Raw genomic sequence first — 56,728 nt, 5'->3', positions numbered from 1 at the left:
GTGGTCGCCCGCAGCGACTACGAAGCACACGACGCGCTGGAGGCCATCGAGGTCGACTACGAGGACCTGCCGGTGGTGCTGGACATGGAGGAGGCCATCAAGGACGGGGCCGACCTCGTCCACTCCGCACTGTCCACGAACACCAGTGCCACCTGGATCTTCGACTCTTCCGAGGCGGGCACCGGCGGTGAGGTCGAGGCCGCCATCGCCGACAGCGAAGTGGTGATCACCCGCAAGTTCCGCCAGCAGCGGCTGATCCCGGCGTTCATGGAGCCGCGCTCGGTGGTGGTCGACCCGACCGGCGGGCAGTTCACCATGTGGTCGGCCACCCAGATCCCGCACATCCTGCGGCTGATGCTGGCCATGACGCTCGGCGTGCCGGAGCACAAGGTGCGCGTGATCGCGCCGGACGTCGGCGGCGGGTTCGGCGGCAAGCTGCAGGTCACGCCCGAAGAGGTGATCGCGTTCCTGGCCGCGCGGCGGCTCGGCCGCCCGGTGAAGTTCACCGAGTCGCGGTCGGAGTCGCTGCTGAGCGCGCACCACGGCCGCGACCAGATCCAGCACCTGACGCTGTCCGCCAAGCGCGACGGCACGATCACCGGGCTCAAGGTGGAGCTGCTCGCCGACATGGGCGCCTACCTGCGGCTGGTCAGCCCCGGTGTGCCGATCCTCGGCGCGTTCATGTTCAACTCCATCTACAAGATCCCGGCCTACCGGTTCGTCTGCACCAACGTGTTCACCAACAAGGTGCCGACCGACGCCTACCGCGGCGCCGGCCGTCCCGAGGCCACCTTCGCCATCGAGCGGATGATGGACGAGCTGGCCGCCGAACTGGGCGTGGACCCGCTGGAGCTGCGGGAGAAGAACTGGATCAAGCACGAGGAGTTCCCGTACACCACGGTCGCCGGGCTGACCTACGACTCCGGTGACTACGAGGCCGCGACGGCGAAGGCGAAGGAGCTGTTCGACTACGACGGGCTCCGCCACGAGCAGGCAGAACGCCGTGAGCGCAAGGACCCGGTGCAGCTGGGCATCGGCATCTCGACCTTCACCGAGATGTGCGGGCTGGCGCCGTCGCGCGTGCTCGGCTCGCTGTCCTACGGCGCGGGCGGCTGGGAGCACGCCGCGGTGCGGATGCTGCCCACCGGCAAGGTCGAGGTGGTCACCGGCTCCTCGCCGCACGGCCAGGGCCACGAGACGGCGTGGAGCCAGATCATCGCCGACCAGCTCGGGGTGCCGTTCGAGGACATCGAGGTGCTGCACGGCGACACCCAGTCCTCGCACAAGGGCATGGACACCTACGGTTCGCGCTCGCTGACCGTCGGCGCGATCGCCGCGGTCAAGGCGGCGGAGAAGGTGGTGACCAAGGCCCGGCCGATCGCCGCGCACATGCTCGAATGCGCGGAGGACGACCTGGAGTTCGCCGGCGGCAAGTTCACCGTCCGGGGCACCGAGTCCTCGACCACCATCCAGGACGTGGCGCTCGCCGTGTTCGCCGCCCACGACCTGCCCGACGGGGTGGAGCCGTCGCTGGATTCGGAGGCCACCTTCGATCCGGAGAACTTCTCCTTCCCGCACGGCACGCACCTGTGCGCGACCGAAGTGGACACCGAGACCGGCCGGGTCACCGTGCGGTCCTACGTCTGCGTGGACGACATCGGCAAGGTGATCAACCCGATGATCGTCGAGGGCCAGGTGCACGGCGGGCTCGCGCAGGGCATCGCGCAGGCGTTGTTCGAGGAGGCGGTGCACGACGAAGGCGGCACGCTGACCACCGGCACCTTCGCCGACTACCTGCTGCCGTCGGCGGCGGACCTGCCCTCGTTCACCACCGACCGCACGGAAACCCCGTCCACCTCGAACCCGCTGGGCGTCAAGGGAGTCGGGGAGGCGGGCACCATCGCCTCCACCCCGGCGGTGGTCAACGCGGTGGTCGACGCGCTGCGGCCGTACGGCGTGCACGACGTGGAGATGCCGATGACCCCGATGCGGGTGTGGCAGGCGATCCGCACCGGGCAGGCCGACGCGGGCGGCGTCGGCGCGGAGTCCGGCGGCGGGCTCGGTTCGATCGACGCGTCTTCTGGAGGTGCCCAGTGATCCCGGCGGCTTTCGACTACGTCGCTCCGTCCACAGTGGACGACGCGGTGCGCGCGCTGGCGGACGCCGGCGAGGACGCGAAGGTGCTCGGCGGCGGGCAGAGCCTGCTGCCGGTGCTCCGGATGCGGCTGGCCACGCCGACCAAGCTGATCGACCTCGGCCGGATCCCCGAGCTGCGGGGCGTTCGCGAGGACGGTGACGCGCTGGTGATCGGGTCGATGACCACGCACTACGAGCTCCAGCGGGACCCGTTGATCGACGCGCACGCGGCCCTGCTGGCCAGGGCGACCGACACGGTGGCCGATCCGCAGGTGCGCCACCGCGGCACCTTCGGCGGTTCGCTGGCGCACGCCGATCCGGCCGGTGACCTGCTGGCGCCGGTGCTGGCCATGGACGCCGAGCTGGTGGTGTCCGGAATGGACGGCAAGCGGACGGTGCCGGCGGCGGAGTTCTTCGTCGACCTGTTCACCACCGCGCTGCGGCCCGGCGAGATCCTGGTCGAGGTGCGGGTGCCCAAGCACACCGGCTGGCAGGCGCACTACGAGAAGTTCAACCGGGTGGCGCAGGCGTGGTCGATGGTGGCGGTGGCCGCCGCGGTCCGCACCGACGGCGGCACCATCGCCGAGGCCAGGGTCGGGCTGACGAACATGGGCTCGGTGCCGATCCGGGCGCGGGCGGTGGAGTCGGCGCTGGTCGGGCAGCCCGCCACGGCCGACGCCGTGCGCGCGGCCGCCGAACACGCCGCGGACGGCACCTCGCCGGCGGCGGACGGCAACGCCGATGTGGAATACCGTCAGCACCTGGCGAAGGTGCTGACCGGGCGCGCGCTGACCGCCGCGCTGAGTTCGTAGGTAGCTAGGAAGGGAGATCGGTTCCTGTGCGACTAGACCACCGGTTCACCGTGCCAGCCCCGGTCGACGAGGTGTGGCGGGCGGTGCTCGACCCCGAACGGGTGGCGCCGTGCATGCCCGGCGCCACCCTGACCGAGGTCGACGGGGACGCGTTCCGCGGCACGGTCAAGGTCAAGCTGGGGCCGATCTCCCTGACCTACCAGGGCAAGGGCGAATTCCTGGAGAAGGACGAAGCGGCGCGGAAGGTGGTCATCAAGGCCTCGGGCAAGGACGCCCGCGGCGCCGGCACCGCGGCGGCCACGGTCACCGTCACCCTGCACGAGGAGGACGGTGCCACGGTGGGTGAGGTGGCCACCGACCTGAAGGTGACCGGACGCCCCGCGCAGTTCGGCCGCGGCATGATCGCGGAGGTCGGCGGCAAGATCCTGGACTCGTTCGCCAGTTGCCTGGCTACGAAACTAGGCAACTCGGCTGAGACCTCCGCCGCCCAGCCCGCCGAGGCCTCCGCCCAGTCGACCGGCGCCGGGCAATCGAGCGACGCCGGGCAAGCCTCACCAGCCGGGCAATCGAGCGGCGCCGCGCAATCCCCGCCAGCCGGGCAATCCCGGCCAGCCGGGCAATCCCGGCCAGCCGCGCAATCCCCGCCAGCCGCCAAACCCGCGGAACCGGCCCAGCCCCAACAGTCCCACCAAGAGCAGTCCCACCAAGACCAGTCCCAACAAGACCAGCCCCGCCAACGTCCCAAACTGCGGGCCGTCGAACCTCCCGCCGAGGTCGAGCCCATCGATCTCGTCGACTACGCGGGCGCCTCGGTGGCGAAGCGGCTCATCCCGGTGGCCATCGGGGTGGCCGTCCTCGCCGCGCTGGTGGTGGTCATCCGGGCGCTCAAGCGTTAGTGGGCCTTCCCACGCCCGGAAATACCCCGCGCCCACCCGGCCTTGTACCTGGCATGAACGGGGCGGATCACACCACCGACGTGGTGGTCATCGGCGCGGGGCAGGCGGGCCTGTCTGCCGCCTACCACCTGCGCCGCACCGGCTTCGCCAACGGCTCCGGCTTCGTGGTGCTCGACCACGCGAAGCGGCCCGGTGGCGCGTGGCAGTACCGCTGGCCGTCGCTGGTGCTGAGCAAGGTGCACGGCCTGTACGACCTGCCCGGCCTGCGCTTCGGCACGCCGGACGGCAGCCGCCCGGCCAGCGAGGTGGTGCCCGAGTACTTCGAGCGGTTCGAGCGCACCTTCGACCTGCCGGTGCGCCGCCCGGTCGACGTGCTCGAGGTCCGCGAGGGCGAAAACAACCGCCTCCTGGTGGCCGGCGCCGCCGAGACCTGGGCGGCGCGTGCGGTGATCAACGCGACGGGCACCTGGGACAAGCCGTTCTGGCCGCACTACCCCGGCCAGGAGACCTTCGCCGGGCGTCAGCTGCACACCGCCGACTACACCGGCCCCGGAGCGTTCCGCGGGCAGCGCGTGGTGGTGGTCGGCGGTGGTACTTCGGCGATCCAGCAGCTGCTGGAGATCGCGCCGCTGGCCAGGGAAACGATCTGGGTGACCCGTCGCCCGCCGGTGTTCCGCGAAGGCCCGTTCAGCGAGGACTGGGGTCGCGAGGCCGTCGCGAAGGTCGAACGCCGCGTGCGTCAGGGCCTGCCGCCGGAGAGCGTGGTCAGCGTGACCGGGCTGGCGCTGACCCCGGAGATCCGCGCCGCGCGCGACGCCGGGATCCTCGACCGCAAGCCGATGTTCGACCGCATCACCCCGCGCGGCGTCACCTGGGCCGACGGCACCGAACGCGCCGCCGACGTGATCCTGTGGGGCACCGGTTTCCGCGCCTCTCTGGACCACCTCGCGCCGCTGCACCTGCGTGGTCCCGGCGGCGGGATCCGGATGGACGGCACGCGCGTGGTCGCCGAGCCGAGGCTGCACCTGGTGGGTTACGGCCCGTCGGCCAGTACTGTCGGGGCGAACCGGGCGGGCCGCAGCGCCGTCAACGAGGTGCGGCGGTTACTGGGCTGAGGAGGGGCAATGCGCTACCTGCTGATGATCGGCGGCGAAGAGGGTTCCGAGGCGGAGAAGCTCGAGGGCTGCGGTGGCTGGACCGAGCGGATGGAGCGCCGGGGTGTGCTCCGCTCGGGTGTCGCGCTGCGACCGCCGGACGAGGCGGTGACCGTGCGTGTGCGCGGTGACGAGGTGCTGCGCTCGGACGGGCCGTTCGCCGAGACCAAGGAGCAGATCGGCGGGTTCTGCGTGATCGAGTGCGCCGACCTCGACGAAGCGGTGGAGATCGCCGCCGACCACCCGGTGGCGGAGCTGGGCCTGATCGAGATCAGGCCGCTCGTGGATTCATAACGCGACGGACTGTCACAAGGGCGGAAAAAATCACCGGCCGGTGCTGTCTGGCGCAGCCGGGCAGGGGCCCAGGACCCACCGGGGGACCAGCCGCACGATGCTCGTGAAGTCCGGCCCGCTCCGGTACTGGTGGGCGTTCGCGATCCGGCTGATCAGCGGCGATTCGCACAGCGATCTGAAGATCCATCGCTTCGGCGTGGACGCCCTGTGGAGCGGCCGCGACCTGTACGGCGCGCTCCCACGGGCCGACGCTGGTATCCCGTTGCCTGCGGTGGTGTGGATCAGGAACGGGCGTTGCGTAAGCGGGTGGCCGAGTTGGAGAAAGAGAAAGGAGTGAGGTTCCCCCGGGAACCTCGCACAATCAAATAGCGGGGTGGGCACCTCCCTCATTTCACGCGTAGCGAATCTGCGCCGCCTTACCGGCCTCATAACCCTCGCGGCCCGCCAGCGACTCGGGCACGCCGACTTCCCACCAGGCCCCGGACTCGGTCCAGGCATCCGGGCGGGTTCGGATGACCACCACAGCCGGTCGCCGGGACGATACGGAAGCCTCCCGCGCCCGCGCATACGCCGACCGCAACTCCGACACCGAGGAAGCACGGAAAACCAAGCACCCCAACGCTTCCGCATGCCCGGCGAAGTCGACACGTGGCGGGTCCGCGTGCGAAGTCCGGCAATCGGCGTACTGATTGTTGAAGGGCTCCCCGCCCTGCCCCTCCTGCAACCTGGCGATCACCGCGTACCCATCGTTGTCGCAGACGACCGCCACAAACGGGTGTCCGGCGAAGGCCGCGGAGAACAGCTCCGAGTTCAGCATCAGGTACGAACCGTCACCAAGGAGCGTGGTCACCACCCGATCCGGCAACGCCATCGCCGCGCCCCACGCCCCGGCCAGCTCGTAGCCCATGCACGAGAAGCCGTACTCGACGTCCATGCTCACCTGACCGCTTCCGCGCCAGCCGCCGATCAACTCGCCCGGCAGGCCGCCGGACGCCGTCATCACATAGTCATCCGGCGACGAAAGATCATTCACCACCCCGACGACCTGCGCGTACGTCGGCTCACCCGAAGCCGAGCGCAACGACGACACATGCGCGTCCCACCGGGCACGTTCCGAAGCCGCCCGCCCCGACCACGACGAAGAAACACGCCAGTCCCCGAGGTCCAATTCGGACAAACCAGCTTCGGCATCCCCGACCACGGCCAGCGCCCCGTGCTTCACCGCGTCGAACCGCGCCGCGTTCAGAGTCACCAGCTTCACGCCTGGCCCGAAGACCGTCCACGAGGCCGTCGTGAAGTCCTGCAACCGCGTACCAACCGCAAAAACCAAATCCGCCTCAGCCGCCAGCGCGTTCGCCGACGAAGAACCAGTGACGCCCAGCGGACCCCCGTACAACGGATGATCGTGCGGCACCAGAGTCCGTCCAGCCGTGGTCTCCACCACCGGAATGCCATACCGCGAAGCAAAATCCAGCGCCCGCGCCCCAGCCCCCGAATACCGCACCCCGCCCCCGAGCACAAGAAGCGGGCGATCGGAAGCACGCAAAGCAGCCGCCGCAGCAGCCAGCTCCCGCGTATCCGGCCGAATCCGCCGCACCCGATGAACCACGGGCTCGAACAGGGAATCCGGGAAATCGAAAGTCTCCGCCTGCACGTCCTGCGGCAACGCCAGCGTCACCGGCCCCGCCTCGGCCGGATCGGTCAGCACCCGCGCGACCTGCGGCAGGGTCGAAATCAGCTGCTCCGGCCGGGTGATCCGGTCGAAGTACCGGCTGACCGCGCGGAACGCGTCGTTCACCGTGGCCGTCGCGTCGCCGAAGGGCTCGATCTGCTGCAGCACCGGATCCGGGGCCCGGCTGACGAAGGTGTCGCCGGGCAGCAACAGCAGCGGCAACCGGTTCGCGTGCGCGACCCCGGCCGCGGTCACCATGTTCAGCGCCCCGGGCCCGATCGACGACGTCACCACGCCCACCTGACGCCGGTCGGCCGCCTTCGCGAACCCGGTCGCCGCCAGCGCCATGCCCTGCTCGGTGTGCCCGCGCCAGACGGGCAGCTCGTCGCGGTACCGGCTCAGCGCCGTCCCGATGCCGAGCACGTTCCCGTGCCCGAAGATGGCAAAAACCCCGGGGAACAACGGAACTTCGTCACCGGCCAGCGTTTCGGAACGCTGGGCGAGCAGCCAGCGGACGAGCGCTTCGGAGGTGGTCAGCTTCACCGTACCGGTCCTTCCGCCGAGGTGACCGGGCACCGCGGGTCGAGCGGCTGCCCCGCCCAGCTCTCCCGGATCCAGGTGTGCGCCGGGTCGTCGCAGAAGGCCATCGACCGCTCGGCGGCGGGCCCGGCCAGCACGTTGAGGTAGTACATCGGGTATCCGGGCGCCGCCACGCAGGGCCCGTGGTATCCACGCGGGATGAGGAACACGTCGCCGTCACGCACCGCGACGTCCTCGTCGAGCGAGCCGTCGGCGGTGTAGGTCCGGTGGAAGCCGAAGCCGCCTTCGCCGCTGATCCGGAAGTAGTAGATCTCCTCGTTGACCACCTCGCATTCGGTGGCCTCGTCGTGCTTGTGCGGCGGGTACGACGACCAGTTGCCGTCGGGTGTGATCAGCTCGCAGGCGTTCAGCTTGTCGGCGTGGTCCCACACCCCTGGCACGCCGAAGTTGGTCACCTGCCGCGTGGCCTGCCCGGCTCCGCGCACCTCGACCGGTACTTCCGAGGCCGGACCGTACTTCGGCGTGAGCCGCCGCGTGCACCGAGCCATCGGCAGCGCCAGCTCGCATCCCTCCACAGTGGACAACGCAACCGAAGCGTCCCGAGGCACGTACAGGAAATCCGTCACCCTGGTGAACACCGAGTCCCGGCCCTGCAAGGCGAACCGCGAGCCGTCGACCTCCACCGAACACCCGCCGGACAACGGCAGCACGAACGCCTCGAACTCGCCGGTCTCGATCACCCGCGACGCACCGGCGGCGAGCCGCAACACCCGGAGCCCGGTGTAGTTCCAGCCCGCGTCCTCCGGGCCAAGCCGAACCGGGTCGTCCCCGTCCGCGAGCGTGCCGTTCGGTCGGTGCAGTTCACTCACTGGGACTTCTCCAATACCTCCGCCGCCGCGGCGACCGCGGCAGCCACGTCACCGTCGGGCGGGTAGAGCAGGGAACGGCCGACCACCAGCCCGCGCACCACGTCGTGACGCAGGGCCGCGCCCCAGGAAGCCAAGTCGGCCGCGGGATCACCCGACGGCACACCGCCGAGCACCACCACCGGCAGCGTGGTCGCGTCCAATATCACCGAATCCTCCGGCGCGGGCAGCTTCAACCAGGTGTACGCCGAGGTCACACCCAGCCCGGACGCCACCGTCACCGCACGCGCCAGCGACGCCGGATCCCGTTGCAGCACCAGCTTTCCGGCCCCGTCCCGGCGATAGGGCAGTGGTTCGACCATCGCCATCAGGCCGTAGCTCGCCAGCTCGGTCACCGCCTCCGCACTGGCCTGCAGCGTCGGCACCGTCCCCGGATCCGAATCGACCAGCCGCAACAGCATTTTCCCGCCGTCGAGCCGGAAGTCCGCGATCGACCGGGCCGAATAGGCGGTGAACCGGTCGTCGATCTCCCAGTCCGCGCCGGCCAGCCCACCGCGGTTCATCGAACCGATGACCACCTTGTCGTGCAGCGCGTCGAGCAGCAGCAGTTCCTCGACCACGTCCGGTGTGCCGAGAATGCCGTCCACCGCCGGGTTTTCCAGCGCGGTCAGCAGCCGGTCGAGCAGCGACCGGCGATCCGCCATCGCGGTCGGATCACCGCCGACCCCCAGCGCCCCACGGGCCGGATGGTCCGCGGCGACCAGGAACAGCGTGCCGTTCTCGGACAGCAGTTCCCGGCGGCGCCGCGTGGCATAGGCGCGGTTGATCGCCCCCGGATCGGTCGCACGCAGGCGCAGCAGTGCACGCCAGCGCTCGTCAGACAGCGTCACAGCATCTCCTCGATCTCCGCCGCGGTCGGCATCGCGTCGGCGCAGGCCAGCCGGGAGGCGACCAGCGCACCCGCCGCGTTGGCGTAGGTGGCGATGCGCACCGGGTCCCAGCCGGACAGCAGGCCGTGGATCAGCGCACCGCCGAAACCGTCACCGGCGCCGAGCCCGCAGACCACCTCGACCCGCTGCGGGGGCACCGTCCACGACCCGTCCGGGGTGGCCACCAGCACCCCGTCGGCGCCCTTCTTGATCACCGCCAGCCGGACCCCGCGCTCGAGCATGCGCCGCGCGGCCTCGTCCGGATCGCCGGTGCCGACGGCGACCTCCGCCTCGGCCCGGTTGCCGACCGCGACCGTCACGTGGTCGAGCATCCAGCCGATCTCCGCCCGCGCGGTCGCCACGTCCGGCCAGAACATCGGCCGGTAGTCGAGGTCCAGCACGGTGTGCCCGCGACGGGCCCGGCGCTGGAGGATCCGGCGCTGCGTCGCCCTGGCCGGCTCGGTGCACACCCCCGTCCCGGTGACCCACAGCAGCGGCACCTCGTCGACCACGTCCCACGGCACGTCCTGCTCGCCGATGGTCAGGTCGGGTGCGATGGGGGAGCGGTAGAACAGCAGCGGCGGGTCCTCGGGCGGGTCGAGCGCGCAGAACACCACCGGCGTCTGCAGTCCTTCGGCCGTGCCGACGTGTTCCGGCGACACCCCGAACTCGGACAGCGCCGACCGCACGTAGTCGCCGAAGCCGTCCGGGCCGACCTTGGTCAGGACCGCGGTGCGCCTGCCGAGCCGGGCGGCGGCGACGGCGACGTTGGTCGCGGTGCCGCCGAGCGACTTGGCGAAGCTGCGCACCCCGGCCAGCGGCACGCCGCTCTGCTCGGGGTACAGGTCGACCCCGACCCGTCCGATGGTCAGCGCCTCCAAGTGGTTGCGATCGGAAGTCCGCTGGGGGTATTCGGTGGATCCAGGTTTTCGCTGGGCGTGCGGCCGGGAGACCTGCGTACCGGTGTTGTACTCGGGTCTTCCGGCCGTGCGTCCAGCGGGAAGCTGGGCCGCCGAGACCACCGGCAGACTTCCGATCGTGACCACTGAGCTCAAGGCGCCTCCACCGACCGCAGTTCGTGCTCCAGCGCCTCCAGTTCCGCGCCGCCCGCCATCTGCCGGGTCAGCTCGGCGATGTCGATCTCGGACTTCTCGTACGCGCCGAGCGGGGCACCGCGCTTGAGCAGCAGGAACCTGTCCGCCACCGGGTAGGCGTGGTGCGGGTTGTGGGTGATCAGCACCACGCCGAGCCCGCGGTCGCGGGCCTGCGCCACGTACTTGAGCACCACCCCGGCCTGCTTGACACCGAGCGCGGCGGTCGGCTCGTCCAGGATCAGCACCTTCGCGCCGAAGTGGATGGCGCGCGCGATAGCCACGCACTGCCGTTCACCACCGGACAGCGTGCCGACCGGCTGCTCCACGTCACGCAGGTCGATGCCCATCTCGGCCAGCGCCTTCTTGGTGGTTTCCTTGCCCTGCTTGCGATCCAGCCACCGGATCGGGCCGAAGCCCTTGGTCGGCTCGGAACCGAGGAAGAAGTTCCGCCACACGCTCATCAGCGGCACCACGGCCAGGTCCTGGTACACCGTGGCGATACCGCGGTCGAGCGCCTCTCGCGGGGAGCCGAACCGCACCGGCTCACCCTCCACCTTGAACTCGCCGCTGTCGTGCTGGTGGGCCCCGGCCAGGATCTTGATCAGGGTGGACTTCCCGGCGCCGTTGTCGCCGAGCACGCAGGTCACCTCGCCCGCGTTGACCACGGTGGACACGTCGCGCAGCGCGATCACGCTGCCGTAGGTCTTGCCGATGCCGGTGACCTCGATCAAAGGCGTCATCGCCGCACCCTTTCCGCTCGCCGCCGGAAGGTGTTGTTCACCAGCACCGCCGCCAGCAGCATCACGCCGAGGAACAACATGAACCAGTCGCTGTCCCAGCGGGAGAACACGATGCCCTGGCGGGCCATGCCGAAGATCAGCGCGCCGATCGCGGCGCCGATCGCCGAGCCGAAGCCGCCGGTGAGCAGGCAGCCGCCGACCACCGCGGCGATGATGAACTGCAGCTCCAGCCCGATGCCCTGGTTGGCCTGCACGCTGGCGAAGCGCAGGATGTTGATCGAACCGACCAGCCAGCCCGCCAGCGCGGTGGTCATGAACAGCAGGATCTTCGTGCGCTTGACCGGCACGCCGACCGCGCGGGAGCTGACCGGCGAGCCGCCGACGGCGAAGATCCAGTTGCCGAACCGGGTGCGCACCAGCAGCCAGGCCGCCACCGCGGCGAAGCCGAGCCACCACAGGATGGAGATCTGGAACTTGGTGCCGCCGATGTCCACGGTGGACGCGAAGACGAAGCCGGAGGAGGCGTAACCCTCCGCGCTGCGCATGCCGGAGACCTGCACGGTGCCGGTGACCAGCCGCGTCACGCCGAGGTTGAGCCCCTGCAGGGCGAGAAAGGTGCCGAGGGTGACGATGAAGCTGGGCAGCCCGGTGCGCATCACCAGCCACCCGTTGAAGGCACCGACACCGAGCGCGAACACCAGTGACGCCAGCAGCGCCAGCCAGACGTTCCAGCCGGCCTGGGTGGCCAGTATCGCGGTGACCAGCGCGGTGGACGCGGTCATCACGCCGGCCGACAGGTCGAACTCACCGCCGATCATCAGCAGCGACACTGCCACCGCCATGATGCCGAGCGTGGAGGCGTCGTCCAGCCAGGTGGCCACGCCGTCACCGGTGAGGAACTGGTCGGCGGTGATGCTGAAGAAGGCGAAGACCACCACCGCGCCGAGCAGCGCGCCGATCTCCGGGCGCACCACCAGCCGGTCGGCCAGCCGGGTGCGGCCCACCCGTTCGTCGAGCGTTGTCGCGGTCATCGGGTACCCCGTTCCACGTAGGCGCCGATCTGGTCCACAGTGGACTTGTCGACCAGGTCGGGTCCGGTCAGCACCGGACGGCCGCCGCCGACCACGTTCCGGTTGTCCCGGTACAGCTTGAGGAAGACGATCGGCAGGTAACCCTGCTCGTACTGCTGCTGGTCGACCGCGAACAGCACGTCACCGCTCTTGATCGCGGACACCACGTCGGCGTTCAGGTCGAAGGTGGCCACCTGCGCCTGTGACTGCACCTGCTCGATCGCGTTCACCGCGTTCGCGGCCACCTGGGAGTTCAGCGTGAGCACCGCGTCGATCGACGGATCGGTCTGCACCGCGCCGCGGATGCGGGCCTGCACGTCGGTCGGGTTGCTGATGTCCACCTGCAACCGCTCGGCGGCGCCGAAGCCGCGGGCGGCGCCGTCGCAGCGCTGGTTCTGCCCGATGTTGCCCGCTTCGTGGATCACGCAGAGCAGCTTGGTCTTGCCTGCCTCCTTGAACTTGCGGCCCGCCTGCTCACCGGCGACGCCTTCACTCTGGCCGACGTGGGTCAGCGCGCCGTAGGCCGCGCTCTGCTCCTCGCCGGAGTTGATGGTGACCACCGGGATGCCGGCGCGGACCGCGTTCTCGATCGACGGCCGCACCGCCTCGGGGTTCTGCATGGAGACCACCAGCCCGCCGACGCGCTGCGCGACCGCGTTGTCGATCAGCTTGGCCTGGTTGCCGGGGTCTCCGTCCGAGTTGTACTCCACCGGGACGCCGAGCTGCCTGCCCGCGTCCTCGGCGCCGTTCTTGACCACGTTCCAGAACGCGTCGCCGGCGGTGCCGTGGGAGATGACCGCGATCCGGAACGGTCCGGTCTCGGCAGGCACCTCCTGGCCACTGCCGGAGGACGGGTCCTCCGCGGCGGGCCCGGTGCACGCGGCGAGCAGCAGTGCCGCTCCCACGGCCACCAGGCCGAGCCTTCCTGAGCGATGGGACGTCATTGTCGAATCCTCGCTGTCCGGGCTACGCAGCCGCCAATCGGCTGACGATCTGGTCGAGATGGGCCAGGCTGCGCGCGGTGTCCCGCTTGGGCACGCCGTCGGGGCTGTCCGGGCCCAGCGCGGTGTCCTGTTCGAGGACGTACCAGCCGGTGTAGCCCGCCTCGTGGACGAACCGCACCATGGCTTCGATGTCGACATCCCCGTCGCCGAGCGGCACGTAGATGCCCTGGCCCACCGCGTCGGTGTAGGCCAGTTCGCCCGCGCGGACGGCTTCGGCGAGGTCCGCCTTGACGTCCTTGAGGTGCAGGTGCCCGATCCGGTCCGGGAAGCGCCTGGCCAGCGCGACCGGATCGGTGCCGCCGATGAGCAGGTGCCCGGTGTCCAGGCACAGCGGCAGGTCGGAGTCGGCGATGAACTTCTCCACCTCGGCCTCGGTCTCCACGTGCGTCCCCACATGCGGGTGCAGCACGGTGCGCAAACCGTGCGCCGCGGCAGTGTCCCGGATCTTGGCCGCCGTGTCGACCAGCGTGCGCCATTCGGCGGCGGTCAGCTCGGGGCGCTCGTCGTAGCCGTCGAGCCCGGTGGCGGCGGCGAGCACGAGCACCTCGGCCCCGCAGGCGGCGAACAACGCGGCGGACTCCTCGGCGGCGGCCACCGCGGCGGCCGGGTCGGTGTGCAGCGCGACCGCGAGGAAACCGCCGATCAGGCGAAGATCGTGCGCGCCGAGCAATTCCCGCAGGCGCGCCGGATCCCTTGGCAGATAACCGGGCGGGCCGAGTTCGGTGGCCTTCACGCCGAGTTCCGACATCTGCCCGAGCACCACCGGGGCGTCGAGCACCCGGCCCCAGCCGGGAACTTCGCACACCCCCCAGGAGATCGGTGCCGCGGCGATCTTGAATTCCGGATCGGTTGTCATCGGTGACCAATCTGGGCGTGGATGTTGACGCTGGCGCGCTATTGGTTAGAGCGCTCTAATCGTGTAGCCTTCCGGTCATTGGTGTCAAGGGGGCGGGAGGCTGCGCCGGTGCGACCGACGATGGAGGACGTGGCCGCGAGAGCCGGCGTGTCCAGAGCGCTGGTTTCCCTGGTCATGCGCAATTCGCCGAAGGTGAGCGAACAACGGCGGGCCGCGGTGCTCAAAGCCGCCGACGAACTGGGTTACCAGCCGCACGTGATGGCCAGATCGCTGGCCAGCCGCACGTCCACGGTGCTCGGCGTGATGGTTTCCGATCTGCGGAACGCCTTTTTCGCCGACGTGGTGGAAGGGCTGGATTCGGCCGCGCAGGCCGCCGGTTTCAACCTGATCCTGAACACCGGATCGCGCAGTCCCGCGCGTGAGCAGGCGGCATTGCGCAGTTTGCTGTCCTTCCGCCCAGCGGGAGTCGTGCTGCTCTCCCCGGTGCTTTCCGCCGCCGCCGTGGAAAAGGCCGCTGAACAGTGCCCACTGGTCCTGGTTTCGCGCACCTCCCGATTGTCCACTGTGGACACGGTGAACGACGACGGCACGGCGGGCGTGGCGCTGGCGGTGGACCACCTGGTCGATCGCGGGCACCGGCGGATCGTGCACTTCGACGGCGGTTCCGCGGCCAGTGCGGCCGCCCGCCGCCGCGGTTACCGCGCGGCGATGGCGCGGCACGGCCTCGAACCGCGGATCGTGCGCAGCGAGCACACCGACACCGCGGGGGAGAAGGCGGTGCGCGAGCTGCTCAGCTCGGTGGACTCCCGCGAGCTGCCCACCGCGGTGATCGCGGGCAACGACTTCAACGCCGTCGGCGCCATCTCGGCCTTCGAAGAGGCCGGTTTCCGCGTGCCGGAGGACGTTTCCGTGGTCGGCTACGACAACACCTCGCTGGCCGCGCTGCGGCACGTCTGGCTGACCACGGTGGACCAGCCGCGGCTGGAGCTGGGCAGGCTCGCCGTGGAGGCGCTGCTCGAACGGGTGCGCGGGGAGCGGGACGAGCCGATGCGGCACCTGCTCCACCCTTCGCTGGTGGTGCGCGGCACCACCGCCGCGCCCCGGAACTAGTACTTTCCCCTGCTCTCTCTAGGAGATCTTCTGAAGATGAGGCTTGGACTCGCCGGCACCGGCCGGATCGGTTCGGCGCACGCCGACATCCTCAAGCAGCTGCCCGGCGTCACCTCCGTGGTGGTCGCCGACGCCGACACCGAACGCGCGCGGGCGACCGCGGCCAAGCTGGAGGTCGACGCGGCGGGCAGCATCGACGAACTGTTCACCGCCGGGCTGGACGGCCTGGTCATCGCCGCCGCCACTGACGCGCATCCCGAGCTGATCATCCGCGGGGTGTCCGCGGGCGTGCCGGTGTTCTGCGAGAAGCCGGTCGCCGGGGACGTGGCGGGCACGCAGGCCGTGGTGGACCGCGTAGCCGAAGCCGAGGTGCCGGTGCAGATCGGCTTCCAGCGGCGGTTCGACCCCGGCTACACCGCCGCTCGGCAGGCGGTCACCACCGGTGAACTGGGCTGGCTGCACACGCTGCGCGCGACCACGCTGGACCCGGCGCCGCCGCCCGCGGCGTACGTGCCCGGCTCGGGCGGGCTGTTCCGCGACTGCGGTGTGCACGACTTCGACATCATCCGCTGGGTGACCGGGCGCGAGGTGACCGAGGTCTACGCCACCGGCGGCAACCGGGGCGCCGAGTTCTTCGCCGCCGCCGGGGACGTGGACACCGCCGCCGTGGTGCTCACCCTGGACGACGGCACCCTCGCCACCGTTTCGCTGACCAGGTACAACGCGGCCGGCTACGACGTGCGGCTGGAGGTGCTCGGCTCGTCGGGCAGCATCGCCGTCGGCATGGACGAACGGCTGCCGCTGACCTCGGTCGAGGAGGGCGTCGGCTGGCCGTCGGGCCCGGCGTACCCCGGGTTCATGGAGCGCTTCCGCGCTTCGTACGTCCGTGAGCTGGAGGCGTTCACCGAGGTGGTCGCCGGGCGCATCCTCAGCCCGTGCACGGTCGGCGACGCGCTGGCCGCCTTCCACATCGCCGAGGCGTGCGACCTGTCGCGCCGGGAAAACCGGCCGGTACGCGTCACGGCGTAGCCCGCGGTGCCGCCGCCGGGCGGACGCGGTGACGGCGCCCGTTCCGCGAATCTCGTCGAGTCAACGCGAATCGACGAGACGGGATGCGAAAAATGACTGTCATTACTGGGGAGCGGAAGACGGCGGCCCGCCGCTGGCTGGCCGCGCACAGCGTGGACGTGCTCCGGGTGAGCCTCGGCCTGATCTTTCTCGGTTTCGGCGTGCTGAAGTTCTTCCCCGGCGTGAGCCCGGCGCAGGAACTGGTGGTGCGCACGCTGGAAACGCTGTCGTTCGGCGTGCTGTCCGGTCAGGGCGCGCTGCTGGTCACCGCGGTGGCCGAATGCGTCATCGGGCTCACGCTGGTCACCGGCCGGTTCCTGAAAACCGGGCTGGTGGTGCTCGGCGCCTCGCTGATCGGGATCATGTCGCCGCTGGTGCTGTTCTTCACCGACCTCTTTCCCGGCGCGCCCACACTGGAAGCGCAGTACGTGGTCAAGGACATCGTGCTGGCGGCGGCCGGGCTGGTGGTCGCGGCGAGCGCGCTGGGGGCGCGGTTCGTGCTCACCGACCGGCTCGCGGTCAAAGCTGCAGATTGAAGATCCGCCGGGCGTTGCCGCCGAGGAACAACTCCTTCGCCTCGGGCCCCAGTTCGAGCTTGTCGAGCTGCTTGAGGCAGGCGCCCGGCGTGATCATCGGGTAGTTGGAGCCGAACAGGACCCGCGTGCGCCCGCGGCCCCTGGCGTAGTCGGCGAGTTCGGCGGGCAGGCGGTGCAGCGCGTAGGCGGAGGTGTCGATGTGGAAGTTCGGGTACTTCATCGCCAGCGAGAGCACCTCGTTCAGCCAGGGGAAGCCGACGTGCCCGCCGACCACCACCAGCTCCGGGAAGTCCAGCAGCACCTCGTCCAGGTAGGGGATCGGGCGGCCGGGCTCGGACGGGCACCGTGGCCCGGTGTGCCCGATCTGCGTGCAGAACGGCACGCCGAGCTCCACGCAGGCGACGTAGACGGGGTAGTAGCGGCGGTCGTTGGGCGGCAGGTTCCACAGCCACGGCACCACGCGCACGCCGACGAAGCCGAGGTCGCGCACGCAGCGGCGGATCTCGCGGACCGCGCCCATCGGGTCGGCGAGATCCACCGAGGCGATGCCGGCGAACCGGGCGGGGTGCCGCTCGACCACCGCGGCGACCTCGTCGTTGGTGATCAGCGGGCCGCGGGGCGAGTACCACGCGGACAGCAGCCCGGCACGCACGCCCGCGTTGTCCATCTCGGACAGCGTCTCCTGCAGCGGCGGCGCGAGCCGGGCGGTGCCGGTCCAGCGGAGCACGGTGTCCAGCCACGGCTCGGCCATGAACCGGGCGCCCGGCTGCTGCATCCAGGCGTCGATGATCTCCGGCAGGCCGATCGTGCCGCGGTCCATGCCGTCCATGCTAAGCCGCCGACGCGAGGCCGCCGATGTCACGAATGTGGGGTGGATTCCAGTGGTTGTTGCAACACCCTTGTTGATGGGAGTTGTGATGGTGCTGGGTCGTGATGTTCGGGTGCGGTTTTGGGGGTTGGTGCGGGCGGGGTGGGCGGTGCGGCCGGCGGCGGGGTTGGCGGGTGTGTCGCATGAGACGGGGCGGCGGTGGTTCGCGCAGGCTGGTGGGGTGATCGGGAACGCGCCGTGTGCGCTGGGCGGGCGGTATTTGTCGTTGGCTGAGCGGGAGGAGATCTCGCGGGGGTTGTGTGCGGGGTGGTCGTTGCGCAGGATCGCTCGGGGGCTGGGGCGGGCGGCGTCGACGGTGAGCCGGGAGGTGGCTCGTCATGGTGGGCCGGTGGCGTATCGGGCGGTGGTTGCCGACAGCGCGGCGCGGGTGCGGGCGCGGCGTCCGAAACCGGTGAAGCTGGCTGTTGACGCCCGGCTGCGGGCGTGGGTGCAGACTCGGCTGGAGAAGCGGTGGTCGCCCGGGCAGATCGCGGCCGCGCGCAAGCTCGCTTTTGCCGATCAGCCGGAGCGTTGGGTGTCGCACGAGACGATCTACCAGGCCATTTACGTCCAGAGCCGGGGCGCGTTACGGCGTGAGCTGGCCGCGTGCCTGCGGACCGGGCGGGCGCTGCGCCGTCCCCGCGGCCAGGCCCGCCGCCACCTGCCGCCCCGGCTGCCCGGCCCGATCCCGATCTCGGCGCGCCCGGCCGAGGCCGCCGACCGCGCGGTGCCCGGGCACTGGGAAGGCGATCTGATCCTCGGCGCCGGCAACAGCTCCGCGATCGGGACGCTGGTGGAGCGGTCCACCCGGTTCGTGCTGCTGCTGCACCTGCCCCACGGTCACACCGCCGAGCACGTCCGCGACGCGATGATCGCCACCATCACCACCCTGCCCGCCCAGCTGCGACGCTCGCTGACCTGGGACCGCGGCAACGAAATGGCCCGCCACGCCGAGATCACCCTGGCCACCGACATGGCCATCTACTTCTGCGACCCGCACTCACCCTGGCAACGCGGCACCAACGAGAACACCAACGGCCTGCTCCGCCAGTACTTCCCCAAAGGCACCGACCTGACCAGGCACACCGCCGACGACCTCGCCGCCGTCGCCGCCGAACTCAACGAACGCCCCCGCCACACCCTGGGCTGGCTCACCCCAGCCCAATCCCTCAACCGAGTACTGTCCGGACAGTCCCCCGTTGCAACCACCGCTTGAGCCCGCGTGGCTTTCGAGACGCCAAACGTCTCGAAAGCCACATTCGTGACAGGGACGGGGGCGGTCAGGCCAGGTCCGACTCCGCCGCCGAGATGGCGGCGAACTCCTCCTCCGGTGCGTTCGCCACCAGGTGGTGCCTGCTGTAGAACCAGAAGTACGCCAGCGCCAGCACGAAGATGCCGCCGGTGATCGCCGCGGCCAGCACGTCGACCAGGAAGGTGGCGACCACCGCCGCCGCGGCCAGCACCAGTGCGACACCGGTGGTCCACGCCCCGCCCGGCGTGCGGTACGGGCGCTCCAGGTCCGGCTCCCGCTTCCGCAGCACGATGTGCGAAAGGTTCAGCAGCACGTAGGAAACCGTCGCGCCGAACACCGCGATGTTGATCAGCAGCGCGCCGTCGCCGATGCTGAACGCCAGCACAAAACCGATCGTGCCGGGCACGATCAGCGCCAGGTACGGGGCCTTCCGCTTGCCGGTCTTCGACAGCCACCGCGGCAGGTAACCCGCCCGCGAAAGCGCGAACAACTGCCGCGAGTAGGCGTAGATGATCGAGAAGAAGCTCGCGACCAGCCCGGCCAGCCCCACGTAGTTGACCACCTGGCTGAGCCAGTTGTCCCCGCCGTAGGCCAGTTTCGCCGCGTCCACCAGCGGGTTGTTCGACCCGGCCAGCGCCGCCGACCCGGCCCCGCCCGGGGCCAGCAGCAGGATCAGCGCGGCGAACACCACCAGCGCGCCCATCGCGGCGATGATGCCGCGCGGCATGTCGCGCTTCGGGTCGCGGGCCTCCTCGGCGGCCAGCGGCACGCCCTCGACGGCCAGGAAGAACCAGATGCCGTAGACCAGCGCCGCCAGCACGCCGGTCAGGCCGAACGGCAGGAACGACGACGCCCCGAACGCGTCGGTCGCCGGGATGTCGAACAGCTTGCCGCCGTCGAACTTCGGCACCATGCCTGCCACGAACAGCACCAGCGCGACCACGGCGACCGCGGTGATCACGAACATCACGCGCAGCGCCTCGCCGACCCCGCGCAGGTGGATGCCGATGAAGATGAGGTAGCAGACCAGGTACACCGGCCAGCTGTTGGTCAGCCCGAACAGGCCGAGCGTCTCCACGTAACCGCCGATGAAGATGGAGATCGCGGCGGGCGCGATGGAGTACTCGATCAGGATCGCCACCCCGGTGGCGAACCCGCCGAGCGGGCCGAGCGCGCGCCGCGCGAAGCCGTAGCCCGCGCCGGCCACCGGCAGCGCCGAGGACATCTCGGCCAGGCCGAACACCATGCAGCCGTACATCACGGCCATCAGCACGGTGGCGATCAGCAGGCCGCCCCAGCCGCCCTTCTCCAAGCCGAAGTTCCACCCGGCGAAGTCGCCGGAGATGACGTAGGAAACACCGAGCCCGGCCAGCAGCAGCCAGCCGGCGGCCCCGCGTTTGAGCTGTCTCTGCCTGAGGTAGTCGGCGCCGACCTGGTTGTACTCGACCTTGCCGTGGTGCCGCTGCTCGGCCATCTGGACTCCCTGCGGGTTGCGTCCGGCCTCCCAATGGATGCCTGGACAGTCCTTTGAAGTTGTCCGAGGTTCGGCCATCGCCCCGCGTTTGTCAAGGCGCCCGGAAGCCGGTTGACTTCGCCCCGGTGCACCGGTACCAAGGTGGTTCAATGGGTCTGTACAGTTCCATTGGCTGTACGGGACGGAGAGGTGTCGTCGATGGGCAAACGCAAGGGCATGCTGACGCTCGACGAGCTGCGAGGGCTGGTCGAGAACGGCACCGTGGACACCGTCCTGGTGGCGATGACCGACATGCAGGGCCGGTTGCAGGGCAAGCGCTGCGCGGCCGAGTACTTCCTCAACGAGGTGGTGCCGCACGCCACCGAGGCCTGCAACTACCTGCTCGCGGTGGACGTGGACATGAACACCGTCGACGGTTACGCCATCTCGTCGTGGGAACGCGGCTACGGCGACTGCGTGCTGCGGCCGGACTTCGGCACGCTGCGGCTGGTGCCGTGGCAGGAGGGCACCGCGATGGTGCTCGCCGACGTGGAATGGGTGCAGGGCGGTGACGTCACCGTCTCGCCGCGGCAGGTGCTGAAGAAGCAGCTGGCCAGGCTGGCCGAACGCGGCCTCGGCGCCTACGTCGGCACCGAGCTGGAGTTCATCGTCTTCGAGGACAGCTACGAGCAGGCGTGGAAGTCCGGCTACCGCGAGCTGACCCCGGCCAATCAGTACAATGTGGACTACTCCATGCTCGGCACCGCGCGGCTGGAACCGCTGCTGCGGCGGATCCGCAACGCGATGTCCGGTGCCGGGCTGTACGTGGAGTCGGCCAAGGGGGAGTGCAACCCCGGCCAGCAGGAGATCGCCTTCCGCTACACCGACGCGTTGTCCACTTGCGACAACCACGGCATCTACAAGAACGGCGCCAAGGAGATCGCCGCGCAGGAGGGCAAGAGCCTGACCTTCATGGCGAAGTACAACGAGCGCGAGGGCAACTCCTGCCACATCCACCTCAGCCTGCGCTCGCTCGACGGGGACGAGCCGGTGCTGGCCGGTGACGGTCCCGGCGGCTTTTCCCAGCTGATGGAGCACTTCCTGGCCGGGCAGCTGGCGTGCCTGCGGGAGCTGACCTACTTCTTCGCGCCGAACATCAACTCCTACAAGCGTTTTGTGCCCGGCAGCTTCGCGCCGACGGCGGTCGCCTGGGGCACCGACAACCGCACCTGCGCGCTGCGGGTGGTCGGCCACGGCCAGTCGCTGCGGGTGGAGAACCGGGTGCCCGGCGGGGACGTGAACCCGTACCTGGCCGTCGCCGCGCTGATCGCGGCCGGGCTGCACGGCATCGAAAACGAGCTGCCGCTGGAGCCGGAACTCGAAGGCAACGCCTACACCTCGGGCAAGCCGACCGTGCCGACCACGCTGCGCGAGGCGGCCGAACTGCTCGCGGACAGCAAGGTCGCCCGCGCGGCCTTCGGCGAGGACGTGGTGGAGCACTACCTGAACGCGGCGAAGGTCGAGCTGACCGCCTTCGACGCCGCGGTCACCGATTGGGAGCGAGTACGTGGTTTCGAACGACTCTAGGCCGCTGCCGCCAGGCCGGAGTGTCACGAATGTGGCTTTCGAGACACCAGGCGTCTCGAAAGCCACATTCGTGACATCGGGCAACGCGCGACTCCGGACGAGGGGGTGTCGATGGTGACTACCAAGCCGCCGAACGACTCCAGGCCGCTCATCGGTCTCACCACCTATCTCGAACGGACCTCGTTCGGGGTGTGGGAGACCGAGGCCGCCGTGCTGCACGGCGGGTACGTCGAGGCGGTGACGCGCGCCGGTGGCATCCCGGTGCTGCTGCCGCCGATCGGCTTCGGGCACGCGGAACTGGCGGCCGCGCTGGACGGGCTGGTCCTGGTCGGCGGCGCCGACATCGAGCCGTCGCGGTACGGCCAGGAGGCGCACCCCGCCACGGTGACCAGGCCCGGGCGCGACGCGTTCGAATTCGCCCTGCTCGACCGCGCGCTCGCCGACGGCGTGCCGGTGCTGGGCGTGTGCCGCGGCATGGAGGTGCTCAACGTGGCCTTCGGCGGCACGCTCACCCAGCACCTGCCCGACCGCATCGGCACCACCGACCACCAGCCGGCGGTGGCCACCTTCGGGCTGACCGACGTGCGGCTCGCCGAGGGCAGCCGGGCCGCGGCGATCCTCGGCGCGACCACCAAGTGCCGCTGCTACCACCACCAGGCGGTGGACGAACTCGGGGCGGGCCTTCAGGCGGTGGGCTGGGCCGCCGACGGAACCATCGAAGCGGTCGAGGTCCCCGGCCGGTTCGTGCTGGGCGTGCAGTGGCACCCGGAACAGGACCTGGACGACTTCCGGCTGTTCGCCGCGCTGGTGGCGGAAGCGGGGAAAGGTTAGGCATGAGCACCACATTCGAGGTCATCAACCCGGCGACCGAGCAGGTCGTGCGCTCGGTCGAGCTGACGTCGGCGGAGGACACCGACGCGGCGATCCGGCGGGCGCACGCCGCGCTGCCGTCGTGGCGGGCGGTGGCGCCGGGCGACCGCGCCCGGTTGCTGCGCCGGTTCGCCGACGCGGTGGACAACGACATCGAGTACCTCGCGCAGCTGGAGGTGGTCAACTCCGGCCACACCATCGGCAACGCGCGCTGGGAGGCTGGCAACGTCCGCGACGTGCTGCACTACTACGCGGCCGCCCCGGAACGCCTGATCGGCAAGCAGATCCCGGTGCCGGGCGGGCTGAACGTGACCTTCCACGAGCCGCTCGGCGTGGTCGGCGTGATCGTGCCGTGGAACTTCCCGATGCCGATCGCGGGCTGGGGCTTCGCCCCGGCGCTGGCCGCGGGCAACACGGTGGTGCTCAAGCCCGCCGAGCTGACCCCGCTGACCGCGTTGCGCCTCGCCGAGCTGGCGCGTGAGGCGGGCATTCCCGAGGACGTGTTCCAGGTGCTGCCGGGCAAGGGCTCGGTGGTGGGGCAGCGGTTCGTCGAGCACCCGCTGGTGCGCAAGGTGGTGTTCACCGGTTCCACCGAGGTCGGCAAGCAGATCATGGCGGGCTGCGCGGCCCAGGTGAAGCGGGTGACGCTGGAGCTGGGCGGCAAGAACGCGAACGTGGTCTTCGACGACGCCGACCTGGAGAAGGCCGCGGCGACCGCGCCCTACGGCGTGTTCGACAACGCCGGGCAGGACTGCTGCGCGCGCTCGCTGATCCTGGTTCAGTCCACTGTGTACGACCGGTTCATGGAACTGCTCGAACCGGCGGTGCGCGGGGTGGTGGTCGGTGATCCCGGCGCCGAGTCGACCGAGATGGGCCCGCTCATCTCGGCGGGTCACCTGGCCAAGGTGGCGTCCTATGTGGACGACGACGCTCCGGTGGCCTTCCGCGGCAGCGCGCCGGAGGGCGCCGGGTACTGGTTCCCGCCGACCGTGGTCACCCCGCCGGGCCTCGATCACCCGCTGGCGGGCGAGGAGATCTTCGGGCCGGTGGTGGCCGTGGTGCCGTTCGAGAGCGAAGCGGACGCGGTGCGCATGGCCAACCACACCGAGTACGGGCTGTCCGGCTCGATCTGGACCAGGGACGTGGGCCGCGCGCTGCGGGTGTCACGCGGCGTGGAGGCCGGGAACCTCTCGGTCAACTCCCATTCCTCGGTGCGCTACTGGACGCCGTTCGGCGGCTTCAAGCAGTCCGGTCTCGGCCGTGAACTGGGCCCCGACGCGCTGGATGCCTTCACCGAGACCAAGAACGTGTTCATTTCCTCCGAGTAGTTCGGGGGTCCGGGGGTCGTCCCCCGTGCAAACAACACCGAGGAGAACTAGATGGTGCAGCGGTTCGACGGCCGGGTCGTCACGATCACCGGCGGGGGCAGCGGGATCGGCCTGGCCACGGCCAGGCGGCTCGCCGAAGAGGGCGCCAAGGTGGTCATCGCCGACGTCGCCGAGGACGCGGGCAAGGCCGCCGCGGACGAGGTCGGCGGCCTGTTCGTGCGCACCGACGTGACCGACGAGGAGCAGGTCAAGGCGCTGTTCCAGACCGCGGTCGACGAGTACGGCTCGCTGGACGTGGCCTTCAACAACGCCGGGATCTCCCCGCCGGAGGACGACTCCATCCTGACCACCGGCCTCGAAGCCTGGGAGAAGGTGCAGCGGGTCAACCTGACCTCGGTGTACCTGTGCTGCAAGTACGCCATCCCGCACATGCAGGCCCAGGGCAAGGGCTCGATCGTGAACACCGCGTCCTTCGTCGCGGTGATGGGCGCGGCGACCTCGCAGATCTCCTACAGCGCGTCCAAGGGCGGCGTGCTGTCGATGACCCGCGAACTCGGCGTGCAGTTCGCCCGTGAGGGCATCCGGATCAACGCGCTGTGCCCGGGGCCGGTGAACACCCCGCTGCTGAAGGAGCTCTTCGCCAAGGACCCGGAGCGCGCGGCCCGGCGGCTGGTGCACGTGCCGCTCGGGCGGTTCGCCGAGCCGGAGGAGCTGGCCGCCGCGGTGGCGTTCCTGGCCAGCGACGATGCGTCCTTCATCACAGCCTCGCAGTTCCTGGTCGACGGCGGCATCTCGGGGGCCTACGTGACCCCGTTGTGAGTTACGATCGCCGGAGCACAACTTCACATCGGGCTGACACGAGCCGGAGCGGGAGAGTTCTCGCCGTGCGTCACGACGCGCGGGACGAGGCACCGAAGGAGCAAACTCCCCAGCAATCTCTCAGGTAGCACACCGCTTCAGGCCAGGCCACTCTGGAAAGCAGGCGCACCCGCGCCTCACCCAAGGTGAAAGCCGCGCTCGAGCGCGCGGTGAAACTCTCAGGTGCCATGACAGAGGGGGAGTTCCCAGCTGTGGGTCCCCATGCCCATGCCCGACGCGAGGAGCTCCAGTGAGCAGCAGCCCGTTCGCCGCCCGACACATCGGTCCAGGTGATCCCGAGCAGGCCAAGATGCTGGCCGAATGCGGGTACGGCAGCCTGGACGCGCTGGTCGAGGCCGCGGTGCCCAGTGCCATCCGGCTGACCAGCGCGCTGAACCTGCCGGAGCCCGCGTCGGAGACCGAGGCCACCGCGGAGCTGCGCCGGCTCGCCGCCCGCAACCGGCCGATGACGCAGCTGATCGGCCTCGGCTTCCACGACACGATCACCCCGCCGGTGATCCGCCGCAACGTGCTGGAGAACCCGGCCTGGTACACCGCCTACACCCCGTACCAGCCGGAGATCTCGCAGGGCCGCCTCGAAGCCCTGCTGAACTTCCAGACCATGGTCGCCGACCTGACCGGCCTGACCACCGCGAACGCCTCGATGCTGGACGAGTCGACCGCGGTGGCCGAGGCGGTCATGCTGATGCGGCGGCAGTCGAAGGCCAAGTCGCAGACCGTGGTGCTCGACGCGGAGACCCTGCCGCAAACGATTGCGGTGGTGCGCACGCGGGCCGAGGCGGTCGGCGTCGAGGTCGACGTGCGTGACCTTTCAGAAGGCCTGCCCGAGGAGTTCTTCGGGGTGGTCGTGCAGTACCCGGGCGCTTCGGGCGTGCTCCGGGACAAGGCCTTCCACCAGCGGATCTCCGAGGCCGCGAAGGCCGCGGGCGCGTTGTACACGGTGGCCGCGGACCTGCTCGCGCTGACCGTGGTCGAGGCGCCGGGTGAGTTCGGCGCCGACATCGCCGCGGGCACCACGCAGCGCTTCGGCCTGCCGCTCGGCTTCGGCGGTCCGCACGCCGGTTACCTGGCCGTGCGCGCGGGCCTGGAGCGCTCGCTGCCGGGCCGCCTGGTCGGGGTCTCGGTGGACGCCGACGGCGCCCCCGCCTACCGCCTCGCGCTGCAGACCCGCGAGCAGCACATCCGCCGCGAGAAGGCCACCTCGAACATCTGCACCGCGCAGGTGCTGCCCGCCGTGCTGGCCGCGATGTACGCGGTCTACCACGGGCCGGACGGGTTGAAGCGGATCGCCGAGCGGGTCCACTCGCTGACCACCGGGCTGGCCGCCGCCCTGCGCGCGGGCGGCGCCGAGATCGTGCACGAGCACTACTTCGACACGCTGCTGGTCCGCGTGCCCGGCAAGGCCACGCAGGTCATCGCCGACGCCCGCCGGTTCGGCGTGAACCTGGGCCGCGTCGACGAGGACCACGTCCGGATCGCCTGCGACGAGACCACCACCGAGGACACGCTGCACCGCGTGCTGCTCGCCTTCGAGCTGGAGGCCAACGCCGCGCCCGGCGAGTCCGCGCTGCCCGGTGACCTGGTCCGCGCGACCGACTACCTCACCCACGACGTGTTCCACACGCACCGCTCCGAGACCGCCATGCTGCGGTACCTGCGGCACCTGGCCGACCAGGACTACGCGCTCGACCGCGGCATGATCCCGCTCGGCTCGTGCACGATGAAGCTCAACGCCACCGCCGAGATGGAGCCGATCAGCTGGCCCGAGTTCGCCGGGCTGCACCCGTTCGCCCCGGTCGAGGACAGCGCTGGCTACCGCGCGCTGGTCGAGCAGCTGTCCGGCTGGCTGGCCGAGGTCACCGGCTACGACACCGTGTCGCTGCAGCCGAACGCGGGCAGCCAGGGCGAGTTCGCCGGGCTGCTGGCGATCACCGCCTACCACCGCGCGAACGGGCAGCCGGAGCGGGACGTGTGCCTGATCCCGTCGTCCGCGCACGGCACGAACGCGGCCTCCGCGGTGATGGCGGGCATGCGCGTGGTGGTGGTCGCCTGCACCGCCGACGGGGACGTCGACCTCGCCGACCTGCGGGCGAAGGCCGAGCAGCACAAGGACACGCTCGCCGCGATCATGATCACCTACCCGTCCACGCACGGGGTGTACGAGCACGGCATCGAGGAGATCGCCTCGATCGTGCACGAGCACGGCGGTCAGGTCTACGTGGACGGCGCGAACCTCAACGCGCTGCTCGGGCTGGCGAAGCCGGGCAAGTTCGGCGGCGACGTCTCGCACCTGAACCTGCACAAGACCTTCTGCATCCCGCACGGCGGTGGTGGTCCCGGTGTCGGCCCGGTCGCGGTGCGCGCGCACCTGGCCCCGTACCTGCCGAACCACCCGCTCGACGGTGGTGCCGGGCCGGAGACCGGCGTCGGCCCGATCTCCGAAGCGCCCTACGGCTCGGCCTCGATCCTGCCGATCTCCTGGGCCTACGTGCGGATGATGGGCGCCGAGGGGCTGACCAACGCGACCAAGGTGGCCGTGCTGGCCGCCAACTACGTCGCCGCCCGCCTGCGTGCCCACTACCCGGTGCTCTACACCGGACAGTCGGGCCTGGTAGCGCACGAGTGCATCCTGGATCTCCGCGGCATCACCAAGGAGACCGGCGTGACCGTGGACGACGTGGCGAAGCGGCTGGTGGACTACGGTTTCCACGCGCCGACGATGTCCTTCCCGGTGGCCGGCACGCTGATGGTCGAGCCGACCGAGAGCGAGGACCTGGCCGAGCTGGACCGCTTCTGCGACGCGATGATCGCCATCCGCGCGGAGATCACCGCGGTCGCCGACGGCCGCTGGCCGGTGGAGCGGAGCCCGCTGCGCAACGCGCCGCACACCGCCGAGGTGCTGACCGGCGACTGGGACCTGCCGTACGACCGCAAGCTCGCGGTGTACCCGGCCGGGGTCAAGGCGAAGGGCAAGTACTGGCCGCCCGTCCGGCGCATCGACGGCGCCCGCGGTGACCGCAACCTCGTCTGCTCCTGCCCGCCCATCTCTTCCTACGAAGGCTGAACCCGTGACGAAGAAGTCCCCCTTGCACGAGGTCCACACCGGACTCGGCGCGTTGTTCACCGATTTCGCCGGCTGGTCGATGCCGGTGCGGTACGCCAGCGAACTGGCCGAGCACAAGGCCGTGCGTGAGGCGGCCGGCCTGTTCGACCTCTCGCACATGGCCGAGATCGAGCTGACCGGGCCGGAGGCCGCCCGCGCGCTCGACCACGCGCTGGTCGGCAAGCTGTCCGCGGTTTCGGTCGGCCGGGCGCGCTACAGCATGCTGTGCGCGGAATCCGGTGGGGTGCTGGACGATCTGGTCGTCTACCGCCTGGCGGAGGAGAAGTACCTGGTGGTGGCGAACGCGGGCAACGCGGCCGTGGTCGCCGAAGCCCTGCGCGAGCGGGCTTCCGGGTACGACACCGAGGTGACCGACCGGTCCGCCGAGGTCGCGCTGATCGCGGTGCAGGGCCCGAATTCGCCCGCGATCGTCGGTGCCGTCTGCGACGCGGACCTGACCGCGCTGAAGTACTACGCCTCGGTGCCGACCACGGTCGCCGGGCACGAAGTGCTGCTGGCCCGCACCGGCTACACCGGCGAAGACGGCTTCGAGCTGTACGTGGACGCCGCCGTCGCGCCGGAGATCTGGGGTGTGCTGGCCGAGGCCGGGCAGCCGCACGGGCTGGTGCCCGCCGGGCTCGCCTGCCGTGACACACTTCGGCTCGAAGCCGGAATGCCGTTGTACGGCAACGAACTCAGCACCGAGCTGACACCGTTCGAGGCCGGGCTGGGCCGCGTGGTCAAGTTCGACAAGGAAGAGGACTTCGTCGGCAAGGCGGCGCTGGCGCGGCGCCGCGACGCCGGGGCGGAGCAGGTGCTGGTCGGGCTGACCGGCACCGGCCGCCGCGCGCCCCGGCACGGGTATTCCGTGCTGGACGGCGAAACCGTGGTCGGTGAGATCACCAGCGGCGCGCTTTCCCCCACCCTGGGCTATCCGATCGCGATGGCGTACGTGCCACCGGCATTGTCGGACCCGGGTGCCAAACTCTCCGTCGACATCCGAGGCCGCGTCGAACCCGTCGAGGTCGTCGCCCTGCCGTTCTACCAGCGCTGAAGGACTTCCCCCATGAACATCCCCCAGGAACTGCGTTACACCGCCGAGCACGAGTGGCTGCGCGAGGAGGACGGAGTGTCCACTGTGGGCATCACCGCCTTCGCCGCCGAATCCCTCGGTGACGTCGTCTACGTGCAGCTGCCCGAGGTCGGCTCCACGCTGACCGCCGGCTCGCCGTGCGGTGAGATCGAGTCCACCAAGTCGGTCAGCGAGCTGTTCGCGCCGGCCACCGGTGAGGTGGTCGAGATCAACGGCGGCGTGGTCGACGAGCCCGAGCTGATCAACTCCGACCCGTACGGCAAGGGCTGGCTCTTCCGCGTGCGTGCCGCCGAGCTGCCCGAACTGCTCGACGCCGACCGCTACCGCGAGCTGACCGAGGAGGCGTGAGCATGACTTCCTTCACCGCTGATCTGTCCACTGTGGACCCGGAGGTGGCCGCCGCGGTGGCCGCCGAGCTGCACCGCCAGCAGTCCACCCTGGAGATGATCGCCTCCGAGAACTTCGCGCCGCAGGGCGTGCTCGAGGCGCAGGGCTCGGTGCTGACCAACAAGTACGCCGAGGGTTACCCCGGCAGGCGTTACTACGGCGGCTGCGAGCACGTCGACGTGATCGAGCAGCTGGCGATCGACCGGGCGAAGGCCCTGTTCGGCGCCGAGTTCGCGAACGTGCAGCCGCATTCGGGCGCGCAGGCCAACGCCGCCGCGATGGCCGCCGTGCTCAGCCCCGGCGACACCATTCTCGGCCTGGACCTGGCGCACGGCGGGCACCTGACGCACGGCATGAAGCTCAACTTCTCCGGCAAGCTGTACCACGTGGTGGCCTACCACGTGGACCAGGAGACCGGGATCGTCGACATGGCCGAGGTCGAGCGCCTGGCCGTGGAGAGCCAGCCGAAGCTGATCATCGCGGGCTGGTCGGCGTACCCGCGTCAGCTGGACTTCGCCGCGTTCCGCCGCATCGCGGACCAGGTGGGCGCCAAGCTGATGGTGGACATGGCGCACTTCGCCGGGCTGGTCGCGGCCGGGCTGCACCCGAACCCGGTGCCGCACGCCGACATCGTCACCACCACCACGCACAAGACCCTCGGCGGGCCGCGCGGCGGGCTGATCTTCGCCAAGCAGGAGCTGGCGAAGAAGCTGAACTCGGCGGTGTTCCCCGGTCAGCAGGGCGGGCCGCTGGAGCACGTGATCGCCGCGAAGGCGGTGGCGCTGAAGATCGCCGCGAGCGAGGAGTTCGCCGAGCGGCAGCGCCGGGTGCTCGAAGGTGCGAAGATCCTGGCGGAGCGGCTTTCCCAGCCGGACTGCGCCGAGGCCGGCGTGCGCGTGCTCACCGGCGGCACCGACGTGCACCTGGTGCTGGTCGACCTGGTTCAGTCCACTTTGAACGGTCAGGAGGCGGAGGACCGGCTGCACTCGGTGGGCATCACGGTCAACCGCAACGCGGTGCCGTTCGACCCGCGGCCGCCGATGGTCACCTCCGGCCTGCGCATCGGCACCCCGGCGCTGGCCACCCGCGGCTTCGGCGCCGACGACTTCGCCGAGGTCGCCGACGTGATCGCGACCGCGCTGCGGCCGGACTTCGACTCCGCGGCCGAGCAGTCGCTGCGCGCCAGGGTCGAGCTGCTGGCCAAGAAGCACCCGTTGTACGCGGACCTGGGATGACCGCCGCGCCGGAGGGTCGGAAGCTGTTGCGGCTGGAGGTCCGCAACAGTCAGACGCCGATCGAGAAGAAGCCGTCGTGGATCAAGACGCGGGCGCGGATGGGTCCGGAGTTCACCGAGCTGAAGGGCTTGGTGCGCCGGGAGGGTCTGCACACCGTCTGTGAGGAGGCGGGTTGTCCCAACATCTACGAGTGTTGGGAGGATCGGGAGGCCACGTTCCTGATCGGCGGGGACCAGTGCACGCGGCGGTGTGATTTCTGCCAGATCGACACCGGCCGCCCGGCCGAGCTGGACCGGTCCGAGCCGCGGAAGGTGGCCGAGTCGGTGCAGGCGATGGGCCTGCGCTATTCGACGGTGACCGGTGTCGCCCGCGACGACCTGCCCGATGGTGGCGCGTGGCTGTACGCCGAGACGGTGCGGCAGATTCATGCGTTGAATCCGGGGACCGGGGTGGAGTTGCTGATCCCGGATTTCAACGCCGACCCCGGTCAGCTGGCCGAGGTGTTCGGGTCGCGGCCGGAGGTGCTGGCGCACAACGTGGAGACGGTGCCGCGGATTTTCAAGCGCATCCGCCCGGGTTTCCGGTACGCGCGGTCGCTGGAGGTGATCACCGCCGCCCGGGAGGCGGGGTTGGTGACGAAGTCGAACCTGATCCTCGGGATGGGGGAAACCCCTGACGAGGTGGCCCCGGCGATGCGGGACCTGGTCGACGCGGGTTGCGAGATCCTGACGATCACGCAGTATCTGCGGCCCTCGCCGCGGCATCACCCGGTGGATCGGTGGGTCAAGCCGGAAGAGTTCGTCGAGCACTCGCGGGCCGCCGAGGCCATGGGCTTCGCCGGAGTGATGGCCGGTCCCCTGGTCCGGTCCTCTTATCGGGCCGGGCGCCTGTACGCACAGACCAAGGCCCATCGTGGTGAGGAGTTGCCGGAGAACCTGGCCCACCTGGCCGCGCAGGGTCCCGCCGCGCAGGAGGCCACCAGCCTCCTGGGCCGGTAGAGGAAGCGGATCAATGGCGATCAGTGTTTTCGACCTGTTTTCCATCGGCATCGGCCCGTCCAGCTCGCACACGGTCGGGCCGATGCGCGCCGCACTGACCTTTGTGGACGGTCTGGCGGCGGACGGTGACCTCGGGGCGACCACCCGTGTCAAGGCCGAGCTGTTCGGCTCGCTCGGCGCCACCGGGCACGGGCACGGCAGTGACAAGGCGGTGCTGCTCGGCCTGTCCGGCGAGCGGCCGGAGTCGGTGGACACCGACCGCGTGCCGGAGATGATCGCGGCGATGCGGGAGCGCGGGCGGATCAGCCTGCGCGGTACGCACGAGATCGCCTTCGACGTGGACACCGACCTGACGATGCACCGGCGCAAGTCGCTGCCCGCGCACCCGAACGGCATGACCTTCCAGGCCTTCGGCGCCGACGGCGCGGTCCTGCGGGCGCGGACGTACTACTCGGTCGGCGGCGGTTTCGTGCGCGACGAGTCGTACGAAAGCGACCACGTGGTCGTCGAGGACAGCACCGAGCTGCCGTACCCGTTCCGGACCGGGGCCGACCTGCTCGGGCACTGCGTGGCGACCGGGCTGCCGGTCAGCGAGATCATGCTGCGCAACGAGCTGGTCTGGCGCACGCGCGAAGAGGTCAGGGCGGGCCTGCTGGAGATCTGGCAGGTGATGGCCGACTGCGTGCGGGCCGGGATCGAGCACGACGGGGTGCTGCCCGGTGGGCTGAAGGTGCCGCGGCGGGCGCGTTCGCTGCACCAGAAGCTGAGCGGTGAGGACGGCGTGGGGGACGCGCTGTACGCGATGGACTGGGTGAGCCTGTACGCGCTGGCGGTGAACGAGGAGAACGCCTCGGGCGGCCGGGTGGTGACCGCGCCGACCAACGGGGCGGCCGGGATCATTCCCGCGGTGCTGCACTACTACCAGCGGTTCATCAAGGGTGCCAACGACGATGGCATCGTGGCGTTCCTGCTGACCGCGGGCGCGCTGGGCTCGATCCTGAAGCAGACGGGGTCGATCTCGGGCGCGGAGGTCGGCTGCCAGGGCGAGGTCGGCTCGGCGTGCGCGATGGCGGCGGCGGGCCTGACCGAGGTGCTCGGCGGCACGCCGGCGCAGGTGGAGAACGCGGCGGAGATCGGGGTGGAGCACCACCTGGGGCTGACCTGCGACCCGGTGGGCGGGCTGGTGCAGATCCCGTGCATCGAACGGAACGCCGTGGGCGCCTCGAAGGCCATCCACGCCGCCCGCATGGCCCTCCGCGGCGACGGCAGTCACGTGGTCACCCTGGACAAGGCCATCAAAACCATGCGCGAAACCGGCGCCGACATGAAGGTCAAGTACAAGGAAACCGCCCGAGGAGGCCTGGCCGTCAACGTCATCGAATGCTGACAGCCCGCGGCGCCCATGTCACGAATGTGGCTTTCGAGACGCCAAACGTCTCGAAAGCCACATTCGTGACACGCGATCGGTGAGGCGTACGGAAGGCGCGCCGCCCGTTGCTGAGGGCCTCTTGCTGACATTGGGCCGCCCGGCTCCGGTCTCCGCCTACACTCGCGGTGACGGTCGTACTGGCCGAAGGAGGTTCCGTGAGTGCGCAGCCCGATCGCCCGGTGGTGGCGAGCGCCGGTGACGCGCTGTTCCGGCCGGTCCGTGCGGGCAACGCGTTCGAGGAAACCGTCGAGCGGCTGCTGCAGGCGGTGCGCCTCGGCGTGGTGGGCGCGGGCGAGCGCCTCCCCGCCGAGCGGGAGCTGGCCGAGCGCCTCGGCGTCAGCCGGGTCACGCTGCGCGAGGCGATCCGCGCGCTGGCCGACGCCGGTTACGTGGAGTCGCGGCGCGGGCGGTACGGCGGCACCTTCGTGAACGCCAGCCTCCCCACGCCACGCGGCAAGGGCCGCAAGATCGATCCCGAGCGCCTCGACGACACCCTCTGCCTGCGTCACGTCCTGGAGACCGGCGCCGCCGAGATGGCGGCCGCGCGTTCCCTCACGCCCGGCGAGCGCCAGCACCTGACCAGCACGCTCGCCGAGACCTCCGCCAGCGACCTGGCCGACTACCGCCGCCGCGATTCGCGGCTGCACCTGGCGATCGCCGAGGTCACCGCCTCGAAATCACTCACCACCGCGGTCGCCGACGTGCGGATGCGGGTGAACCAGCTGCTCGACGAGATCCCGCTGCTCGAACCCAATCTCGAGCATTCCAACGCCCAGCACGAAGCCGTGGTCGAAGCCATTCTCGCCGGCGACCCGGCGATGGCGCGCCGCGTGATGGCCGAGCACATCGAGGGCACCGCGTCGCTGTTACGCGGTTTCCTGAACTGACGCCAGTTTGCAACTTTTCGGCTCGGTCAGGCGTCTTCCTCTACGTGGAAGACGACGAGGTGCGGCCCGCGGAACCCGCGAAGCCGTCGGCATGGCGGCGGATCCGGCGAATCGGCTACGCGGTGCTGTCACTGGTGATCCTGCTGCCGCTGACCGCGTTCGTGCTGGCCTACCTGATCCTGGACGTGCGCAGCCCGCAGGACGTGCTCGCCGAACTCGGCCGCACCGCCCAGCTGACCTATTCGGACGGCTCCGAGCTGATGAAGGTGGTGCCCGAGGAGGGCGACCGGCTCTACGTCCGCTACGACGAGGTCCCGCCCGAACTGCGTGACGCGATCATCGCTGTCGAGGATCCGACCTTCTGGCAGAACGAGGGCTTCGACCCGCTCGGCATCCTGCGCGCGGCGGTCACCGGTGTCGGCGGCGGCTCCGGCATCACCCAGCAGTACATCAAGAACTCCACCGGCAACGACCAGGCCAGCTACTTCCGCAAGTTCTCCGAACTGGTGCTGTCCACGAAGATCACCCAGCAGCGCAGCAAGGAGGAGATCTTCGAAAGCTACGTCAACATCATCTCGTTCGGGCGCGGCACCTTCGGCCCGGCGTCGGCGGCGAACGCCTACTTCGGCAAGCCGCTGGCGGAAATCACGCGCAGCGAAGCCGCGTTCCTCGCCGGGATGATCCAGTCGCCGTCGGTGCACGACCCGGCGGCGTCGAGCCACGAGCACGCCGAGAAGCGCTGGAACTACGTCGCCGAAAAGCTGGTGACACGCGGTTACGTGAACGAGGCCGAGCGCGCGGAAATGCGGTATCCCGGTGACGCCGTCGTCCCGCCCGCCGAAACCCGCGCCGGGCGGCTGACCTACTCCGAATACCACGTGAAACGCCGGGTCCTGGCCGAACTGGAGGGCCACGGCATCGGTCTGGACCAACTGCGCCAGGGCGGGCTGCGCATCGAGACCACCTTGGACCGCAAGGCGCAGGCCGACAGCGAAAAGGCCGTCGCGGACCAGCTGGCCGGGCAACCCGACCACCTGCGTGCCGCGCTGGTCGCCGTCGAACCGGGCAGTGGCGCGATCCGCGCCTACCAGGGCGGGAAATGGGGCGTGCGCGACTACGCGGGCGTGCCGCAGCCGCCGGGGTCGGCGTTCCATCCGTTTGTCGTCGCGGCCGGACTGCGGCAGGGCGCGAATCTGGACGGGAAGTACCCCGCACCGGACAAACTGGACTACGGCGGCCGCGCGGTGAAAAACGAGGCGGGCTGCGACGCGCCGGAATGCTCGGTGCGGGACGCGGTCCGGCGTTCGGTGGACACGCCGTTCGTCGAGATGACCAAGCGCTTCGGTGCCGTCGCGGTCAGCGAGGCGGCCAGGGACGCGGGCATTCCGGCCGAAGTGGACGGCACGCCGACCCTGCGCGAGCCGGACGGCGTGACGATCGGACCGGGCATCGCGGTCGGCGGTTATCCCGTGCGCGCGCTCGACCTCGCCTCGGCGTACGGCACCTTCGCCGCGGGCGGCATGCGGACCGAGCCGTACTTCGTGCAGCGCGTGCTGGACGCCGAAGGCACGGTGCTCTGGGAACACCAGGCCGGGCCGGCGCCCGCCGTCGAGCCGCACGTGGCCGCCGGCGTCACCGAGGTGCTCCGCCGCGAGGACGGCACCGCGAAGGCTGGCTCGCACCGGTTCGGCGACACCGGCGACAACGCCGGTGCCTGGCTGGCCGGTTACACCGACCGACTGTCCACTGTGGTCTGGGTGGGCGCCGACGAGGAACGCAGGCTGCGGGACGCCGCCAACAACCGCATCACCGGCGACACGCTGCCCGCGAACATCTGGCGTGCGTTCAGGAGATGACCCTGGCGATGGTGAGGCCGTCGTAACCCTTGTCGCCCACGGTCTGCAGCGCGGTGGCCTCCACCCGCGGCTCGGCGGCGATCAGGTCGTGCAGGCGCCGCACGCCCTGGATCGACGGGTCCGTGCTGTCCGCCCGCGCGACCGCGCCACCGCGCACCACGTTGTCCACCACGATCACGCTGCCCGGACGGGAGTATTCGAGCGCCCACTTGAAGTACTCCGGGTTGTTCACCTTGTCCGCGTCGATGAAGGACAGGTCGAACGGCCCGCTCAGCTGGGGCAGCGTGTCGAGCGCGGCGCCCACCCGGACCTCGACCTGGTCGGCGAGCCCGGCCGCCTCGATGTTCGCCTCGGCCAGTTCGGCGTGCTTCGGCTCGTACTCCAGCGTGACCAGCCTGCCGTCCGCGGGCAGCGCCCTGGCCAGCCAGATCGTGCTGTACCCGCCGAGCGTGCCGATCTCCAGGATCGACTTCGCCCCGGCCACCTTGGCCAGCAGGTGCAGCAGCTTTCCCTGCAACGGCGACACCGCGATCGAGGGCAGCCCGGCGCGGCGGCTGCTTTCCAGCGTCGCGGTCAGCGCCGGATCCGGTGGCAGCAACGCACTGCCGAAGTACTGGTCGACGGCGGTCCAAGTCTCCTGGTCCATGCGACCAACCTACTCAGCCCTTGCGCGTCGCCTTCGGGATGACCAGGGGGGTGCCGGTTTCCGGGCAGGGCATGACCGAGCACGGCAGCGCGAAGATCTCCTCCACGTGCGCCGCGGTGACCACCTCGTCCGGGGTGCCGGAGGCGATGATGCGCCCGTCCCGCATGGCGATCATGTGCGTGGCGTAGCGCGCCGCGTGGTTCAGGTCGTGCAGCACGGCGACCAGCGTGCGGCCCTGCTTGGCGTGCAGGTCGGCGCACAGGTCGAGGATGTCCATCTGGTGCGCGATGTCCAGGAACGTGGTCGGCTCGTCCAGCAGCAGCAGGTCGGTCTGCTGCGCCAGCGCCATGGCCAGCCACACGCGCTGCCGCTGCCCGCCGGACAGCTCGTCCACCAGCCGCTCGGCCAGCTCGTCCACCCCGGTGGCCGCCATCGACTCGGCCACCACCGCGGCGTCGTCGGCCGACCACTGCCGCAGCAGTTTCTGGTGCGGGTAGCGGCCGCGCGCGACCAGGTCGGCCACGGTGATGCCGTCCGGCGCGATCGAGCTCTGCGGCAGCAGCCCGAGCTTGCGCGCCACCTGCTTGGCTGGCAGCGAGGTGATCGCCTGGCCGTCCAGGTAGACCGAGCCCTTGCGGGGCTTCATCATCCGGGACAGCGCGCGCAGCAGCGTGGTCTTGCCGCACGCGTTCGGGCCGACGATCACGGTGAACGAGTTGTCCGGGATCTCGACCGCGAGGTCCTCGGCCACGGTCCGGCCGTCGTAGGCCAGGGTCAGTGCGTCGGAACGCAGCCGGTTCGAATCAGCGATCGTCGAGGTCACAAGGTTAGGCTAGCCTATCGATTCCCCGTTTGGGTTACGCCTCCGGCGCGATCACGCACCGCGACGCCACGCCAGCCGCGTGAGCGCGCCCGCCACGGAAGCCAGCGGGGGACGCCGCTTGCCCCTCGCCTCCGGCGCGGATTCCGGCACCACGCGGTAGACCAGGTGCGCGGCGAACCGCGCCAGCCGCGGGACCGCACGCGTGGCCAGTTCCGCCGCCGTGCCCTCCGGCCGGTTCAGGATCTCCGGCCGCCGCTCGACCGCCTTGACCACCAGCTTCGCCGCGGTTTCCGGACTGGCCGCGGGCAGCGTGCGGTACAGCCCGGTCGGCGCGATCATGTCGGTCCGGACCAGCGGCATGCGCACCGAGCTGAAGGTGATGCCGTCCGACAGCGTCTCGCGGCCCGCCGCCAGCCCGAACTCCTCCAGCGCCGCCTTGGACGCCAGGTACGCGGAGAAGCGCGGGGTGTCGGTCTGCAGGCCCTGGGTGGTCACGTTGACCACGTGCCCGTACCCGCGGTCCGCCATCGACGGCAGCAGGCCGAGGATCAACCGCACCGGGCCGAAGTAGTTGATCGCCATGGTGCGTTCGAAGTCGTGGAAGCGCTCGGTGGACAGCAGCACCGAGCGGCGGATCGACCGGCCCGCGTTGTTCACCAGCACGTCCACCCCGCCGTGGTCGGCGAGCACGTCCTTGACCAGCGCGTCCACCGAGTCGCCGTCGGTCAGGTCGCAGGGGTAGCAGTCGGCTTCGCCGCCCGCGGCCAGCACCTGCTCGCGCACGCGGTTCAGCTCGTCCGCGCGGCGGGCCACCAGCAGGACCTTGGCACCGCGTTCGGCGAGCGCCAGCGCGGACGCCTTGCCGATGCCCGAGGACGCGCCGGTGATCAACACGGTCCGGCCACGCAGGCGCTCGCCGCGTCGCGCGCGATCCGGGTCCAGGTGCGCGAGCCAGTACTCGTACAGCGGTTTCGCGTAGTCGCGCAGCGCGGGCAGTTCGAGCCCGCTGCCCGCCAGCGCGGCGGTGGTGGCCTCGGTGTCGAACCGCACGGCCATGCTCAGGTGCGGCAGCACCTCGATCGGGATGCCGAGTTCCTCCAGCACCGCGCGGCGCGCGGACCGGCCGCCGGGCAGCCGGTCGACACCGGACGCGGCGAGGTGCCCGGCCGCGCGCAGCAGGCCCGCGCCGGGCACGTGCACGGCGATGCGCGGCCCGCCCGCCGCCCGCGCGAAGGCGTTGTACACCTCGGTCAGCGACTGCGGCCGCGGCGAAGCGAGGTGGAAGGTGCTGCCCGACGGCAGTTCGGTGTGCATCAGGTGGTCCATCGCGGCGACCACGTAGTCCACCGGCACCAGGTTGGTGGCGCCCAGATCGGGCCCGGCCAGCGGCAGGCGCCGGGGGAGCGCGGCCAGCCGGGAGATCGCCGGGAGGAAGTAGTACGGCCCGTCGATCTTGTCCATCTCGCCGGTGCGCGAGTCGCCGACCACCGCGGACGGCCGGTAGACGGTGTGCGAGAGCCCGCTCTCGCGGACCAGCTTCTCGGCCTCGAACTTCGTGGCGTGGTACGGGGAATCGAAGCCCTGGCCGAGGTCGAAGTCGGCTTCGGTGAACCGGCCGGCGTGGTTGCCCGCGACGGCGATCGACGAGACGTGGTGCATCCTGGCGCCGGTCGCGCGGGCGAACTCCAGGGTGTGCCGCGTGCCGTCGACGTTGGCTTCCCGGTTGGCTTTTTCGCTCGCGGTGAAGTCGTAGATCGCGCCGAGGTGCACCACGTGGTCGATGCGGCCCAGCGCACCGGCGTCCACGCCGAGCCCCGGCTCGGTCAGGTCGCCGGTGACCGGCACCAGGCGGTCGGCGTTCGGCCACTGGTGCGCCAGCGCGGCGAGCTTGCCCCGCGAGGTCTCGCGGACCAGCGCGTACACGGTTTCCGTGCCGCGCCTGGCGAGCAGGCGCCCGACCAGGCGCTTGCCCAGGAATCCGGTGGCCCCGGTGACGAAGTAGCTGGTCATTCCGGGGATCCTACCTACTGACCAGTAGGTACGCCTAGTCCTGATCGCTCCCGGTCTGCGCCACGGTCACCACGGCGTCGCGCAGTGCCGCGCGCAGGCGCCCGACGTCCAGCGGCGCGAGCACCGCCGCTTCGCCGGGTGGCGCCACCAGCACCACCTTGTCGCTGCTCACGAACACGGTCAGATCACGTTTGCGCCCGGCCAGATCCCGGCAGCTCACCGACCACTCGTCCCGCACGGCCACGGCAGGTACGCCCTTTCCCCGATTTCGCATCGCACTCGCCTCCTGGTGCTGGGACTGGAGCCGATCGGGGCCGTGACGCGAGTTACCCGAAAGAACTACCGTCAGGTAGCGAGCACCGTGGACGAGCAAAGGAGCGGACGATGTCCGGACCCCAGCGCATCGTGATCATCGGCGGCGGACTGGCCGGCGCGGGCGCCGCCGCGTCCCTGCGGGAAAACGGCTACTCGGGCGAGGTGCTGCTGTTCGGCGCGGACGCGCACCGGCCGTACGAGCTGCCCGCGCTGTCGAAAGGGCTGCTGCTCGGTGACGCTGAGGAGCCCGACTGGGTCCGCGACCAGAACTTCTACAGCGAGCACGACATCGGGCTGCACCTGGGCACCAGGGTCACGCGGATCGAGATGGGCGCGCGGCTGGTGCTGGACGCCGCCGGGGGTGAGCACCGGTACGACCGGCTGCTGCTGGCCACCGGGTCGAAACCGCGTTCGCTGCCGGTGCGTGGCGCCGACCTGGCCGGCATCCACACGCTGCGCACCCTCGACGACGCGCTCGCGCTGCGGGCCGCGTTCGCCAAGGCGGACCGGGTGGTGATCATCGGTTCCGGCTGGATCGGCTCGGAGGCCGCTGCGGCCGCACGACGGCACGGGGCGGAGGTGACCGTGGTCGGCATGGAGTCCACGCCGCTGGAGAGCGTGCTCGGCACGGAGGTCGGCGGGGTGTTCCGTGACCTGCACACCGAGCAGGGCGTGCGGTGGCGGCTGCGCAGTTCGGTGGCGGATTTTGTGGGCGACGAGGGCGCGGTCACCGGCGTGCGGCTGACCGACGGTTCGGTGCTGGAGGCCGACGTGGTGCTGCTCGCGGTCGGCGCCGCCCCGGAAACCGGGCTGGCCCACGCGGCCGGGCTGGAACTGGCCGAGGACGGCGGGGTGTGCGTGGACGCCGTCCTGCGCACGGCGGCGCCGGACGTCTACGCCGCCGGGGACGTCGCGTCGCAGTTCCACCCGAAGTACGGCAGGCGCGTCCGGGTCGAACACTGGGCGAACGCCAAGAACCAGGGCGAGCACGTCGCGAAGAACCTGCTCGGTGCGCACGAGCCGTACCAGCGGGCGCCGTACTTCTTCAGTGATCAATACGACCTGGGCTGCGAATACCGGGGTCTCGCGGACCTCGACACGAACCGCTTGGTGGTGCGCGGAGAGCTGGCCTCACGCGAGTTCATCGCCTTCTGGCTGGACGGCGATCGCGTCACCGCCGCGATGAACGTGAACGTCTGGGACGCGGGAGACGCGCTGAAGCACCTGGTCGACACGGGCACCCCGGTGACCGACGAGCAACTGACCCGAGGCGACCTGTCCAACGTCGGGTGAGCTAGCCCAGCCCCAGCGAAGCGATCAGATCCAGCATCTCGGCCCGGTACAACTTCGCCGGGTCCGAGGTCTGCGACCCCAGATGGCCGTACATCTCCAACGCGACCAGCCCGTGCATCCGCCCCCACATCCGCAGTGAAAGGGCGACCGCGGCCGGGGGCAGTCCCGGATAACTCGCCTGGAACTCGGCGACCAGTCCCTCGTCGAAATCGTGCCACTGGTGATCGGCGTCCGCCGACCGGCCCCCGGAAATCAACGGCCAGGCGTCCCCGATGAGCGCGGTCAGGCCGGAGCAGGCGCGGTGCTCGGCTTCGGCGGCGGGGCCACCGGGGGGCGGCTGGTAACCGGGGACCGGGTCGCCGTAGATCAGGCGGAAGCCCTGCGGGTTGGCGACCGCCCACACCCGGAAGGCTTCCGCCCACGCCAGAATCCGCGCTCCCGGGCCGCCGGCCGCGTCGCGAGCGGTGAACAGCGCTTCGACCAGTTCGGTGTACAACTCCCGGATCAGCGTGGTGATCAGGTCGTCCCTGGTCCGGTAGTAGCCGTAGATCGCCCCGGCGGTCATGCCCATCTCACGCGCGATCGCCCGCAGCGAGATCGCGTCCGGCCCGCTCTCGGCCATCAGCCGCAGCGCGATGCCCTTGATCTCCTGGGCGGTCTCCGCCCGCAAACGTTCCCGCCTGCTGGGCGTCGCGGTTTCCACCCTTGACACTCTACAGCGTTGCTCTACTGTCAAGTGTGTAGAAACTACACGGCGTTCAGAAAGTGAACAGTGACATGAGAATTGGCATCTTCGGCGCCACGGGTGTGATCGGGCAGCGGATCCTCGCCGAGGCCGATCAACGCGGACACCAGGTCACGGCCTTCAGCCGGAACCCCGCGGAGGGCAGGCGGCAGGCGGACATCCTCGACCCCGGCGACGCCATCGACGGGCTGGATGTGGTGGTCAACGCGATCAACTCGGGTCGTGACCCCGAGACGGCCATCGCGAACGCGGAGGTCTTCCCGGCGTCGGCGACCGCGCTGCTCAAGGCGCTCGAGCGCCGGCCGGCCACGCGGCTCGTCGTGATCGGCGGAGCGGGCAGCCTGGAAGTCAGCCCGGGCAGGCACCTCGTCGACTCCGACGGCTTCGCCGAGAGCCTGCCCGGTCTGCTCGGCGTGCCCGCCGAATACGTGAAGGTGGTGCTGGCGCAGCGGGAAGCGCTCAACCGGTACCGGCAGTCCGATCGCCAGTGGACCTATCTGAGCCCGTCGTCCGCGCTGATCCAGCCGGGCGAGCGCACCGGGCGCTACCGGCTCGGCGGCGACCAGCTGCTCGAGGTGACCGCCGACATCTCCGCCGAGGACCTGGCGGTGGCGGTGCTCGACGAGATCGAGCTGCCCCGCCACCTCCAGCGGCGGTTCACCGTCGGTTCGGCAGCGTGAGGAAGGCGACCAGCGCGGCGAGCGTGAACCCGGCCATCACCACCGCCATCGGCACCGCGGAGCCCTGACCGCCGAGGCCGACCAGCGGGGTGGCCAGGCCACCGACCAGGAACTGCAGCACGCCGAGCAGCGCGGACGCCGAACCGGCCGTCCGCGGGTGCTCGGCCATCGCCAGCGACGTCGCGTTCGGCATGATCAGGCCGATGCTGGACACCAGCAGGAACAGCGGCGGCAGCACCACGGCCAGCGACAGGTGCAGCGAGGTGGCCAGCAGGATGCCGAGCGCGCCGACGCTGGCCAGCCCGAGCCCGAACCGCAGCAGCGCGCGTTCGCTGAACCGGCCGACGATCCGCCCGTTGACCTGCCCCAGCGCCACGATGCCGATGCCGTTCAGCCCGAACACCAGGCTGTACTGCTGCGGGCTCAGCTGGTAGACGTCCTGCAGCGCGAAGGACGAGCCGGCGATGTAGGCGAACACCGCGCCGAACAGCAGGCCCGAAGCGAGCGCGTACCCGACGAAGTTCCGGTCCCGCAGCAGCCCGCCATAAGTGCGCATGATCGGCCCGAACCTGGCCGGGCGGCGGTGCTCCATCGGCAGCGGCTCGGGCAGGAACAACGCGGCGACGGTCATCAGCAGCGCGCCGAACACGGTCAGCACCACAAAAACCCCGCGCCACGAGGTGAAGTTGAGGACCTGGCCGCCGACGATCGGGGCCAGGATCGGCGCCAGCCCGTTGACCAGCATCAGCATCGAGAAGAAGCGCGTCATCGCGATGCCGGAGAACAGGTCGCGCACGGTCGCCCTGGCGATCACGATGCCCGCCGCCGCGCCGACCGCCTGCAGGGCGCGGGAGGCGATGAGCAGTTCCGCGGTCGGGCTGAGCGCGCAGAGCACCGACGCCACCACGTAGATGGCGAGCCCGGCGATCAGCGGCTTGCGGCGGCCGATCGCGTCGGACAGCGGGCCGATCACGATCTGCCCGATCGCCAGCCCGACGATGAACGCGCTGAGCGTCAGCTGCAGGGTGGCGTCCGAGGTGCCCAGCTCGCTGGTCATCACCGGCAGCGCGGGCAGGTACATGTCGATCGACAGCGGCCCGAACGCGGACAGCCCGCCCAGGATGAGCACGTACCGCGCGAGGCCCCGCTGCTTGCTCGGGCGTACGCCCTCGACCGCCTGGACCTGTTCGGTAGTACTCATGCACGCTCCCGCCCGTCGGACACACCTTCCCCTGCGAACTTGCATAGCGCCACTAAATATTCCGCGCTGTGAGCCACCGCACTGAGCTGGGAGACCGGTACACTTGTAGTGCACTCGAAGTGAAGGGAAGCATGGGCCGAAGCGACGCGTTCCGCACGCGCCACCGGTCCATCCTCATCACGTTCCTGCTGGTCCTGCAGCTGTGGATCGCCGCGGCGCCGACCGGCACGCCAGTGCGTCACGAGCCCCATCACGTCGGCTCGCTGGCCGCCGAACCGCAGCCGGAACCGGTTACCACCCGCCACGCACCCGCGCCGGTAATCACCCAGATAGCCGTGCTGCCGCCGGGATCCGCGGCGCCGCCCGCGCCCGTCGAGCACCGCACGGCCTACGCTGCCGCACCGCACGCCGACCCGGGCCACCCCGGTGATCCGGCGGAAGCCCGCGCCCCGCCCGCCCGGCGGCTTGAGTTCGACCAGCCAGCCGCCGCCGGCCTCCCTCGCTGAAGCAGATGTCACGAATGTGGCTTTCGAGACGTTTCGCGTCCCGAAAGCCACATTCGTGACAGGGGACAGGGCGCTACCAGGTGCCCGGTGCGTGCGGTGGGGATCGCCCCGTCGGCAGGGCTGGCGGCTCAAGCCCGCGGAACCCGCGTCCACGCGCCCGTCGCCGGATTCACGGCGGCGCGGTGTGCCCTGCTGCGCAAAAGGAGTTCCCCATGGCCACCGGTCATGCCCTGCTCGCCGTCGGCGGTGCCTTCCTCGCCGCCGGTGTGCTCGCCCGCCTCGGCGCCCGGATCGGGCTGCCCACCATTCCGCTGTTCATGCTGGCCGGTTTCCTGTTCGGCCCCAACACCCCCGGACTGTCCCTTGTGGACGATCCGGGCGAGATGAGCGTGCTGGCCGGGCTCGGCCTGGTCTTCCTGCTGTTCTACCTCGGCCTGGAGTTCTCCCTCGACGATCTGGTCTCGGGCGGGAAGAAGCTGGTCGGCGCCGGGATCGGCTACCTGGTGCTCAACATCGGCGGCGGGCTCGCCTTCGGCTTCGCGCTCGGCTGGGGGACCAGGGAGGCGCTGGTGATCGCCGGCGCGATCGGCATCTCGTCCTCGGCGATCGTCACCAAGCTGCTGCTGGAAACCCGCCGGATGAACAACCCCGAATCCCGCCTGATCATGGGCATCATCGTGATCGAGGACATCTTCCTCGCGCTGTACCTGGCCCTGCTGCAGCCGGTGCTCAGCGGTGCCGACGACTTCGCCGCCGCGCTCGCCGACTTCGGCAAGGCCTTCGCCTTCCTGCTGGTGCTCGCCGCGCTCGCGCGCTGGGGCGGCAGGCTGGTGTCGAAGCTGTTCGGCTCGGCCGACGACGAACTGCTCACCGTCTGCTTCGTCGGGGTCGCCGTGCTGGGCGCCGCGCTGGCCGAGGAGGTCGGCGTGTCCGACGCGATCGGCGCCTTCATGGTCGGCATGATGCTGGGCGGGTCGAAGGTGGCGCCGCGCATCCACAAGCTGGTGCTGCCGCTGCGTGACGCTTTCGGCGCGTTGTTCTTCTTCATCTTCGGCCTGAGCATCGACCCGCGTGCGGTCGGCACGGTGGTCGTGCCGGTGCTGCTCGCCGTGGCGCTGACCCTGGTGCTGAACCTCGCGGCGGGCGCGTTCGCCGCGAAACTGCACTCGTTCGACCGGCAGCAGGGGGTCAACATCGGGCTGACCGTGCTCACCCGGGGCGAGTTCTCGCTGGTGCTGGCCACCATGGCCACCGCGGCCGGGCTGGACACCAGGGTGGCCCCGTTCGTCGCCGGGTACGTGCTGCTGCTGGCGATCATCGGCCCGCTCGCGGTGATCCGTTCCGAGTGGATCACCCGTAGGCTGCTGCCAGCGAGCGTGAGGAGGCAGCGGTGACCCGGTTCGGCGGCTACCAGAACGAGATCTACCTGCAGGGGCTCGGCGGCGCGAAGCCGCTGTTCTCGACCGACCCGACCAAGCTGGAGGAGTCGGCGTCGAACCTGCTCGACCCGGCGCCGTTCGCCTACGTGGCCGGTGGCGCGGGCTCGGCGGCCACCGTGCGCGCCAACCGTGCGGCCTTCGACCGCTGGCGCATCGTGCCGCGCATGCTGACCGGGGCCACCGAGCGGAACCTCTCGGTCTCGGTGCTCGGCACCGAGATGCCGGCCCCGGTGGCGCTCGCGCCGGTCGGCGTGCAGTCGATCGTGCACCCCGACGCCGAGGCGGCCACCGCACGCGCCGCCGCCTCGCTGGGCCTGCCGATGATCCTGTCCACCGCCTCGTCCACCTCCATCGAGGAGGTGGCCGCGGCGAACGGGGCCGGGCCGCGCTGGTTCCAGCTGTACTGGCCGGGTGATCCCGACGTCTGCGCCAGCATCCTGGCGCGGGCCAAGAAGGCGGGTTACTCGGTGCTGGTGGTCACCCTGGACACCTGGACGCTGGCCTGGCGCCCGGCCGACCTCGACCAGGCGTACCTGCCCTTCCTCAACGGCGAGGGCATGGCGGTGCCGTTCACCGACCCGGCCTTCCGCGCGCTGCTGGAGAAGACCCCGGAGGAGGACCCGCCGTCGGCCATCCTCCGCTGGATCTCGCTGGTCACCGGCACCGACCGCACCTGGGACCAGCTCACCTTCCTGCGTGAGCACTGGGACGGGCCGATCGTGCTCAAGGGCATCCAGCACGCCGACGACGCGCGCAAGGCGGTGGACGCGGGCATGGACGGCATCGTGGTGTCCAACCACGGCGGCCGCCAGGTCGACGGCGCGATCGCCTCGCTGGACGCGCTGCCGGGCATCGCCGCCGCGGTCGGCGACCGGATCGAGGTGCTGTTCGACTCGGGCGTGCGCACCGGCTCCGACGTGCTCAAGGCGCTGGTGCTGGGCGCGAAGGCGGTGCTGCTCGGGCGGCCGTACGTCTACGGCCTCGCGCACGCCGGTGAGGACGGCGTGCGGCACGTGCTGCGCGGCCTGCTCGCCGACTTCGACATGACGATGGGGCTGTCAGGCAACACCGACGTCGCCGGGCTGAACGCGGACGTCCTGGCCAGGGCGTGACCGCGGCGGCCGGGCGCCGAGCCAGCCGGTCACGCAGAGCACCACGCCCGCGGTGATCGCCACCACGCAGGCGATGTCGGTGTGGTAGGTGGTGGCCGGCCACACGCCGGTCGGCAGGGCGACCAGGTACCAGTAGAGCGAGGACACCGCCATGTCGCCGAGCACCACGCTGGTCACCACGCCCGCCGCGCCGGCCGCGGCCACCCCGCGGTAGAGCGCGCGGCTGCCCGCGCCGAACAGCCGGAAGGCCCCGATCCCGGCCGCGGCCATGCCGAGCATGGTGAGCAGCGAGTCGAGGATGAAGCCGGGGCCCGAGTCCAGTTCCGGGGCGGGCTGGCGCTCGACCGCGCTCTGGTAGACCGAGGCCAGCGAAGCCGCGTCGGCGTTCGCCGCGCTGGGGCCCGCGATCTCGGTGACCTCGGGCAGGCCCTTGAGGCCCCAGCCGAGTTCGATCTCGCCCTCGATCTTCGAGGTGACCCCGGGCGCGTTCATCCGGCTCAGCTCGGCGGTCACCCACGGACCGGCCGACGGGGTCGCGGCCAGCACCAGTCCGGCCACCACGGCGAGGAAGCCGGGGAGCCAGCGAGGAAGCGTTTCAGCGGTCACGGCGCACAAGAATATTGCCTGGTGCGTGCGCTCGGTCACGCGACGCGGTAATTCGGCGGACCGGCCGGCCGACCGGCGGTATTCTCGACGCCGTATGTCTGCGAAATCCCCCCTCGATGGCCTCCGGTCCCGCCTGCCGGAATTGATGCCGCGCGACCGGTCCCGGCTGCGACGGCGGCTGGAAGGCGCCCGCAAGGCGCGTGACGTCGAGGCGGTCGCCGCGCGGATCGAGGCCGACATCGCCGCCGCCGAGCAGCGCGTGGCGAACCGGCGGGCCGCGGTCCCGAAGGTCACCTATCCGGCGGAACTGCCGGTCAGCCAGCGCAAGGACGACATCGCCGCCGCCATCCGCGATCACCAGGTGGTGATCGTGGCCGGTGAGACCGGCTCGGGGAAGACCACGCAGCTGCCGAAGATCTGCCTCGAACTCGGGCGCGGGGTGTTCGGCCAGATCGGGCACACCCAGCCGCGGCGCCTGGCCGCGCGCACGGTGGCCGAGCGCATCGCCGAGGAGCTGTCGTCGCAGGTCGGCGCGGCGGTCGGCTACAAGGTGCGGTTCACCGACCAGGGTGACGAGAACACCCTGGTGAAGCTGATGACCGACGGCATCCTGCTGGCCGAGATCCAGGGCGACCGGATGCTCCGGCAGTACGACACGCTGATCATCGACGAGGCGCACGAGCGCAGCCTCAACATCGACTTCATCCTCGGTTACCTCAAGCAGCTGCTGCCGCGCCGCCCCGACCTCAAGGTGATCATCACCTCGGCCACCATCGATCCCGAGCGGTTCTCACGGCACTTCGACAACGCGCCGATCGTGGAGGTCTCCGGCCGCACGTATCCGGTCGAGGTGCGGTACCGGCCGATCATCGACCCGGAGGATCCCGACGCGGACCCCGATCGCGACCAGATCTCCGCGATCTCGGACGCGGTGGCCGAGCTGTCCGCCGAAGGTCCCGGCGACATCCTGGTCTTCCTCTCCGGTGAACGGGAAATCCGCGACACCGCCGACGCGCTGTCCAAACAGGACCTCCGGAACACCGAGATCCTGCCGCTGTACGCGCGGCTGTCCTCGGCCGAGCAGCACCGGGTGTTCCAGCGGCACACCGGGCGCCGGGTGGTGCTGGCCACCAACGTCGCCGAGACCTCGCTGACCGTGCCGGGCATCAAGTACGTGGTGGACCCGGGCACCGCGCGCATCTCCCGCTACAGCCACCGCACCAAGGTGCAGCGGCTGCCGATCGAGCCGGTTTCGCAGGCGTCGGCGAACCAGCGCAAGGGCCGCTGCGGGCGGACCTCGGACGGCATCTGCATCCGGCTGTACTCCGAGGACGACTTCCTGGCCAGGCCGGAGTTCACCGATCCGGAGATCCTGCGCACCAATCTCGCGTCGGTCATCCTGCAGATGACCTCGCTCGGGCTCGGGGACATCGCCGCCTTCCCGTTCGTCGAACCGCCGGACCGCCGTCAGATCACCGACGGCGTGAACCTGCTCCAGGAACTCGGCGCCTTCGACGCCTCCGCCAAGGAGGTCAAGGACAGGCTCACCGACGTCGGCCGCAAGCTCGCGCAGCTGCCGGTGGACCCGCGGCTGGGCCGCATGGTGCTGGAGGCGGCGAAAACCGGGGCGCTGCGCGAGGTGCTGGTGATCGCCTCCGCACTGTCCATTCAGGACCCGCGTGAGCGGCCGGCGGACAAGCAGCAGGCGGCGGGGGAGAAGCACGCCCGGTTCGCCGACAAGACCTCGGACTTCCTGGCGTACCTCAACCTCTGGCAGTACCTGCACGAGCAGCAGCGCGAGCTGTCCGGCAACCAGTTCCGCAAGCTGTGCAAGGCGGAGTTCCTGAACTACCTGCGGGTGCGGGAGTGGCAGGACGTGCACAGCCAGCTGCGGCGGCTGACCAAGCAGCTGGGCGTCACGCCGAACACCACCGACGCCGATCCGCAGCAGGTGCACACCGCGCTGATCGCCGGGCTGCTCTCGCACATCGGGCTGAAGGACCCGGCCAAGGGCGACTACCTCGGCGCCCGCGGGGCGCGGTTCTCGATCTTCCCCGGCTCGGCGTTGTTCAAGAAGCAGCCGCGCCTGGTGATGTCCGCCGAACTGGTGGAGACCTCCCGGCTGTGGGGCCGGGTCAACGCGCGCATCGAGCCGGACTGGGTGGAGCCGCTGGCCGCGCACGTGGTCAAGCGCACCTACTCCGAGCCGCACTGGGAGCGCAAGCAGGGCGCGGTGATGGCGCTGGAGAAGGTCACCTTGTACGGCGTGCCGCTGGTGGCCGACCGCCGGGTGAACTACGGCCGCATCGATCCCGAGCTGTCGCGCGAGCTGTTCATCCGCAACGCGCTAGTCGAGGGCGACTGGCAGACCAACCACCGGTTCTTCCACGAGAACCGCGCGCTGCTGGCCGAGGTCGAGGACCTGGAGCACCGGGCCCGCCGCCGCGACATCCTGGTTGACGACGAGACCCTGTTCGAGTTCTACGACCAGCGCATCGGCGCCGAGGTGGTCTCCGCCCGGCACTTCGACACCTGGTGGAAGAAGACCCGGCGCGAGCAGCCCGACCTGCTCAGCTTCGAGAAGTCGATGCTGATCAACGCCACCGCCGGGGACGTCAGCGCGGCCGACTACCCCGACACCTGGACCACGCCCGAGGGCATCTCGCTCAAGCTCACCTACCAGTTCGAACCGGGTGCGGACGCCGACGGCGTGACCGTGCACGTGCCGCTGCCGGTGCTGAACCAGGTCACCGCCGACGGCTTCGACTGGCAGGTGCCCGGCCTGCGGGAGGAACTGGTCACCGCGCTGATCAAGTCGCTGCCGAAGCCGATCCGCCGCAACTTCGTGCCCGCGCCGGACACCGCGAAGCAGGTGCTCGCGCGGATTTCCCCGGCCGACGGCCCGCTGCTGGACGTGCTGGCCGGTGAGCTGGAGGCGTTGCGCGGGGTGGAGATCCCGGCGGACGCGTGGCAGCCGGACGCCGTGCCCGAGCACCTGAAGGTCACCTTCCGGGTGATCGACGGCAAGAAGAAGCTCGCCGAGGGCAAGGACCTCGAAGCGCTGCGGCAGCGGCTCACCGGTGAGCTGCGGGCGTCGATTTCGAAGGCCGCCGACCACGTCGAGCGCGCCGGGCTCAGCTCGCCCGCGTTCGGCGAGGTGCCGAAGGTGTTCGAGCGCAAGCAGCGCGGGCTCGAGGTCAAGGCGTACCCGGCGCTGGTGGACGAGGGCGAGACGGTCGCCGTCCGCATGCTGGAAACCCCGGCCGAGCAGGAACACTCGATGTGGCTGGGCACGCGGAAACTGCTGCGGCTGAACGTGCCGTCGCCGATGAAGTTCATCAACCGGAACCTGGGCAACCAGGCGAAGCTGGTGCTCAACCGCAATCCGCACGGCAGCGTCGCGGCGCTGCTGGAGGACTGCGTCAACTGCGCGATCGACGAGCTGATGGCCGCCGGCGGCGGGCCGACCTGGGACGAGGCCGGGTTCGCCGTGCTGCTGCAGCGCGTGCGGGCCGGGTTGAACGCGACCGTGGTCCGGGTGCTGCACGACGTCGAGCAGGTGCTGCGCGCGGCGATCGACGTGGAGACGCGGCTGGCCGACGTGCGCGGGCCCGCGCTGGCGGAGTCGCTGGCCGACATCCGCGAGCAGCTCGGCGAGCTGATCTTCCCCGGCTTTGTCACCGCCACCGGCTCGGCGCGGCTGCCGGACCTGGTGCGGTACCTGCGGGCGATCGAGCGGCGGCTGGACAAGCTGCCCAGCGACCCGGCGCGCGACGTGGAGCGGCTGCGCGAAGTCCACTGGCTGAGAGACGAGTACAAATCCCTTGTGGACGCGCAGCCGCGCGGTACATCCTCAGGCGCACTGCGGGACGTGCGCTGGATGATCGAGGAGCTGCGGGTCAGCTTCTTCGCCCAGACGCTGCGCACCGCTTATCCGGTATCGGTGAAGCGGGTGCTGCGCGCCATGGACGACGCGGTGGTTCCCGCCGGTTAGACAGGGGAACGGCATGAAGAAGCTGGTCGGTGTGGCGGCGGTGGCGCTGGCGGTCGGGGTCGGCGGGGGCGTTGCCGCGGCCGGTCCGTCTACTTCGGACAGTGTGGCCGGTGACGCGTACAAGCGCACCGAGCTGTACTTCGGCTCGGTCAAGGCGGACGGCTCGGAGGTCACGCCCGAGGAGTTCGAGCTCTTTGTCGACAAGGAGGTGACCCCGTCCTTCCCGGACGGCCTCACCCGGCTCGAAGGCAACGGGCAGTGGCGCAACTCCACCGGCGAGATCATCAAGGAACGCTCGTACGTGCTGATCCTGCTCTACCCGTTCGGCGACCGGGCGGCCAACGGTGAGATCCAGGAAATCCGCGAGGACTACAAGCGGCTCTACGACCAGGAATCGGTGCTGCGCGCCGACAGCACCGAGAAGGTCTCCTTCTGATCGGGGTTACTTGGCGTCGGCGTAGGTGTTGACGGTGGAGATGTGGAGGGGGAAGCGGACCGGGCAGGAGGCGCCGAACACCAGCGCCGAAGTTTCCTCGACGGCCTCCGTGATGCACGTCTGCACCGCCTCCGCCAGCTCCGCCGGCGCGTGCACGATGACCTCGTCGTGCTGGAAGAAGACCAGGTGCGCGGGCGGCGGCAGGCGCAGCCGCAGGGTCGCGATCAGCACCGCCGTCCAGTCGGCGGCGCTGGCCTGCACCACGAAGTTCCGCGTGAACCGGCCCCAGTCGCGGGCCGCGCGCAGGGCGCGGGCGTCGGCGGCGCCGGAGGCGTCGCCGACCAGGGCGCGCCACGCCGCCGAAGGCGCCGGTGAGGTGCGCCCCAGCCGCGACACCACGCGCTCGCCACGTTCACCGGCCAGCGCCGCGTGCTCCACATAGGACACCGCCGCCGGAAACCGCTGCCGCAGCAACGCCAGCAGCGGCCCGGCCTCACCCGACGTGCCGCCGTACATCGCCGACAGCATGGCGATCTTCGCCCGGCCCCGATCGTCCAGATCACCGGTGCGCGGCCCCGGCACCGTCCGGCCACCGGCGAACATCGCCTCCGCCAGGCTGGTGTACAGGTCCGTCGCCCCGGACACCTCGGCGAGCCGCCTGTCCCCGGACAACGCGGTGAGCACCCGCGGTTCGAGCTGCGCGGCGTCGGCGACCACCAGCTTCCACCCCGGATCCGCCCGCACGCACACCCGCAGCGTGCGCGGGATCTGCAGCGCCGCCCCGCCACCGCTGGCCCACCGCCCGGACACCACCCCGCCGACCACCCAGATCGGCCGGAACCGGTCACCGCGCACCCACGCGTCCAGCCACGCCCACCCGGTGGCCGAATGCAGCCGCGACAGCTCCTTGTACTCCAGCAACGGCGCCACCGCCGGGTGGTCGATCTCGCGCAGCACGTGCGCCCGCGCCGACGGCACCTCGATGCCCGCGTGCGCGAACGCCTTCACCACGCTCGGCGGATGGTCGGGGTTCACCGGCCGCCCGCCGAAGGCCGCGCTGATCTCCTCGGCCAGCTCGGCCAGCCGCCGCGGCCGCTGCCCGGCCGGGACCCGTGGGCCGAGCAACTCGGTGAGCAGCGCGTCGTGCACGTCGGCGCGCCACGGCAGCCCGTCGAAGGCCATCTCGGCGGCGGCCAGCCCGCACGCCGACTCGGCCGCGGTGAGCAGCCGGAACCGGTCCGGATGCGGGGTCGCCGCGATCCGGCGCTCCTGCGCGGTCAGCACCACCTCGGCCGCGTCGATCGCCCGCGTGCCCGGCGGCAGCCCGGACCCACGCGCGTCGAACAACGCGGGCTGCGCCGTCTCGTGGGGCGGCGGGGGATCGGGCGGCGGCTCCAGCCCCTGCGTCCGCGCCCACGCCCCGGCCAGCGCCTTCGGCTCACCCGACCGGCCCTCCGCCGCCAGCAGCAGGCCCTCGACCAGCGACAGGTCGTGCCCGCGGGCCACCCGCACCCCGGCCCGCAGCAGCACCGGGTACACCTGGTGCGCCGCCGGGAAGACCCAGCGCGGCCGGTGCTCGCGCTCCAGCTCGGCCACGCGCTTGGCCAGCTCGGCCGCGTCCAGCTCGGTCACCGTGCCCGAACCGCGTTCACGCAGCGAGTACCGCTCCTCTCCTTCGTCCGCCACCAACATGTGCACGCCTGAGATTGTGCGCCTCACCACCGACAGAAACCGGCACCCTCGACAAGGGCCGCGCGGGCCGAATACTGTCGAACTGCGCATACCGTCGGTATGACAAGCTCGGCCGCAGCAGCAACGGAGGTGCCCGGATGAGATACCCGACCACTGTTTCCGAGCTGGTCACCAAGGTGACGGACACCGCGCGGAGCGTCGGGGTGCTGTGGCAGGCCGGGCTGGTCCCCTTCCCGAGGCTCGACGAAGGGCTGCGTTCGCTGGTCGCGGTGCGCAAGTTCGGCCCGTTCGCCGGCGCCAACCACATCTCGGCCCGGCGCGACCCGCAGGCGGTCGGCCTGGTCGACGAGCTGGGCCCGCTCACCTTCAAGCAGCTCGACGACCGGTCGAACGCGCTGGCCAGGGCCTGGTCCGAGCGCGGCATCGGGGCGGACACCGTGGTCGCCGCGCTGTGCCGCGACCACCGCGGCCTGGTGCTGGCCACGCTCGCCACCGGCAAGCTCGGCGCCCGCCTGCTGCTGATGAACACCGGGTTCGCCAAACCGCAGCTGACCGACGTGGCGAACCGCGAGAAGGTCAAGGCGCTGGTTTACGACGAGGAGTTCACCGAGCTGCTCTCCGAGGTCGACGCCGACCGCTACCTCGCCTGGACCGACAGCACCGGTGAGCACGACGTGCCGGTGCTCGACGAGCTGATCACCAGCACCGACGACCGCCCGCTGCCGAGCCCGCCCAAGCCCGGCGGGTTCGTGCTGCTGACCAGCGGCACCACCGGCACGCCGAAGGGCGCGCCGCGGCCGAGCGTGTCCGCGCTGGACTCCGCGCAGCTGCTCGACCGCATCCCGCTGCGGGTGGGGGAGAGCACCTTCCTGGCCGCGCCGATGTTCCACGCGACCGGGCTGTCGCAGTCCATTCTCTCCTTCGCGCTCGGCTCGAAGGTGGTGCTGCGCCGCAAGTTCGACCCGGAGGCCACACTGCGGGGGGTGGCCGAGCACCGCTGCACCGCGCTGGTGGTGGTGCCGACCATGCTGCAGCGCATCGTCGACCTCGATCCGGAGATCATCGCCAAGTACGACACCTCGTCGCTGCGGATCATCTTCGTCGCGGGCTCGGCGCTGTCGCCGGACCTCGGCAACCGGGCGACCAAGCTGTTCGGCGACGTGGTGCACAACCTCTACGGCTCGACCGAGGTCGCGGTGGCCACGGTGGCCACGCCGGAGGACTGGCGGCAGGCACCGGGCACGGTCGGCCGCGCACCGGTCGGCTGCAAGGTGGTGCTCTACGACGACCAGGGCAGGCGGATCACCGAGCCGGGCGTGACCGGCCGGGTTTTTGTCGGCAGCGGGCTCAGCTTCACCGGCTACACCGACGGCAGGCACAAGGAGGTCATCGACGGCCTGCTGTCCAGCGGCGACGTCGGGCATTTCGACGAAAACGGCCTGTTGTTCATCGACGGCCGCGACGACGAGATGATCGTCTCGGGTGGTGAGAACGTCTTCCCGATCGAGGTGGAAAACCTGCTCGTCGAACGCGAGGACGTGATCGAGGCCGCGGTGATCGGCGTGGACGACGAGGAGTTCGGCCAGCGGCTGAAGGCCTTTGTGGTCCCGGCCGAGGGCGCTGACCTGGGCGAAGAGGAGATCCGGTCGTACGTGAAGGCCAATCTGGCGCGCTACAAGGTGCCTCGCGACGTGGAGTTCCTCGACGAGCTGCCGCGCAACGCGACCGGCAAGGTCCTCCGCTCGCAGCTCCGGTAACCGGCAAGATCACCTACGAAAGTAGGTCAGCTCCACTCGATCCCGAACACGCCGGGACCGAAGTCGAGCGCGACCGCGTGCACCGCGTTCGCGTCGTCGATTTTCAGCTCCCGGCGGGTCTCGGGTTCACGGGTGTTCCGGCGGGTGTATTGCCAACATTTCTCCGGAATGCGGCGCTGGTTGAAACTTACTTCCAGAAGGTATTCGCGCACCGGCCGGTGGAATTCGCGGAACTGCGCGTGCCGCCATTCCGGGTTGGGCGGGCCCTCGTTGGTCAGCGAGTACTCGATCAGCTGCGTCTCACCGCGGTCGATGGGCCGGTCGAACAGCAGCTCGGCCACGGTCAGCCCGTGCTCGCTGTCCACCTCCACCTGCCCGAGCCGGCAGTTGCGCAACGCGGTCAGCTCGGGGGCCGCCGGCTGGCCCTGGTCGTACACCAGCAGCCACCGGTCCTGCGCGTCCGCGGTGGCCTGGAAGACCGCCCGCGCGGTGACCACCCGCGGGCCGCCATCCCCGTGCACCGCACAGTGATCGTGCAGTCCGACGAGCTTCAGCGACTGCTGCTGGTCGAGCGCGTGGGGCGCGCCGATGCGGGCCAGCATCGGCTTCAGCACGGTCTGTGCCGGGGTGGGCACGGAGCGCCCGCGACGCGACGACGCGCCCCGCGGCCGGGGCGGCGGGAGCAGGCCGAGCAGCGCCCCGCTGGTCAGCTCCAGCACCTCCTCCAGCACGCGGACCGCGGAAATGGAGCTGGCCCGTTCCGGCTGGCGTTTTCCGGACTGCCAGTAACTGAGCGCGGTGACGCTGACCGAAACGCCGCGGGACTGCAATCGGGCCTGAATGCGGTCGAGGCTCAGGCCGCTGGAGGAAATGGCGCCACGCAGTGCGCTGGCGAACGCGGTCTGCTCGTCGGTCATGCCTTTTCCCACCCCCAGGACCGGCTACTCGTCGGTAACGATAGGGACAACATTAGCAGTGATCTGTAACGACTTCGGTTGGTAGCTCCGTGCTAACTTGTCCGCCAAACGGAGTAACCACGTACGGGTGAACGGCCCAGTACTGGTAACTGTGAATCATTGCCGGGGCCTCCGCCGCCGGGATTGCATGGCTGCCACGCAACCCAGGTCGGGAACGAGAAAGGCAGCTCATGGCGAACTCTCGGAAGCTTCGGCGCGGTACCACGGCAGGTGTCGCCGCCGCGGGCATCACGGCAGCGGTGGCCGCCTTCACCGCGGGCCCCGTGCAGGCGGCTGAAGGCCAGATCCTCGGCGCCAACGACGCCAACGCCGTCGCGGACAGCTACATCGTGGTGCTGAAGAACACCGCGGCAGCGCAGGGCGACGTCAAGACGGCGGTGAGCACCCAGGCGCAGACGCTGGCTTCGCAGTACGGCGCCGAGGTCAGCCGGACCTACAGCTCCGCGCTCGAAGGCTTCTCGATCAAGGCCACCGAGGCCGAGGCCAAGAAGCTG

The 56,728-nt window shown here is 70.6% G+C and carries 49 protein-coding genes and 1 riboswitch (2 of these 50 only partly in view); of the genes, 30 read left to right on the top strand and 19 right to left on the bottom strand.

Annotated features, from left to right (window positions below):
- The 5 genes in view from A4R43_RS19455 to A4R43_RS19435 are tightly spaced (at most 53 nt apart) and all read left to right on the top strand, a layout consistent with a single transcriptional unit that may run on beyond the window.
- Positions 1 to 2,097 carry the 3' portion of a xanthine dehydrogenase family protein molybdopterin-binding subunit gene (locus tag A4R43_RS19455; RefSeq protein ID WP_113693639.1) on the top strand. It extends 342 nt beyond the left edge of the window, so 2,097 of the gene's 2,439 nt are visible here — the last part of the coding sequence; the start codon falls outside the window, past its left edge; it ends in the stop codon at positions 2,095 to 2,097.
- Positions 2,094 to 2,948, top strand: a complete 855-nt coding sequence (locus tag A4R43_RS19450) for an FAD binding domain-containing protein (RefSeq protein WP_113693638.1) — start codon at positions 2,094 to 2,096, stop codon at positions 2,946 to 2,948. Before A4R43_RS19455 ends, A4R43_RS19450 begins: the two co-directional genes overlap by 4 nt.
- 26 nt (positions 2,949 to 2,974) lie before the next feature.
- The gene (locus A4R43_RS19445; RefSeq protein ID WP_113693637.1) at positions 2,975 to 3,844 is read left to right on the top strand and encodes an SRPBCC family protein; all 870 of its coding nucleotides are present in this window, start codon (positions 2,975 to 2,977) and stop codon (positions 3,842 to 3,844) included.
- A gap of 53 nt (positions 3,845 to 3,897) precedes the next feature.
- Positions 3,898 to 4,959, top strand: coding sequence for an NAD(P)-binding domain-containing protein (locus tag A4R43_RS19440; protein ID WP_113693636.1), 1,062 nt, complete (start codon positions 3,898 to 3,900; stop codon positions 4,957 to 4,959).
- A gap of 9 nt (positions 4,960 to 4,968) precedes the next feature.
- Positions 4,969 to 5,292, top strand: coding sequence for a YciI family protein (locus tag A4R43_RS19435; RefSeq protein ID WP_113693635.1), 324 nt, complete (start codon positions 4,969 to 4,971; stop codon positions 5,290 to 5,292).
- A 391-nt stretch (positions 5,293 to 5,683) separates the two neighbouring features.
- On the opposite strand, the gene iolD is transcribed toward A4R43_RS19435, so the two are convergent.
- The 8 genes from iolD to A4R43_RS19390 all read right to left on the bottom strand — a co-directional run bounded on the left by iolD (position 5,684) and on the right by A4R43_RS19390 (position 14,063).
- A complete protein-coding gene (gene iolD, locus A4R43_RS19425; RefSeq protein ID WP_113693633.1) occupies positions 5,684 to 7,507 on the bottom strand; it encodes a 3D-(3,5/4)-trihydroxycyclohexane-1,2-dione acylhydrolase (decyclizing) in 1,824 nt (607 codons plus the stop codon).
- Positions 7,504 to 8,373 (bottom strand): 5-deoxy-glucuronate isomerase, encoded by an 870-nt coding sequence (gene iolB / locus A4R43_RS19420; RefSeq protein ID WP_113693632.1) that lies wholly within the window; start codon positions 8,371 to 8,373, stop codon positions 7,504 to 7,506. The genes iolD and iolB overlap by 4 nt, the downstream gene beginning before the upstream one ends.
- Positions 8,370 to 9,260 (bottom strand): Cgl0159 family (beta/alpha)8-fold protein, encoded by an 891-nt coding sequence (locus A4R43_RS19415; RefSeq protein WP_113693631.1) that lies wholly within the window; start codon positions 9,258 to 9,260, stop codon positions 8,370 to 8,372. The genes iolB and A4R43_RS19415 overlap by 4 nt, the downstream gene beginning before the upstream one ends.
- A complete protein-coding gene (gene iolC, locus A4R43_RS19410) occupies positions 9,257 to 10,180 on the bottom strand; it encodes a 5-dehydro-2-deoxygluconokinase (protein ID WP_113693630.1) in 924 nt (307 codons plus the stop codon). Before iolC ends, A4R43_RS19415 begins: the two co-directional genes overlap by 4 nt.
- A 170-nt stretch (positions 10,181 to 10,350) precedes the next feature.
- Positions 10,351 to 11,133, bottom strand: coding sequence for an ATP-binding cassette domain-containing protein (locus A4R43_RS19405; RefSeq protein ID WP_113693629.1), 783 nt, complete (start codon positions 11,131 to 11,133; stop codon positions 10,351 to 10,353).
- Positions 11,130 to 12,164 (bottom strand): ABC transporter permease, encoded by a 1,035-nt coding sequence (locus A4R43_RS19400; RefSeq protein ID WP_113693628.1) that lies wholly within the window; start codon positions 12,162 to 12,164, stop codon positions 11,130 to 11,132. The genes A4R43_RS19405 and A4R43_RS19400 overlap by 4 nt, the downstream gene beginning before the upstream one ends.
- On the bottom strand, positions 12,161 to 13,147 hold the full coding sequence (locus A4R43_RS19395) for a sugar ABC transporter substrate-binding protein (RefSeq protein ID WP_113693627.1): 987 nt from the start codon (positions 13,145 to 13,147) through the stop codon (positions 12,161 to 12,163). Before A4R43_RS19395 ends, A4R43_RS19400 begins: the two co-directional genes overlap by 4 nt.
- A 22-nt stretch (positions 13,148 to 13,169) precedes the next feature.
- On the bottom strand, positions 13,170 to 14,063 hold the full coding sequence (locus A4R43_RS19390) for a sugar phosphate isomerase/epimerase family protein (protein WP_113693626.1): 894 nt from the start codon (positions 14,061 to 14,063) through the stop codon (positions 13,170 to 13,172).
- A gap of 120 nt (positions 14,064 to 14,183) precedes the next feature.
- Between A4R43_RS19390 and A4R43_RS19385 the strand changes: the two genes are divergently transcribed.
- The 3 genes from A4R43_RS19385 (at position 14,184) to A4R43_RS19375 (ending at position 16,777) form a co-directional block, all read left to right on the top strand.
- Positions 14,184 to 15,173 carry a LacI family DNA-binding transcriptional regulator gene (locus A4R43_RS19385; protein ID WP_113693625.1) on the top strand — a complete coding sequence of 330 codons (990 nt, stop codon included), beginning with the start codon at positions 14,184 to 14,186 and terminating at the stop codon, positions 15,171 to 15,173.
- 36 nt (positions 15,174 to 15,209) lie between these two features.
- Entirely contained in the window at positions 15,210 to 16,202 is a 993-nt protein-coding gene (locus tag A4R43_RS19380; protein WP_113693624.1) for a Gfo/Idh/MocA family protein, read from the top strand.
- Positions 16,203 to 16,294: 92 nt separating this feature from the next.
- Positions 16,295 to 16,777 carry a DoxX family membrane protein gene (locus tag A4R43_RS19375; RefSeq protein ID WP_205215381.1) on the top strand — a complete coding sequence of 161 codons (483 nt, stop codon included), beginning with the start codon at positions 16,295 to 16,297 and terminating at the stop codon, positions 16,775 to 16,777.
- Here the strand turns inward: A4R43_RS19375 and A4R43_RS19370 are convergent.
- Positions 16,761 to 17,597, bottom strand: coding sequence for an amidohydrolase family protein (locus A4R43_RS19370; protein ID WP_236809126.1), 837 nt, complete (start codon positions 17,595 to 17,597; stop codon positions 16,761 to 16,763). The genes A4R43_RS19375 and A4R43_RS19370 overlap by 17 nt on opposite strands.
- Positions 17,598 to 17,682: 85 nt before the next feature.
- Between A4R43_RS19370 and A4R43_RS19365 the strand changes: the two genes are divergently transcribed.
- Positions 17,683 to 18,861, top strand: a complete 1,179-nt coding sequence (locus A4R43_RS19365) for an IS30 family transposase (RefSeq protein ID WP_205215173.1) — start codon at positions 17,683 to 17,685, stop codon at positions 18,859 to 18,861.
- Between the two features lie 64 nt (positions 18,862 to 18,925).
- Here A4R43_RS19365 and eat read toward each other — a convergent pair whose 3' ends face one another.
- Complete coding sequence (gene eat, locus A4R43_RS19360) at positions 18,926 to 20,371, bottom strand: ethanolamine permease (RefSeq protein WP_113693622.1); 1,446 nt, start codon at positions 20,369 to 20,371, stop codon at positions 18,926 to 18,928.
- A 198-nt stretch (positions 20,372 to 20,569) separates the two neighbouring features.
- Between eat and A4R43_RS19355 the strand changes: the two genes are divergently transcribed.
- From A4R43_RS19355 to A4R43_RS19300, 12 genes are all read left to right on the top strand, one after another.
- Positions 20,570 to 21,937, top strand: a complete 1,368-nt coding sequence (locus A4R43_RS19355; protein WP_205215380.1) for a glutamine synthetase family protein — start codon at positions 20,570 to 20,572, stop codon at positions 21,935 to 21,937.
- 111 nt (positions 21,938 to 22,048) lie between these two features.
- Positions 22,049 to 22,768: a gamma-glutamyl-gamma-aminobutyrate hydrolase family protein gene (locus A4R43_RS19350; protein ID WP_113693621.1), complete on the top strand. Its 720-nt coding sequence runs from the start codon at positions 22,049 to 22,051 to the stop codon at positions 22,766 to 22,768.
- Positions 22,769 to 22,770: 2 nt separating this feature from the next.
- Positions 22,771 to 24,135, top strand: coding sequence for an aldehyde dehydrogenase family protein (locus A4R43_RS19345; RefSeq protein ID WP_113693620.1), 1,365 nt, complete (start codon positions 22,771 to 22,773; stop codon positions 24,133 to 24,135).
- Between the two features lie 51 nt (positions 24,136 to 24,186).
- Positions 24,187 to 24,954 (top strand): 3-oxoacyl-ACP reductase, encoded by a 768-nt coding sequence (locus A4R43_RS19340; protein ID WP_113693619.1) that lies wholly within the window; start codon positions 24,187 to 24,189, stop codon positions 24,952 to 24,954.
- 142 nt (positions 24,955 to 25,096) lie between these two features.
- Positions 25,097 to 25,198, top strand: a riboswitch (glycine riboswitch).
- A 105-nt stretch (positions 25,199 to 25,303) separates the two neighbouring features.
- Positions 25,304 to 28,078: an aminomethyl-transferring glycine dehydrogenase gene (gene gcvP, locus A4R43_RS19335; RefSeq protein ID WP_418190851.1), complete on the top strand. Its 2,775-nt coding sequence runs from the start codon at positions 25,304 to 25,306 to the stop codon at positions 28,076 to 28,078.
- A 4-nt stretch (positions 28,079 to 28,082) separates the two neighbouring features.
- Entirely contained in the window at positions 28,083 to 29,171 is a 1,089-nt protein-coding gene (gcvT, locus tag A4R43_RS19330; RefSeq protein WP_113693617.1) for a glycine cleavage system aminomethyltransferase GcvT, read from the top strand.
- Positions 29,172 to 29,183: 12 nt separating this feature from the next.
- Positions 29,184 to 29,558, top strand: a complete 375-nt coding sequence (gcvH, locus tag A4R43_RS19325) for a glycine cleavage system protein GcvH (protein WP_113693616.1) — start codon at positions 29,184 to 29,186, stop codon at positions 29,556 to 29,558.
- 2 nt (positions 29,559 to 29,560) lie between these two features.
- Entirely contained in the window at positions 29,561 to 30,832 is a 1,272-nt protein-coding gene (gene glyA / locus A4R43_RS19320; protein WP_113693615.1) for a serine hydroxymethyltransferase, read from the top strand.
- Positions 30,829 to 31,830: a lipoyl synthase gene (lipA, locus tag A4R43_RS19315; RefSeq protein WP_113693614.1), complete on the top strand. Its 1,002-nt coding sequence runs from the start codon at positions 30,829 to 30,831 to the stop codon at positions 31,828 to 31,830. Before glyA ends, lipA begins: the two co-directional genes overlap by 4 nt.
- A gap of 13 nt (positions 31,831 to 31,843) precedes the next feature.
- Positions 31,844 to 33,217: an L-serine ammonia-lyase gene (locus A4R43_RS19310; RefSeq protein ID WP_113693613.1), complete on the top strand. Its 1,374-nt coding sequence runs from the start codon at positions 31,844 to 31,846 to the stop codon at positions 33,215 to 33,217.
- A 197-nt stretch (positions 33,218 to 33,414) separates the two neighbouring features.
- Complete coding sequence (locus A4R43_RS19305; RefSeq protein ID WP_418190834.1) at positions 33,415 to 34,146, top strand: FadR/GntR family transcriptional regulator; 732 nt, start codon at positions 33,415 to 33,417, stop codon at positions 34,144 to 34,146.
- A gap of 44 nt (positions 34,147 to 34,190) precedes the next feature.
- Positions 34,191 to 36,002: a transglycosylase domain-containing protein gene (locus A4R43_RS19300; RefSeq protein ID WP_205215379.1), complete on the top strand. Its 1,812-nt coding sequence runs from the start codon at positions 34,191 to 34,193 to the stop codon at positions 36,000 to 36,002.
- Here A4R43_RS19300 and A4R43_RS19295 read toward each other — a convergent pair.
- From A4R43_RS19295 to A4R43_RS19280, 4 genes are read right to left on the bottom strand one after another with little or no spacing between them, the layout of a single operon-like run.
- Positions 35,992 to 36,648, bottom strand: coding sequence for an O-methyltransferase (locus tag A4R43_RS19295; protein ID WP_113693612.1), 657 nt, complete (start codon positions 36,646 to 36,648; stop codon positions 35,992 to 35,994). The genes A4R43_RS19300 and A4R43_RS19295 overlap by 11 nt on opposite strands.
- 13 nt (positions 36,649 to 36,661) lie before the next feature.
- Positions 36,662 to 37,471, bottom strand: coding sequence for an ABC transporter ATP-binding protein (locus tag A4R43_RS19290; protein WP_113693611.1), 810 nt, complete (start codon positions 37,469 to 37,471; stop codon positions 36,662 to 36,664).
- Positions 37,472 to 37,522: 51 nt separating this feature from the next.
- Positions 37,523 to 39,481 carry an SDR family oxidoreductase gene (locus A4R43_RS19285; protein ID WP_113693610.1) on the bottom strand — a complete coding sequence of 653 codons (1,959 nt, stop codon included), beginning with the start codon at positions 39,479 to 39,481 and terminating at the stop codon, positions 37,523 to 37,525.
- Positions 39,482 to 39,515: 34 nt separating this feature from the next.
- Positions 39,516 to 39,755 (bottom strand): hypothetical protein, encoded by a 240-nt coding sequence (locus tag A4R43_RS19280; RefSeq protein ID WP_113693609.1) that lies wholly within the window; start codon positions 39,753 to 39,755, stop codon positions 39,516 to 39,518.
- Positions 39,756 to 39,865: 110 nt separating this feature from the next.
- Here A4R43_RS19280 and A4R43_RS19275 point away from each other — a divergent pair, with 110 nt between their 5' ends.
- Positions 39,866 to 41,089, top strand: a complete 1,224-nt coding sequence (locus tag A4R43_RS19275; protein WP_113693608.1) for an NAD(P)/FAD-dependent oxidoreductase — start codon at positions 39,866 to 39,868, stop codon at positions 41,087 to 41,089.
- A gap of 1 nt (position 41,090) precedes the next feature.
- Here the strand turns inward: A4R43_RS19275 and A4R43_RS19270 are convergent, their stop codons facing one another.
- Positions 41,091 to 41,792, bottom strand: a complete 702-nt coding sequence (locus A4R43_RS19270) for a TetR/AcrR family transcriptional regulator (RefSeq protein ID WP_236809125.1) — start codon at positions 41,790 to 41,792, stop codon at positions 41,091 to 41,093.
- A 74-nt stretch (positions 41,793 to 41,866) separates the two neighbouring features.
- Between A4R43_RS19270 and A4R43_RS19265 the strand changes: the two genes are divergently transcribed.
- Positions 41,867 to 42,514, top strand: coding sequence for an NAD(P)-dependent oxidoreductase (locus tag A4R43_RS19265; protein WP_113693607.1), 648 nt, complete (start codon positions 41,867 to 41,869; stop codon positions 42,512 to 42,514).
- Here A4R43_RS19265 and A4R43_RS19260 read toward each other — a convergent pair.
- Positions 42,492 to 43,715: a multidrug effflux MFS transporter gene (locus A4R43_RS19260; protein ID WP_113693606.1), complete on the bottom strand. Its 1,224-nt coding sequence runs from the start codon at positions 43,713 to 43,715 to the stop codon at positions 42,492 to 42,494. The two genes, A4R43_RS19265 and A4R43_RS19260, sit on opposite strands and share 23 nt — an antisense overlap.
- Before the next feature lie 131 nt (positions 43,716 to 43,846).
- On the opposite strand from A4R43_RS19260, the gene A4R43_RS19255 reads away from it, so the two are divergent.
- From A4R43_RS19255 to A4R43_RS19245, 3 genes are all read left to right on the top strand, one after another.
- Positions 43,847 to 44,221 (top strand): hypothetical protein, encoded by a 375-nt coding sequence (locus A4R43_RS19255; protein WP_113693605.1) that lies wholly within the window; start codon positions 43,847 to 43,849, stop codon positions 44,219 to 44,221.
- A 212-nt stretch (positions 44,222 to 44,433) separates the two neighbouring features.
- Positions 44,434 to 45,615: a cation:proton antiporter gene (locus tag A4R43_RS19250; protein ID WP_113693604.1), complete on the top strand. Its 1,182-nt coding sequence runs from the start codon at positions 44,434 to 44,436 to the stop codon at positions 45,613 to 45,615.
- On the top strand, positions 45,612 to 46,772 hold the full coding sequence (locus A4R43_RS19245) for a lactate 2-monooxygenase (RefSeq protein ID WP_113693603.1): 1,161 nt from the start codon (positions 45,612 to 45,614) through the stop codon (positions 46,770 to 46,772). Before A4R43_RS19250 ends, A4R43_RS19245 begins: the two co-directional genes overlap by 4 nt.
- Here A4R43_RS19245 and A4R43_RS19240 read toward each other — a convergent pair.
- Positions 46,719 to 47,378, bottom strand: a complete 660-nt coding sequence (locus tag A4R43_RS19240; RefSeq protein ID WP_113693602.1) for a hypothetical protein — start codon at positions 47,376 to 47,378, stop codon at positions 46,719 to 46,721. The two genes, A4R43_RS19245 and A4R43_RS19240, sit on opposite strands and share 54 nt — an antisense overlap.
- Positions 47,379 to 47,472: 94 nt before the next feature.
- On the opposite strand from A4R43_RS19240, the gene hrpA reads away from it, so the two are divergent.
- Positions 47,473 to 51,372 (top strand): ATP-dependent RNA helicase HrpA, encoded by a 3,900-nt coding sequence (hrpA, locus tag A4R43_RS19235; protein WP_113693601.1) that lies wholly within the window; start codon positions 47,473 to 47,475, stop codon positions 51,370 to 51,372.
- A 13-nt stretch (positions 51,373 to 51,385) separates the two neighbouring features.
- The gene (locus A4R43_RS19230; RefSeq protein WP_113693600.1) at positions 51,386 to 51,808 is read left to right on the top strand and encodes a DUF3574 domain-containing protein; all 423 of its coding nucleotides are present in this window, start codon (positions 51,386 to 51,388) and stop codon (positions 51,806 to 51,808) included.
- A gap of 6 nt (positions 51,809 to 51,814) precedes the next feature.
- On the opposite strand, the gene A4R43_RS19225 is transcribed toward A4R43_RS19230, so the two are convergent.
- On the bottom strand, positions 51,815 to 53,500 hold the full coding sequence (locus A4R43_RS19225) for a bifunctional 3'-5' exonuclease/DNA polymerase (protein ID WP_113693599.1): 1,686 nt from the start codon (positions 53,498 to 53,500) through the stop codon (positions 51,815 to 51,817).
- Positions 53,501 to 53,637: 137 nt separating this feature from the next.
- Between A4R43_RS19225 and A4R43_RS19220 the strand changes: the two genes are divergently transcribed.
- The gene (locus A4R43_RS19220) at positions 53,638 to 55,257 is read left to right on the top strand and encodes an acyl-CoA synthetase (protein ID WP_113693598.1); all 1,620 of its coding nucleotides are present in this window, start codon (positions 53,638 to 53,640) and stop codon (positions 55,255 to 55,257) included.
- A 26-nt stretch (positions 55,258 to 55,283) separates the two neighbouring features.
- Here the strand turns inward: A4R43_RS19220 and A4R43_RS19215 are convergent, their stop codons facing one another.
- Positions 55,284 to 56,174, bottom strand: coding sequence for a hypothetical protein (locus A4R43_RS19215; protein WP_113693597.1), 891 nt, complete (start codon positions 56,172 to 56,174; stop codon positions 55,284 to 55,286).
- A gap of 230 nt (positions 56,175 to 56,404) precedes the next feature.
- Between A4R43_RS19215 and A4R43_RS19210 the strand changes: the two genes are divergently transcribed.
- A protein-coding gene (locus A4R43_RS19210; protein WP_113693596.1) for a S8 family peptidase crosses the window boundary here: on the top strand, positions 56,405 to 56,728 show its start. Its footprint extends 888 nt past the window's final position; only the first 324 of its 1,212 coding nucleotides appear in the window; the start codon lies at positions 56,405 to 56,407; the stop codon falls past the right edge of the window.

Origin of the sequence: Amycolatopsis albispora (genome assembly GCF_003312875.1) — a bacterium.
Classification (GTDB): domain Bacteria; phylum Actinomycetota; class Actinomycetes; order Mycobacteriales; family Pseudonocardiaceae; genus Amycolatopsis; species Amycolatopsis albispora.
This window is presented reverse-complemented; position numbering and strand designations above follow the sequence as displayed.

What these genes read in the sequence shown, in the direction of transcription:
- A4R43_RS19440 (WP_113693636.1), top strand. Translation starts at nt 3,898, where the DNA reads ATGAACGGGGCGGATCACACCACCGACGTGGTGGTCATCGGCGCGGGG.
- A4R43_RS19435 (WP_113693635.1), top strand. Translation starts at nt 4,969, where the DNA reads ATGCGCTACCTGCTGATGATCGGCGGCGAAGAGGGTTCCGAGGCGGAG.
- A4R43_RS19405 (WP_113693629.1), bottom strand. Translation starts at nt 11,133, where the DNA reads ATGACGCCTTTGATCGAGGTCACCGGCATCGGCAAGACCTACGGCAGC.
- A4R43_RS19400 (WP_113693628.1), bottom strand. Translation starts at nt 12,164, where the DNA reads ATGACCGCGACAACGCTCGACGAACGGGTGGGCCGCACCCGGCTGGCC.
- A4R43_RS19395 (WP_113693627.1), bottom strand. Translation starts at nt 13,147, where the DNA reads ATGACGTCCCATCGCTCAGGAAGGCTCGGCCTGGTGGCCGTGGGAGCG.
- A4R43_RS19390 (WP_113693626.1), bottom strand. Translation starts at nt 14,063, where the DNA reads ATGACAACCGATCCGGAATTCAAGATCGCCGCGGCACCGATCTCCTGG.
- A4R43_RS19385 (WP_113693625.1), top strand. Translation starts at nt 14,184, where the DNA reads ATGGAGGACGTGGCCGCGAGAGCCGGCGTGTCCAGAGCGCTGGTTTCC.
- A4R43_RS19380 (WP_113693624.1), top strand. Translation starts at nt 15,210, where the DNA reads ATGAGGCTTGGACTCGCCGGCACCGGCCGGATCGGTTCGGCGCACGCC.
- A4R43_RS19375 (WP_205215381.1), top strand. Translation starts at nt 16,295, where the DNA reads ATGACTGTCATTACTGGGGAGCGGAAGACGGCGGCCCGCCGCTGGCTG.
- A4R43_RS19370 (WP_236809126.1), bottom strand. Translation starts at nt 17,597, where the DNA reads ATGGACCGCGGCACGATCGGCCTGCCGGAGATCATCGACGCCTGGATG.
- A4R43_RS19365 (WP_205215173.1), top strand. Translation starts at nt 17,683, where the DNA reads ATGGGAGTTGTGATGGTGCTGGGTCGTGATGTTCGGGTGCGGTTTTGG.
- eat (WP_113693622.1), bottom strand. Translation starts at nt 20,371, where the DNA reads ATGGCCGAGCAGCGGCACCACGGCAAGGTCGAGTACAACCAGGTCGGC.
- A4R43_RS19355 (WP_205215380.1), top strand. Translation starts at nt 20,570, where the DNA reads ATGGGCAAACGCAAGGGCATGCTGACGCTCGACGAGCTGCGAGGGCTG.
- A4R43_RS19350 (WP_113693621.1), top strand. Translation starts at nt 22,049, where the DNA reads ATGGTGACTACCAAGCCGCCGAACGACTCCAGGCCGCTCATCGGTCTC.
- A4R43_RS19345 (WP_113693620.1), top strand. Translation starts at nt 22,771, where the DNA reads ATGAGCACCACATTCGAGGTCATCAACCCGGCGACCGAGCAGGTCGTG.
- A4R43_RS19340 (WP_113693619.1), top strand. Translation starts at nt 24,187, where the DNA reads ATGGTGCAGCGGTTCGACGGCCGGGTCGTCACGATCACCGGCGGGGGC.
- gcvP (WP_418190851.1), top strand. Translation starts at nt 25,304, where the DNA reads ATGCTGGCCGAATGCGGGTACGGCAGCCTGGACGCGCTGGTCGAGGCC.
- gcvH (WP_113693616.1), top strand. Translation starts at nt 29,184, where the DNA reads ATGAACATCCCCCAGGAACTGCGTTACACCGCCGAGCACGAGTGGCTG.
- glyA (WP_113693615.1), top strand. Translation starts at nt 29,561, where the DNA reads ATGACTTCCTTCACCGCTGATCTGTCCACTGTGGACCCGGAGGTGGCC.
- lipA (WP_113693614.1), top strand. Translation starts at nt 30,829, where the DNA reads ATGACCGCCGCGCCGGAGGGTCGGAAGCTGTTGCGGCTGGAGGTCCGC.
- A4R43_RS19310 (WP_113693613.1), top strand. Translation starts at nt 31,844, where the DNA reads ATGGCGATCAGTGTTTTCGACCTGTTTTCCATCGGCATCGGCCCGTCC.
- A4R43_RS19295 (WP_113693612.1), bottom strand. Translation starts at nt 36,648, where the DNA reads ATGGACCAGGAGACTTGGACCGCCGTCGACCAGTACTTCGGCAGTGCG.
- A4R43_RS19285 (WP_113693610.1), bottom strand. Translation starts at nt 39,481, where the DNA reads ATGACCAGCTACTTCGTCACCGGGGCCACCGGATTCCTGGGCAAGCGC.
- A4R43_RS19280 (WP_113693609.1), bottom strand. Translation starts at nt 39,755, where the DNA reads ATGCGAAATCGGGGAAAGGGCGTACCTGCCGTGGCCGTGCGGGACGAG.
- A4R43_RS19275 (WP_113693608.1), top strand. Translation starts at nt 39,866, where the DNA reads ATGTCCGGACCCCAGCGCATCGTGATCATCGGCGGCGGACTGGCCGGC.
- A4R43_RS19265 (WP_113693607.1), top strand. Translation starts at nt 41,867, where the DNA reads ATGAGAATTGGCATCTTCGGCGCCACGGGTGTGATCGGGCAGCGGATC.
- A4R43_RS19260 (WP_113693606.1), bottom strand. Translation starts at nt 43,715, where the DNA reads ATGAGTACTACCGAACAGGTCCAGGCGGTCGAGGGCGTACGCCCGAGC.
- A4R43_RS19255 (WP_113693605.1), top strand. Translation starts at nt 43,847, where the DNA reads ATGGGCCGAAGCGACGCGTTCCGCACGCGCCACCGGTCCATCCTCATC.
- A4R43_RS19250 (WP_113693604.1), top strand. Translation starts at nt 44,434, where the DNA reads ATGGCCACCGGTCATGCCCTGCTCGCCGTCGGCGGTGCCTTCCTCGCC.
- hrpA (WP_113693601.1), top strand. Translation starts at nt 47,473, where the DNA reads ATGTCTGCGAAATCCCCCCTCGATGGCCTCCGGTCCCGCCTGCCGGAA.
- A4R43_RS19230 (WP_113693600.1), top strand. Translation starts at nt 51,386, where the DNA reads ATGAAGAAGCTGGTCGGTGTGGCGGCGGTGGCGCTGGCGGTCGGGGTC.
- A4R43_RS19225 (WP_113693599.1), bottom strand. Translation starts at nt 53,500, where the DNA reads ATGTTGGTGGCGGACGAAGGAGAGGAGCGGTACTCGCTGCGTGAACGC.
- A4R43_RS19220 (WP_113693598.1), top strand. Translation starts at nt 53,638, where the DNA reads ATGAGATACCCGACCACTGTTTCCGAGCTGGTCACCAAGGTGACGGAC.
- A4R43_RS19215 (WP_113693597.1), bottom strand. Translation starts at nt 56,174, where the DNA reads ATGACCGACGAGCAGACCGCGTTCGCCAGCGCACTGCGTGGCGCCATT.